Source organism: Bacteroidota bacterium (assembly GCA_016195025.1).
GTDB lineage: Bacteria > Bacteroidota > Bacteroidia > Palsa-948 > Palsa-948 > Palsa-948.
Map to the genome: position 1 here is coordinate 1 of JACQAL010000048.1, position 57,625 is coordinate 57,625.

48 protein-coding genes are annotated in these 57,625 nt (G+C 43.0%); 17 read left to right on the forward strand and 31 right to left on the reverse strand.

Translation table 11 applies throughout. The annotated features are described in order from the left end of the window. Positions 1-106: 106 nt before the first annotated feature. The 6 genes from HY063_09755 to HY063_09780 form a co-directional block, all read right to left on the reverse strand. Positions 107-1,165 (reverse strand): hypothetical protein, encoded by a 1,059-nt coding sequence (locus HY063_09755; GenBank protein ID MBI3502068.1) that lies wholly within the window; start codon positions 1,163-1,165, stop codon positions 107-109. A gap of 60 nt (positions 1,166-1,225) precedes the next feature. Continuing rightward, positions 1,226-1,849 (reverse strand): T9SS type A sorting domain-containing protein, encoded by a 624-nt coding sequence (locus tag HY063_09760; GenBank protein ID MBI3502069.1) that lies wholly within the window; start codon positions 1,847-1,849, stop codon positions 1,226-1,228. Positions 1,850-1,909: 60 nt separating this feature from the next. Further along, positions 1,910-3,592, reverse strand: a complete 1,683-nt coding sequence (locus HY063_09765) for a T9SS type A sorting domain-containing protein (GenBank protein ID MBI3502070.1) — start codon at positions 3,590-3,592, stop codon at positions 1,910-1,912. A 60-nt stretch (positions 3,593-3,652) separates the two neighbouring features. Continuing rightward, positions 3,653-4,729: a T9SS type A sorting domain-containing protein gene (locus HY063_09770; protein MBI3502071.1), complete on the reverse strand. Its 1,077-nt coding sequence runs from the start codon at positions 4,727-4,729 to the stop codon at positions 3,653-3,655. Between the two features lie 6 nt (positions 4,730-4,735). Continuing rightward, positions 4,736-5,413 (reverse strand): T9SS type A sorting domain-containing protein, encoded by a 678-nt coding sequence (locus HY063_09775; protein ID MBI3502072.1) that lies wholly within the window; start codon positions 5,411-5,413, stop codon positions 4,736-4,738. 66 nt (positions 5,414-5,479) lie between these two features. Further along, complete coding sequence (locus tag HY063_09780) at positions 5,480-6,868, reverse strand: T9SS type A sorting domain-containing protein (GenBank protein MBI3502073.1); 1,389 nt, start codon at positions 6,866-6,868, stop codon at positions 5,480-5,482. 300 nt (positions 6,869-7,168) lie between these two features. On the opposite strand from HY063_09780, the gene HY063_09785 reads away from it, so the two are divergent. From HY063_09785 to HY063_09825, 9 genes are all read left to right on the forward strand, one after another. Beyond that, complete coding sequence (locus HY063_09785) at positions 7,169-7,468, forward strand: helix-turn-helix transcriptional regulator (protein ID MBI3502074.1); 300 nt, start codon at positions 7,169-7,171, stop codon at positions 7,466-7,468. Beyond that, complete coding sequence (locus HY063_09790) at positions 7,446-8,066, forward strand: hypothetical protein (protein ID MBI3502075.1); 621 nt, start codon at positions 7,446-7,448, stop codon at positions 8,064-8,066. The genes HY063_09785 and HY063_09790 overlap by 23 nt, the downstream gene beginning before the upstream one ends. A gap of 27 nt (positions 8,067-8,093) precedes the next feature. Beyond that, positions 8,094-8,783, forward strand: a complete 690-nt coding sequence (locus tag HY063_09795) for a hypothetical protein (protein MBI3502076.1) — start codon at positions 8,094-8,096, stop codon at positions 8,781-8,783. A 162-nt stretch (positions 8,784-8,945) separates the two neighbouring features. Further along, positions 8,946-9,449 carry a T9SS type A sorting domain-containing protein gene (locus HY063_09800; protein ID MBI3502077.1) on the forward strand — a complete coding sequence of 168 codons (504 nt, stop codon included), beginning with the start codon at positions 8,946-8,948 and terminating at the stop codon, positions 9,447-9,449. 6 nt (positions 9,450-9,455) lie between these two features. Next, positions 9,456-12,110 carry a tail fiber domain-containing protein gene (locus tag HY063_09805; GenBank protein ID MBI3502078.1) on the forward strand — a complete coding sequence of 885 codons (2,655 nt, stop codon included), beginning with the start codon at positions 9,456-9,458 and terminating at the stop codon, positions 12,108-12,110. 444 nt (positions 12,111-12,554) lie between these two features. Beyond that, complete coding sequence (locus tag HY063_09810; GenBank protein MBI3502079.1) at positions 12,555-13,004, forward strand: T9SS type A sorting domain-containing protein; 450 nt, start codon at positions 12,555-12,557, stop codon at positions 13,002-13,004. Between the two features lie 15 nt (positions 13,005-13,019). Further along, entirely contained in the window at positions 13,020-14,039 is a 1,020-nt protein-coding gene (locus tag HY063_09815) for a T9SS type A sorting domain-containing protein (GenBank protein MBI3502080.1), read from the forward strand. A 12-nt stretch (positions 14,040-14,051) separates the two neighbouring features. After that, entirely contained in the window at positions 14,052-15,263 is a 1,212-nt protein-coding gene (locus HY063_09820) for a T9SS type A sorting domain-containing protein (protein MBI3502081.1), read from the forward strand. A 321-nt stretch (positions 15,264-15,584) separates the two neighbouring features. After that, the gene (locus tag HY063_09825) at positions 15,585-18,257 is read left to right on the forward strand and encodes a gliding motility-associated C-terminal domain-containing protein (GenBank protein MBI3502082.1); all 2,673 of its coding nucleotides are present in this window, start codon (positions 15,585-15,587) and stop codon (positions 18,255-18,257) included. A 59-nt stretch (positions 18,258-18,316) separates the two neighbouring features. Here HY063_09825 and HY063_09830 read toward each other — a convergent pair whose 3' ends face one another. Together HY063_09830 and HY063_09835 are read right to left on the reverse strand one after the other, a co-directional pair. Further along, entirely contained in the window at positions 18,317-19,363 is a 1,047-nt protein-coding gene (locus HY063_09830) for a PorP/SprF family type IX secretion system membrane protein (protein ID MBI3502083.1), read from the reverse strand. 69 nt (positions 19,364-19,432) lie between these two features. After that, a complete protein-coding gene (locus HY063_09835; protein MBI3502084.1) occupies positions 19,433-23,608 on the reverse strand; it encodes a PKD domain-containing protein in 4,176 nt (1,391 codons plus the stop codon). Positions 23,609-23,771: 163 nt separating this feature from the next. On the opposite strand from HY063_09835, the gene HY063_09840 reads away from it, so the two are divergent. Further along, positions 23,772-23,921 carry a hypothetical protein gene (locus HY063_09840; GenBank protein ID MBI3502085.1) on the forward strand — a complete coding sequence of 50 codons (150 nt, stop codon included), beginning with the start codon at positions 23,772-23,774 and terminating at the stop codon, positions 23,919-23,921. 41 nt (positions 23,922-23,962) lie between these two features. Here HY063_09840 and HY063_09845 read toward each other — a convergent pair whose 3' ends face one another. Continuing rightward, entirely contained in the window at positions 23,963-25,459 is a 1,497-nt protein-coding gene (locus HY063_09845) for a hypothetical protein (GenBank protein MBI3502086.1), read from the reverse strand. A 208-nt stretch (positions 25,460-25,667) separates the two neighbouring features. Between HY063_09845 and HY063_09850 the strand changes: the two genes are divergently transcribed. From HY063_09850 to HY063_09865, 4 genes are all read left to right on the forward strand, one after another. Beyond that, on the forward strand, positions 25,668-27,359 hold the full coding sequence (locus HY063_09850) for a T9SS type A sorting domain-containing protein (GenBank protein ID MBI3502087.1): 1,692 nt from the start codon (positions 25,668-25,670) through the stop codon (positions 27,357-27,359). An 84-nt stretch (positions 27,360-27,443) separates the two neighbouring features. Further along, positions 27,444-27,953, forward strand: a complete 510-nt coding sequence (locus HY063_09855) for a TlpA family protein disulfide reductase (protein MBI3502088.1) — start codon at positions 27,444-27,446, stop codon at positions 27,951-27,953. Between the two features lie 80 nt (positions 27,954-28,033). Beyond that, the gene (locus HY063_09860) at positions 28,034-29,692 is read left to right on the forward strand and encodes a hypothetical protein (GenBank protein MBI3502089.1); all 1,659 of its coding nucleotides are present in this window, start codon (positions 28,034-28,036) and stop codon (positions 29,690-29,692) included. Positions 29,693-29,758: 66 nt separating this feature from the next. Next, positions 29,759-30,727 (forward strand): Omp28-related outer membrane protein, encoded by a 969-nt coding sequence (locus tag HY063_09865; GenBank protein MBI3502090.1) that lies wholly within the window; start codon positions 29,759-29,761, stop codon positions 30,725-30,727. Between the two features lie 17 nt (positions 30,728-30,744). Here HY063_09865 and secDF read toward each other — a convergent pair whose 3' ends face one another. The 5 genes from secDF to mutY form a co-directional block, all read right to left on the reverse strand. Continuing rightward, positions 30,745-33,876, reverse strand: coding sequence for a protein translocase subunit SecDF (secDF, locus tag HY063_09870; protein MBI3502091.1), 3,132 nt, complete (start codon positions 33,874-33,876; stop codon positions 30,745-30,747). 105 nt (positions 33,877-33,981) lie between these two features. Continuing rightward, the gene (gene gldD / locus HY063_09875; protein ID MBI3502092.1) at positions 33,982-34,599 is read right to left on the reverse strand and encodes a gliding motility lipoprotein GldD; all 618 of its coding nucleotides are present in this window, start codon (positions 34,597-34,599) and stop codon (positions 33,982-33,984) included. 44 nt (positions 34,600-34,643) lie between these two features. Then, positions 34,644-35,942 (reverse strand): gliding motility-associated protein GldE, encoded by a 1,299-nt coding sequence (gene gldE, locus HY063_09880; GenBank protein MBI3502093.1) that lies wholly within the window; start codon positions 35,940-35,942, stop codon positions 34,644-34,646. Between the two features lie 97 nt (positions 35,943-36,039). Continuing rightward, on the reverse strand, positions 36,040-36,459 hold the full coding sequence (gene ssb / locus HY063_09885; protein ID MBI3502094.1) for a single-stranded DNA-binding protein: 420 nt from the start codon (positions 36,457-36,459) through the stop codon (positions 36,040-36,042). 88 nt (positions 36,460-36,547) lie between these two features. After that, on the reverse strand, positions 36,548-37,573 hold the full coding sequence (mutY, locus tag HY063_09890; protein ID MBI3502095.1) for an A/G-specific adenine glycosylase: 1,026 nt from the start codon (positions 37,571-37,573) through the stop codon (positions 36,548-36,550). 92 nt (positions 37,574-37,665) lie between these two features. Here mutY and HY063_09895 point away from each other — a divergent pair, with 92 nt between their 5' ends. From HY063_09895 to HY063_09905, 3 genes are all read left to right on the forward strand, one after another. Beyond that, positions 37,666-37,962, forward strand: coding sequence for an HU family DNA-binding protein (locus HY063_09895; GenBank protein MBI3502096.1), 297 nt, complete (start codon positions 37,666-37,668; stop codon positions 37,960-37,962). 15 nt (positions 37,963-37,977) lie between these two features. Further along, positions 37,978-38,733, forward strand: coding sequence for a tetratricopeptide repeat protein (locus HY063_09900; protein MBI3502097.1), 756 nt, complete (start codon positions 37,978-37,980; stop codon positions 38,731-38,733). Positions 38,734-39,008: 275 nt separating this feature from the next. After that, the gene (locus tag HY063_09905) at positions 39,009-40,559 is read left to right on the forward strand and encodes an Rne/Rng family ribonuclease (GenBank protein ID MBI3502098.1); all 1,551 of its coding nucleotides are present in this window, start codon (positions 39,009-39,011) and stop codon (positions 40,557-40,559) included. Between the two features lie 12 nt (positions 40,560-40,571). Here the strand turns inward: HY063_09905 and HY063_09910 are convergent, their stop codons facing one another. The 17 genes from HY063_09910 to HY063_09990 form a co-directional block, all read right to left on the reverse strand. Continuing rightward, positions 40,572-40,733 carry a hypothetical protein gene (locus tag HY063_09910; GenBank protein MBI3502099.1) on the reverse strand — a complete coding sequence of 54 codons (162 nt, stop codon included), beginning with the start codon at positions 40,731-40,733 and terminating at the stop codon, positions 40,572-40,574. 71 nt (positions 40,734-40,804) lie between these two features. Further along, entirely contained in the window at positions 40,805-42,439 is a 1,635-nt protein-coding gene (gene groL / locus HY063_09915; GenBank protein MBI3502100.1) for a chaperonin GroEL, read from the reverse strand. Between the two features lie 39 nt (positions 42,440-42,478). Then, positions 42,479-42,763 (reverse strand): co-chaperone GroES, encoded by a 285-nt coding sequence (locus HY063_09920; protein MBI3502101.1) that lies wholly within the window; start codon positions 42,761-42,763, stop codon positions 42,479-42,481. A gap of 159 nt (positions 42,764-42,922) precedes the next feature. Beyond that, complete coding sequence (secG, locus tag HY063_09925) at positions 42,923-43,288, reverse strand: preprotein translocase subunit SecG (GenBank protein MBI3502102.1); 366 nt, start codon at positions 43,286-43,288, stop codon at positions 42,923-42,925. Between the two features lie 21 nt (positions 43,289-43,309). Next, positions 43,310-44,203: a hypothetical protein gene (locus HY063_09930; GenBank protein MBI3502103.1), complete on the reverse strand. Its 894-nt coding sequence runs from the start codon at positions 44,201-44,203 to the stop codon at positions 43,310-43,312. Between the two features lie 145 nt (positions 44,204-44,348). Then, positions 44,349-44,969: an LptE family protein gene (locus tag HY063_09935; GenBank protein ID MBI3502104.1), complete on the reverse strand. Its 621-nt coding sequence runs from the start codon at positions 44,967-44,969 to the stop codon at positions 44,349-44,351. A 152-nt stretch (positions 44,970-45,121) separates the two neighbouring features. Next, positions 45,122-45,289 (reverse strand): hypothetical protein, encoded by a 168-nt coding sequence (locus HY063_09940; protein ID MBI3502105.1) that lies wholly within the window; start codon positions 45,287-45,289, stop codon positions 45,122-45,124. A gap of 5 nt (positions 45,290-45,294) precedes the next feature. After that, positions 45,295-45,540 (reverse strand): hypothetical protein, encoded by a 246-nt coding sequence (locus HY063_09945; protein MBI3502106.1) that lies wholly within the window; start codon positions 45,538-45,540, stop codon positions 45,295-45,297. A 28-nt stretch (positions 45,541-45,568) separates the two neighbouring features. After that, entirely contained in the window at positions 45,569-47,938 is a 2,370-nt protein-coding gene (locus HY063_09950) for a TonB-dependent receptor (GenBank protein MBI3502107.1), read from the reverse strand. Positions 47,939-48,007: 69 nt separating this feature from the next. Further along, positions 48,008-49,093, reverse strand: coding sequence for a hypothetical protein (locus tag HY063_09955; GenBank protein ID MBI3502108.1), 1,086 nt, complete (start codon positions 49,091-49,093; stop codon positions 48,008-48,010). A gap of 21 nt (positions 49,094-49,114) precedes the next feature. Continuing rightward, entirely contained in the window at positions 49,115-50,479 is a 1,365-nt protein-coding gene (locus HY063_09960; protein MBI3502109.1) for a hypothetical protein, read from the reverse strand. A gap of 30 nt (positions 50,480-50,509) precedes the next feature. Next, complete coding sequence (locus tag HY063_09965; GenBank protein ID MBI3502110.1) at positions 50,510-52,894, reverse strand: N-acetylmuramoyl-L-alanine amidase; 2,385 nt, start codon at positions 52,892-52,894, stop codon at positions 50,510-50,512. A 111-nt stretch (positions 52,895-53,005) separates the two neighbouring features. Next, positions 53,006-54,673, reverse strand: a complete 1,668-nt coding sequence (locus HY063_09970) for a T9SS type A sorting domain-containing protein (protein ID MBI3502111.1) — start codon at positions 54,671-54,673, stop codon at positions 53,006-53,008. Beyond that, positions 54,618-55,226 (reverse strand): hypothetical protein, encoded by a 609-nt coding sequence (locus HY063_09975; GenBank protein ID MBI3502112.1) that lies wholly within the window; start codon positions 55,224-55,226, stop codon positions 54,618-54,620. The genes HY063_09970 and HY063_09975 overlap by 56 nt, the downstream gene beginning before the upstream one ends. Before the next feature lie 10 nt (positions 55,227-55,236). Next, complete coding sequence (locus HY063_09980; protein ID MBI3502113.1) at positions 55,237-55,692, reverse strand: hypothetical protein; 456 nt, start codon at positions 55,690-55,692, stop codon at positions 55,237-55,239. 33 nt (positions 55,693-55,725) lie between these two features. Then, the gene (locus tag HY063_09985) at positions 55,726-56,307 is read right to left on the reverse strand and encodes a hypothetical protein (GenBank protein ID MBI3502114.1); all 582 of its coding nucleotides are present in this window, start codon (positions 56,305-56,307) and stop codon (positions 55,726-55,728) included. A 51-nt stretch (positions 56,308-56,358) separates the two neighbouring features. After that, positions 56,359-57,625, reverse strand: a 1,267-nt coding sequence (locus tag HY063_09990; protein ID MBI3502115.1) for a hypothetical protein, incomplete at its 5' end; no start/stop codon positions are given.

The following is a 57,625-nucleotide window of genomic DNA, read 5'->3' on the forward strand; positions in this document are numbered from 1 at the left end:
AGTTTGGATGTCTTTGGCTACGATCGGTTATCAAACGAATCAAACGCTCTATCAAGTAAAAACAGGATTGTTTAAACAGTTCCTTGTGCAACAACTCAGAACACCACTAACTCATTTTCACTAATCTTGCGAAAGTCCTACGTATTTTAAAGATTGAATGGAAGTCGTCTCCTGAAATGGCTGTGATGCCACTTAGAGATGATGCCTGAACAGGAGTGTTTCTTTGAATTGCAGTTCCATCGCCCAATTGTCCATAAGCATTTTGCCCACAACCCCAGACCGTGCTGTCATCTTTAAGGAATAGGGAAGCATGCCCTGCGCCTTCAACTGCGATTATATTCCCTGCTCCCCAAGTTGAGCTTACCTGAACAGGTATGTATTTACCAGTAGTTGTTCCATCACCTAATTCTCCAAGTCCATTATATCCGCAAGCCCAAACCATACCATCACTTTTCAGGAAAAGACAATGAAAACCGCCTCTTGCTGAAATAGCAATAATTCCGCTAAGCGATGTTATTTGTACTGGCATAGGATGCGCGTTATTATCCGATGTTCCTAATCCTAATTCTCCCCACATATTGTCTCCACAAATCCATACAGTACTATCACTTTTTAAAAAAATAGAGGCAAACATCCCCGAAATACTAATTATGCCACTTAAGGAAGGTATCTTTACAGGAGTATTTCTTTGAATCGTTGTTCCATCACCTAATTCTCCAAGTTGATTAATACCACAAGCCCATACAGTACTATCACTTTTTAGAAAAAGAGAATAATTTCTCCCTGCGGAAATGGCGATAATGCCTGTCAGTCCAATTACCTGAACAGGAATATTTTTTGAAATAGTTGTTCCATCACCTAATTGTCCAGATGTATTATCACCACATGCCCAAACAGTACTGTCATTCTTAAGAAAAAGAGAATGATTAGTCGATGCCGAAACAGCAATAATATTTGTTAATCCACTTACTAAAACAGGAAGAGAAGCATTACCATATGCACCATTACCCAATTGCCCTGCATTATTACTTCCACACGACATTGCCTTTCCTTCACTACAAGCAAAAAGAGAATAATATTCCCCTGCTGAAATAGATTGGGCAGTTGTCTTGTAGACGATACTTAAACTAAGAACTGCTGCCAAGCCGAGTAAAACTTTTTTCATTGTCTTTGACTCACCCCTCTTTCCCCTCTCTACGCGTAGAGAGGGGATGAAAGGGGAGAGTTATTTATCGGTGATTATTAATTTACCTGTTGTAATGACCTCACTTGTCCCTTGTCCCTTGTCCTCTGTTACTTTATAAAAATAAATTCCGCATGGTAAACCATCGCGGGTGATTGTGAGATTCCTCGCTCCGCTCGGAATGACACTTTGTGTCACCTCTTGCCCGTAGCAGTTGTAAACGGTGAGAGTTGCGTTGTGTAATGGAGTATTTGTTTGCAAAGTTGCCTGCGTAGAGAAGGGGTTTGGGGAAATTGAAAATTCTGTTTCCATATTTATTTGTAATATCCCAGCGCAAGAGTTAACTGTAACTGTTACAGTTCCCGTAGTAGCTGATGCGCCATTCGACAGATAGCAGCTATAAATAATGGTGGTAGTGGGGCTTGCAACAGGATTTGATATGTTTGGATTGTTCAAACTTCCGGCAGGGGACCATACATAGGAAAAAGGTCCAGGGTCGTTAGTACAAATTGCAGTGATAGTTGTTGACTGTCCGTTACAAATAGTAACATCTGGAGACATAGTAACAGCAAGAGACGGAGACATTATAGCTTGAGGTGACTTTGTTTGCCCCTGCACAACTGTCAGCGCGAGAACTGCTGCCGAAACGAGTAAAACTTTTTTCATTGTCTTTGACTCACCCCTCTTTCCCCTCTCTACGCGTAGAGAGGGGATGAAAGGGGAGAGTTATTTATCAGTGATTATTAATTTGCCTGTTGCAATGGCCTCACTTGCCCCTTGCCCCTTGTCCTCTGTTACTTTATAAAAATAAATTCCGCTTGGTAAACCATCGCGGGTGATTGTGAGATTCCTCTGACCTACGGTCGCCCCGCTTTGCGGGGTGCTCGGAATGACACTTTGTGTCACCTCCTGCCCGTAGCAATTGTAAAGCGTGAGAGTTGCGTTGTGTAATGGATTTTCTGATTGCAAAACTGTCTGTGTGGAAAAAGGATTGGGAGAAATAGTAATCGCTCTTTGCTCGAATAATTGTGAAACATTATTAGGACAACTTACAAAAGCAGAATCAACATATATACATAGATTATTATCAGTTATTGTTAAAGTATACATACCTATTGCAAGACCAGTGGCAGTTTGAGTTATTTGCGCTGTTGGATTCCATGAATAAGCATAAGGAAATGTACCGCCTGAAATATTTGCTGTTACACTGCCATCGCTTGAAGTGCATAATGAAGCATTTGTAATTGTCATGCTTGTAGTTAGAGCAGTTGGCTGTACGATGGTTGCTGTTGTGATTGTTGCACAAGAGAGGGAATCAGTTACGGTTACAGTATAACTTCCTGCACTGAGTCCAGTAATTGATGAAGTCGTTTCTCCAGTACTCCATAAATAAGAATAAGGTGGAATTCCGTTTGATGCATTTATAAGAGCACTTCCGTCATTTCCTCCGTTACAATTTATATTTGTTGTAGATAAACTTGCAGAAGAAGGACACCATTCCCAAAAATCCTGTTTGAAATTAAAACTAAGAGTACTGCCATCATTTCCTGTTCCTATGTATCCTTTGTTACCTATTGAAAAACCAACAGCATAGTGTCTTGCTGTTCCATCAAAGATTGTTTTTTGCGTCCATGCATTTGTTACTTGATCCCATTCCCAAAAATCTTTTTTATTAGCTCCATCATATCCTGTTGCGATATATCCTTTTAGACCGATAGAAAATCCAATGGCTTGGTATCGTGCTGTTCCGGCAAACTGGGCTTTCTGAATCCATGTGTTGCTTGATGGGTCGTATTCCCAAAAATCATTTTTATATATTGGAAATTGCTGTCCTGTACCAATGTATCCTTTTGTGCCAATGGAAAAGCCAACGGCATTCTGTCTTGCCGTTCCACTAAAGTTTGCTTTTTGTGTCCATACATTCGTTGCCTGATTCCATTCCCAGAAATCTGAGCGCAACGAATCAACATCACGCCCTGTTCCAACATATCCCTTTGTGCCGATTGAAAAACCGATTGCACTGCCTCGTGCTGTTCCCCCAAAATTTGCTTTTTGTGTCCACACATTTGTTGCCTGATTCCATTCCCAGAAATCCTGCTTATAAGTACCATCTACTCCTGTTCCTATATATCCTTTAGTGCCTATGGAAAAAGCAACTGCGTATCTTCTTGCCGATACAAAGTTTGCCTTCTGTGTCCACGTATTGTTTGCCTGATCCCATTCCCAAAATGTCTGCGTGTCGGCATTGTTATTATCATTTCCTGTTCCTACGTACCCTTTTGTACCTATGGAAAATCCAGTAGCATATTGTCTTGCCGTTCCACCAAAGTTTGCTTTTTGTGTCCACGCACCTTGAACTTTTGCAATTCCACAAAGAGCAATTAATAAGATGAGTAAAACTTTTTTCATTGTCTTTGACTCACCCCTCTTTCCCCTCTCTACGCGTAGAGAGGGGATGAAAGGGGAGAGTTACTTATCAGTGATTACTAATTTGCCTGTTGCAATGGCCTCACTTGCCCCTTGCCCCTTGTCCTCTGTTACTTTATAAAAATAAATTCCGCTTGGTAAACCATCGCGGGTGATTGTAAGATTCCTCGCTCCGCTCGGAATGACACTTTGTGTCACCTCCTGCCCGTAGCAGTTGTAAACCGTGAGAGTTGCGTTGTGTAATGGAGTATTTGTTTGCAAAGTTGTTGAAGTGGAGAAGGGGTTGGGAGAAACAGAAAAACTTTTTTGACTACCGTAGTTGTTTACTCCGGCAGGAGGATTTCCTCCCTGAGAAGTTTTCAAAGACGCCCTGCAACTATTTATTGCATTCCACATGACTGCTTTTTGTCCGGCTGTAAAAAAGCATTTCAATGCATCGTCCGCGTAAGTCATGTAATTTGTGCAAAGCGCAACCTGTGTCAGCCCGCTGCATGTATCCATAGAAGAAGAACATGAACCATCTGATGTATATGTATCGGGTATTCCATCCACATCAATTGCACACGCATTTCCAACCGTATATACTAATCCGAACCAATGCCCCAATTCGGAACTTGCAGTTTTTCCTAAGTTATAAGGCGGACAAGTTCCGTTCACCGTGCAGTAATGAATAACCAAAGCATCGGTGCTTGCAGTTGCACAGGGAAACTGCGAATAACCAATCAGCCCGCCTGCAAGATTGCAAACATAAATATTCAAATAACTGTCTCTATCCCAAATATCATCGCCACCTGTTGCGGAAGACATTACTTTATTATCGCTTGTAAAGGATACAGCGGTTGTTTGCTTATGAATAATTCCATTCGTAGGGTTTCCATTGGGGTCTTGCTGCGCAAGCATAAACTGAATATTTGTATTTGCGGCCGGGGTGTATGTATTTGCACAAGTTGTGTCGCTGTAATCATAATTAAGAGTTTGCAACTGCTGAAGAATTGTGGGGTCAGAAACATTTTGCCCAGCGCTATTGTAAATTACATGAAACACCGTTGGAACAACGAGCGTTTGAGAAAATGATTTGCAAAAAATTGCAATCAGAGAGAGAGTAAATATTTTTTTCATTGTTGTTTATTTATCAGTGATTATTAATTTGCCTGTTGCAATGACCTCATTTGCCCCTTGCCCCTTGTCCTCTGTTACTTTATAAAAATAAATTCCGCTTGCAAGATTGCCGCGCTCAATGACGACTGATGACTGATGACTGATGACTACTGACTTTACCTCCTGCCCGTAGCAGTTGTAAACCGTGAGAGTTGCGTTGTGTAATGGAGTATTTGTTTGCAAAGTTGTTGAAGTGGAGAAGGGGTTGGGGAAAAGAGAAACTGTCTGCTGATAATTATTTTCATTAACTCCAATAATAAACCCACAACCGCCATTGTCAATGCTGTCATTATAGGTGGATTCTATATGTGTTGTATCATAAACCGCAGTCACATGAATGTAAAACATTCCCCAATTGTAATTCGTGAATCCTATGTATGTTGTGTCTGGATTTCCAATGCAAGGATCATAATAAAAACCTGTCTGCTTAGTAAAAATATAAAGATTGGTATCTCTGTACACTTTATACCCCACTAAAGTATCTGTTTTTATAGAATCGGGAGGAGACCAAGAAAGACCCCAACAATTCCATCCTGGAGGATATTGATACTGACAACTGAATTGTAAATTTTTAATTGGATTAATCTGCCCATGCACAACTGTCAGCGCGAGAACTGCTGCCGAAACGAGTAAAACTTTTTTCATTGTGTGTTTTTATGACTCACCCCTCTTTCCCCTCTCTACGCGTAGAGAGGGGATGAAAGGGGAGAGTTATTTATCAGTGATTATTAATTTACCTGTTGCAATGACCTCACTTGCCCCTTGCCCCTTGTCCTCTGTTACTTTATAAAAATAAATTCCGCTTGGTAAACCATCGCGGGTGATTGTCAGATTCCTCGCTCCGCTCGGAATGACACTTTGTGTCACCTCCTGCCCGAAAGAATTGTAAATGGTGAGAGTTGCGTTGTGTAAAGGAATATCTGTTTGCAAAGTTGCCTGTGTGGAAAAGGGATTTGGGTAAATAGAAATACTATTTTCTCCTAAATATTCTTGTGTGGATGAAACGGAGCATGGAATTGTTACCTGCGTTGGTGAAGGATGAGGGGAATTATTTTGTATGCCGATACCCAATTGTCCATTGTCTGCAAGACCGCAGGCCCAAACTGTTCCATTATTTTTCACAAAAAAAGATTGATAGGAAGAACCCCCAGCTGCTATAGAGAGGATATTTGAAAGAGAATTTATTTGTACAGGAATAGATTTATTGACGGTAGTACCATCACCCAATTCTCCATCTAAATTGTATCCGCAAGCCCAAACTGTTCCATTATTTTTTAGAAAAAGAGAATGTTCGCCCCCTGCTGCTATTGAAATAATGCCTAAGAGAGAAGATATTTGAACAGGAGTCAATTTACTTATTGTAGTGCCATCGCCTAATTGTCCGGAACTATTCAGGCCACAAGCCCAAACCGTTCCGTTACTTTTGAGAAAAAGAGAATGCTCGCCCCCTGCTGCTATTGCAATAATGCCTGAGAGAGAAGGTATCTGTACAGGAGTACTTTTAAAAATTGTTGTTCCATCGCCCAATTGTCCATAACTATTCAAACCAAATGACCAAACTGTTCCATTGCTTTCAAGAAAAAGAGAGAAGTCATCTCCTGCTGATACAGCTACTATTTTGGGAAGCCCATTAACTTGAATAGGAATAGTATCGAAAATGGGTCCGCAAGCCCACACCGTACTGTCATTCTTCAAAAAAACAGATTCATTAGCACATATAGATATAGCGGAAATTGCTGTAATGTTTACCTGCACGAGTAAACAAGTGGTATCAGTGTTTCCATCGCCTAATTGTCCATTTTGATTTTGCCCGCAAGCCCAGGCAGTTCCATCGCTCTTTAAGAAAACAGAATGGTCGTCTCCCGCCCCAACAGAAATAATTCCTGTAAGAGAATTAATAATCAGAGGGCTTGATGTGTTTCCACTACTGCACCCGTTGCCTAAATCTCCAGAGAAATTTCCTCCGCACGACCATGCGGTGGAATCTTTACAGACAAAAAGAGAATGATTATGTCCGCCAGCAATGAATTGTGCATTTGTCTGCCCGTGCGCAACCATCACCGTGAAAACAATTATCAGAGCGAGTAAAACTTTTTTCATTTCCTAAAAATCAGTTTTTCAATTATGTGTAAAATAAATCTGAACAACAAAAGTAAAAATTTATTTCGTAAAAGCAAATGAAGGAGCGGAAGTTTTCAACTCTATGTAAGGATTTGCGCTCCTTGCCGTGAGAAGGAAGAAAAACCAAGACCTTCAAGGTTTTAGAAACCTTGAAGGTCTTTCTTTTTATGCGACAATTTTGTACATTCTCACCGCACCCCAAAAAATAATGTCAGAAACTGACATGGCTTTTGTCATTTTATTTTTTTTCATTTACAATGTTCTTTTCAAACACACGCCATGCAGGAAAAATTTTCTCTCAAAAAATACTGGCTCAAACAACTGAATGCAGCGCTTGATAAAAGAAAACTAACGCCCGAAAAAATAGCTGTACTGCTCAAAGAAAATAAAAGCAACATCAGCAATGCGCTCACTGGCAAACGGTATTTTGCACCTGATAAAGCATATGAATGGTGCCTCAAACTTGCCATTCCGCCTCACGAAGTTTTTAATCTGCCCCTTCCGCAGCCCGTAACTGAAAAGCGCGTGTATGCGGGCGCTGAATTAACAACAACTAATGAAGCATCCATTCTTGATTGAAACAAAAATAATCAGCATGCCCATGAGAGTTGCCACCGGAGAGATGATTGCCGCCTCAATCAATAGTATACCGAAACAACTCGGCTTTGCGAACGGAGGGATAAGGGACAGGGGACAGGGGACGGGTGAATTTCCCTTGCCGCTTGCCCCATGTCCCTTGTCCCATTTTCGGATTCCCGACTACCGATGGTATAAAGACACATTGGTTAAGATTGCGGTTGCTTCCATCCTGACTAAAGTAACTTCAATTATAATTATGGTTGCTTCAATTAAGACCAAAGTCACTTCCATTGATATTGCGGTTGCTTCCATCTTGACTAAAGTAACTTCAATTAAGAGTATGGTTGCTTCAATTAAGACCAAAGTCACTTCCATTGAGATTATGGTTGCTTCCATCTTAACCAAAGTCACTTCAATTAAAATTGCGGTTGCTTCCGTCAAGAGTATAATTGCTTCTATCTTGACTAATGTTACTTTAATTAAGATTGAAGACACCTTCTTCCCGATTAAAGACAATTTTCGTTACTGTTCGGGTAACATAATGCAAACAATGCGAACGTATGCGAATACCGCGAATAAACAACATTCGATTCCTTAATCCTTAATCCTTAATCCTTCATTAATCATGGCAAACAAAAAAACACCCAAAACCGTAGTAGTGCTTCCGCTGGAAGCAACCACCCACACCAGTGATTTCATTACCGATGCGCAGAACATTCACGATTTGCTGCTGAACAATGCTAACTTTCCCACCCTTCAGAATGACCTTCCGCAACTGCAGGCGGATATCAACCTGCTCACTGCCGATGAAGGCGATGTGCTCAAGCGCAAACCGGGCGCAGCATCAGCCGCCAATGAAAAGAAATTGGAAATTTATAATCAATTAGACGGCATGCGCGCAACTGTTCAAAGGGTGGTGAACCTTCCGGCAAACGTTGCCAACGCGGCTGCCATGGTGCAGGGCGCGGGCATGCTGGTGAAAGGCAAAGGAGGGCAAAAAGGAAAAGACAATCTTACCGTTCACAACGGAGATATGAGCGGCTCATGCGATTTAATTGCCAAAGCCGCTGCCAAAAAAGCCGCCTACCTCTGGCAGCAAAGCACTGATAACGTAAACTGGGTGTATTGCGACCCCATCTGCACGCTTGAAACAAAAAACACGGTGTTCAACCTTGCCGTGAAAACCGATTACTGGTTCCGCTTCCGCGCCATTCTGCCGGCAAAAGCAAGAAAGGTAAAAACGAGCAAGAAGTTAAAGAAAGAAAAAGCAGCCGATGCCGACTGGAGCCAGAGCGTGAAGATTACCGTGGTGTGAAATCAACGAAAAACGAAAAAGTACGAACGTACGAACTACGAAATTTTCTATTCTTCGTACTTCGAATGTTCGTGAATTTCTGTTCGCACCTCGTTGATTTTTTCTATGCTGTAATTAAAAATATTTTATTACTATTGTGCTCTGCTGACAAATTATTTATGAATGAAAAATTCTTCTTGCATAGTAAGTAGTATTTTTTTCTCTTTTCTTTTTTCTCTTTTCTCTCTTCTTGCCGCAGCGCAGTCATTAACTCCCAATGTGGTTGCTTCACAGGGCGATTATGTTACTTCCGCAGGCGGCTCTCTGTCATGGACATTGGGAGAAATATCAGGCGAAACTTATTCTTCCGCAACTAATTTTCTAACGCAGGGATTTCAGCAGCCCGACACTGTATATGTGACGGCTGTTTCAAATCCTGTAGAACAAACTATTTCTGTTTATCCGAATCCGGTTATTGATAACCTGATGATTAATTTTTCAGTTTCGGGAGAAAATTATTTTGCCGAAGTGTTTGACATGACCGGGCGAATGCTCACGCGAAAATATATTTCATCGGCTCAAACAAAAATTTCATTCAGTCCGTTTTCAGAAGGAATTTACCTGCTCACTATCAGCAATGCAGAAACTCATATTACATACTCTTTCAAAATACATAAGTTAAAATAACAGCAAATGAAAAAATTCTTTACCCTTTCAGTCATTGCAGTTGCACTATCTTCTGCTTCTGCACAAGCGCCACAATCTTTCAAATATCAGGCAGTGGCGCGCGATGCATCGGGAAATGAACTGGTAACTACTGCGCTCACAGTTCGCGCAACCATTCACGACATTAACCCAACCGGCACTATTCTTTATCAGGAAACATTTTCTGTTACCACCAATCAGTTCGGATTGTTTTCCGTTAACATAGGGCAGGGAGCCGTGGTGCAGGGAAATTTTTCAACCATCAATTGGGGAACAGGAGCAAAATACATGCAGCAGGAAGTTGATTTTGGAAGCGGATTTCAGAATATGGGAACTTCACAATTGCTCAGCGTTCCTTACGCATTATATTCTTCTAACGGAACACCGGGACCCACCGGAGCAACAGGTACAATGGGACCAGCAGGCGCCAATGGCGCAACCGGTGCAACGGGTCCGGCAGGTGCGAATGGAGCAACCGGTCCCACTGGTTCTGCCGGTGCAAATGGTGCAACAGGAGCGCAAGGTGCAACAGGTGCTGCAGGTGCAAATGGTGCAACGGGTCCTGCTGGAATAAATGGTACTAACGGAACGAACGGCACCAATGGAGCAACGGGTGCAACTGGTGCAGCAGGAACAAATGGAACTAATGGAGCAACTGGCGCCACAGGCGCAACCGGTCCTGCTGGAGCAAACGGTGCGACAGGTGCGACTGGAAGTGCGGGAGTAGTTACAGCAGTTTCACCACTCTCACTTTCAACGGGAACAATTTCAATTACAAGCCCGTTGCCTATTGCAAACGGAGGAACAAATAATGGAAGTTTAGGAGTAACCAGCGGTGGAATAATTTATGCCGATGGTTCTAAACTTATGAATAACGGTGCAGGCGTTTTTGGTAATGTGCTCACATCTGGCGGTGCGGGTGCGCCTGTTTGGTCTTCCACTTCAGGGCTTGTGAGGTGGGATCAGATTGCCGCTCCCACAGCAAATCTTTCTCTTGCACATGGCGCAAATACCACCGCATTCACATTTAATTCTGTTACTTCTGCCAATGCATTTGCTTTATCTTCCAGTTCACTCACATCAGGTACATTGCTCAACTTGTCTTCCGCTTCAACAGCGGGTACAGGAAGCGGTTCATCAACGGTGCTTAACATATCAAGGTCAGGCGCTAATGCAAACGCATCGCATACTGCTTACGGACTTTACAGTTCAGTTATAAATACAGGATCGCCAAACTGGAACTATGGCGGATATTTTAATGCTTCTGGTGCAAGCAATATGAATTATGGGGTATACGGAAATTCTACAGGTGGAACAGGCACCAACTATGGAGGATATTTTAATGCAGGCAGTTCTGCATCGAATTATGGTGTTGCTGCATATACAACTGGTAGCGGTGCTAATGATAATGCATCTGTGGGTATAAACCAATCAACAGGAGCGGGAGGCAGTCAATATGGTCTATATGGAGGCAAGTATGGTAATATCGTAACAGGTAGCGGTTACGCAGTATATGGAAATGCTATTGGTACAGGAACTACCAACTACGGTGGTTATTTTTCCGCATCGGGTGCCACCAATAATTATGGTATTTATTCGTCATCGGTAAATAGTCCAGGCACTGGATATGGTGGAGAATTTCATGGCGGCTATATAGGAGTAAATGGTGTTGCCGATGCAAGCACGTATACTTCTACAGCAATTGGTGTTTACGGCAGCGCAAATGGAACTGCAGGTAGCCGCTATGGAGTATATGGATCAGCAGCCAATGCAGGTCCGGCAGTAAATTATGGTGTTTTTGGTTATGCTGCGGGGGCAACTACTAACTGGGCAGGATATTTTTTAGGAAATGTCCGAGTAAGCGGAGGGAGTGTCGGCATTGGAATAGACCCTTCTTTCCCACTTGATGTTAACGGAACTGCCACTACCAGTTATACTAATTATGGGTATCTCACTACGGGAGGTGCAGGAAATAATACAGGTTCATCCGGTTCAGTGAGTGTGTCTATCAGGGCATCTGGCAGAATTATTTGCTCTGAAATTGATGCAACCTCCGATGCCCGCATTAAAAAAGTTATTGGCGTTTCAAATAACGCAAATGATTTGAATACTTTGCTCGGCATCCGCATTAAGGATTATAAATTCATTGACACCATAGGAAAAGATAACCGCATTCACAAAAAACTAATAGCGCAGGAATTGGAAACCGTGTATCCCACTGCCGTAAGCAAAATAAAAGACGAAGTGCCTGATATTTTCAGAATAGCCGAAATCAAAGGAGGAATTGTCACTGTGCCGAATAATCTCAAAGCCGGAGAAAAAGTAAAACTGATTTTTGACAAGCGCACCGAGATTGCAGAAGTATTGAAAGCAGATGCAAACAGTTTTAAAGTAAATCTTGCTGACGAAGGAAAAGTGTTTGTGTACGGAAGGCAGGTGAATGATTTCCGCGTGGTAGATTACGAAGCGCTTAGCACATTAAGCATTTCTGCCATTCAGGAATTAAGCAGGCAATTGAATGAAACAAAAAATGAACTTAATGCATACAAACAAATTGTAAGCAAAGAGGAATTTGAAAAACTAAAAGCAGAGATTGAAAAACTAAACACTGTTACAGGAATAAAAGCAGAAGCGAAAAAGTAATTCATTCATTTTATAAGCCAGAGCGTGAAGATTACCGTAGTGTGAAATCTACGAAACACGAAAAAGTACGAACGTACGAAACAAACAGCCAATAATACACATTTCGTATTTTTCGTATAGTAGACCTCTTTCATAATTCAATTTTTTGCCACAAAGGCACGAAGGCACGAAGAAATACACACAAAAAATACAGGGCTGTTCTTGGTGAATCTTGGTGACTTTGTGTTTTAGTGGCAAGTTGTTTTTTCTTTTCTGAAATGAATTATGAAAGAAGTCTAGTTTCGTTTTTTGTTTCATCCCGATTTATCGCGGACGAAGATTCGAAACGATTCGTTATCCGTACCCGTTAAAAACTTTTTCACTAATTCCTTTCTCTGTTCAATTCATTTGCATACCTTTATGCTTTCCATCGCCAGTAATATTTTTGTTGTTTAATTTTTATGCATGCTCAGAAAAATTTTCATAGCGGCATTTGTTTTTATTTTTTGCTCTGCTGATTTGTTTTCGCAGGCGGGAGAAGAATTTTCTTCGGCAGATGCCGACCCGCTCGATGGAATTTCGTATTACCGCCTGCGTGAAATTGATGTTGACGGCAAAGAAACTTTTTCGCAACTGGTGGCGGTAAATGTTACCGATGAAAACGCGCTTGCCATTGAAAATATTTTTTCAGGCGATGGAATCACCTACCTCACTGTTGACTGCAATTGCAAAAACGGTTTCGTGACGGAAATCATGGATATGACCGGCAAAAAAATTTACCTGCATACAACCGGGCAAGCCGCATCGCAAACAGAAATCAGGATTAACTCTGAAAATTTTGCGCAGGGAATTTATCTCGTGAAAGTAAGCAACGGCTATAAAACACGCACACGGAAATTCGTAATTCATAATTAACCATACATTTGCCGCATGAAAAAAAATCTATTCTCCCTCTTCACCGCCACCATTTTTTATTTCACTTCCAACGCGCAAACTTTCTGGACAGAAGATTTCGGAACGGGCTGCAACCAAAACCTGGCAGTAACTTCTTATACGGGTGTCAACGGAGCATGGACCATGTTAAACTCCGGTCCCGCCACTCAATGCGGAGGCAACACCACCCCCAACGAATGGTTTGTGAGCGCCATGGAAGCGGGTGCAGGCGCAGGCAATTGTGAAAAATCATGCAGTCCTTTTATTATTAACCGCACGCTTCATGTAGGAAATATTCCCTCTTCGCCCAATGCAAGCATTTTTTGCCCGGCAGGCGATTGTGGCGCTGCTTACGATGCTGGCGGCAACTGCGCATTGCTTTCAACGCCTCCTTCCACTCAAACAGATAAAAGAGCGGAATCGCCCGTCATTAACTGTACCGGAAAATCAACTATCACGCTTGCGTTTAACTACATTGAAAACGGAGACGGCATAAACGATGACGCCACGCTCTGGTATTTTGACGGAGCAAATTGGTCGCAACTCAGCAATCCTGCAAAAACTATTGTATGCGGAGGCAGCCAAAGCACATGGACTGCCTATTCCATTGCGCTTCCCACTACTGCAAATAATAATCCGAATGTAAAAATCGGCTTCCGCTGGGTAAATGACGATGACGGAAACGGCACCGACCCTTCCTTTGCTGTGGATGATATCACTCTCTCTGTTGCTCCCAACGCGGTTTCTCAAACAGATTTCGCTTCTCAAATTATTATTTATCCCAACCCCTCCACTGGCATTTTTCAAGTACAAGTCGGCAACGGGCAGTTGGCAATTGGCAATGAATACAAAATAGAAATCTATAATGTAATGGGAGAAAAAGTGACACAAAGTGTCATTCCGAGTGGAGCGAGGAATCTCACCATTGATTTATCAAATCAGCCCAGCGGAATTTATTTCATTCAAGTAAAAACAACAGGAGGAATCGTGAACAAAAAAATAATCATCAACCATTAAAATCAATACAGAATGAAAAAACTTTTACTCCTATTTGTCATTGCGATGGGGCGTTTCGCTCCAGAAGCAATCTCACAAAACACATGGACACAAAAAGCAAATTTTGGCGGAACCGCGAGGCAAGGTGCTATTGGTTTTTCCATAGGTACTAAAGGATATATTGGGCTTGGAGGAGACGCTTCTATGACCGGATATTCAGATTTTTGGGAATGGGATCAATCTGCAAATACATGGACACAAAGAGCAAACTATCCCGGTGCGGGATTGGTTTCTGGAATAGGTTTTTCCATCGGCACCGCAGGATATGTTGGAACAGGGTATGTTAACCATAATGATTTTTGGAAATGGGACCAGGCATCAAACACATGGTCTCAGAAAGCAAATTTTGCCGGAGTTGGCAGATATAATGCCTGTGCTTTTTCAATCGGTACTAAAGGATATGTGGGCACTGGTTCATCAGGCGGTCCTCCTTACCTTAATGATTTTTGGGAATATGATCCTGCAACAGATTCATGGACACAAAAAACAAATTTCCCCATTAATGTTTCTGCGAGGGCAGCATTTTCAACGGGTGTAAAAGGATATATCTGCAACGGATGGGATTATTCCAATAATCTGGTATCGGTTTATGAATATGACCCATCGAACAATGCATGGACACAAAAAGCAAATTTTGGAGGCGCGAAAAGAAGCAATGATGATGGATTTTCATTTGCCGGTAAAGGATATGTTGGAACAGGAAGAGATGGCTCAATTTATTATTCTGATTTTTGGGAATATGATCCTATAGCAAACAGTTGGACTCAAAGAGCAAATTTTGGCGGAGTAGCAAGAGCGGCTACTGTTGGTTTTTCCATTGGCAGTAAAGGATATTACGGAACCGGATTAAACTCTTCCGGAAATTTGTTGCAGGATTTTTGGGAATACAGCGCTATAAATAATGGAGTGAATGAAATCAATCCTGATAATTTAATTTCCATCTATCCAAATCCATCAAACGGAAAATTCACTTTGAGTTCTGAAATAACAAAAGGAGAAATAATAATTTATAACGTGCAGGGAGAAAAAGTGACACAAAGTGTCATTCCGAGTGGAGCGAGCCTGCCTGCCGGACAGGCAGGGAATCTCACCATTGATTTATCAAATCAACCAAATGGAATTTATTTTCTCAAACTGATAACAAACACCGAAGAACAGTATCAGAAGATTGTGAAAATACAATAGACATTATTCAAAATAAGAAACTATGTGTATGTTGTCATTTCGACCGAAGGGAGAAATCTCCTCATTCAGGGGGAGATTTCTCACCCTCAAAGCAGGGTTCGAAATGACAAACCTCTATAAACATCTAATCTGAATATCCAGAACGGATGTGCTGCTGCCTGTTTTGCAAATACGTATGTAGGTCCTAACGGGGCATGGACGCAAACTCCTACTGGAACAAACGACCCCGAAGCCAATGCATGGTTTGTCAGCGGTGCTGAATGCGGCAATGCTGCCGGGCAATGCGGTTCCGTATGCGGAGCAACTGACCCTTCGCTGCACGTGGGAGCAAACGATGGAGGATGGTCGCCACAAGACCCGGGCGCTGCTTACAATGCCGGTGGGTTTTGCGGAACCTTTTTTTGCGTTACTGCCAACATGAGAATGGAATCACCTGTTATTAATTGCACAGGAAAATCTAACATTACAATTGCATTTAACTATATTGAAGATGGAGACGGAACAAATGATGATGCAACGCTGTGGTATTATAACGGAGCAACATGGGCGCAAATTGACCCGCTTGCTAAAACTCCCTTTGGCGCCTGCGCTCCCCAAGGCAAATGGACTGCATTTTCCATGCTTCTTCCTGCAAGCGCAAATAATAATGCGAATGTAAAAATTGGTTTTAACTGGACGAATAATGACGATGGCGCTGGCACCGACCCTTCCTTTGCCGTAGATGATATTACTCTTTCAGTAACAGGCGGCTCAGCACCTGTGGCAAATTTTTCTACCACCAATACCATTTGCGCGGGGCAGTGCATAAACTTCACCGACCTTAGCAGCAATGCTCCCACCAGTTGGAGTTGGAGTTTTACAGGAGCAACTCCTGCCGCTTCCGCTTCACAGAATCCAACTAACATTTGTTACAACACTGCAGGAACATATACCGCAACGCTCACCGCCACCAATGCAAACGGTTCAAGCAGCACATCGCAAACCATTACTGTGAATCCGCTTCCCACCGCAAACGCGGGAAGCAATGTTACAATATGCCAGGGGCAAAGTACAACGCTGAATGGAACAGGCGGAGGAACGTATGCATGGTCGCCCACAACTGCATTGAGCAATCCGAATATTTCAAACCCGGTTGCATCGCCAACCACCACTACAACTTATTCCGTAACCGTAACAAATTCCTGCGGCTCATCCACGGCTTCAGTGAATGTGTCGGTTAATCCTTTGCCAACTGCCACTGCAGGACCAAATTCAACTGTGTGTCCAAGTACAACAGTTACAATCACGGCAACAGGCGGAGGAACCTACGCATGGAACACGGGGCAAACCACCGCTTCTATATCTGTTGCGCCTTCGGCAACTGCATCCTATACCGTTACTGTTTCCAATGCCTGCGGTTCGAGTACCGCTTCGGCAACGGTTACAATTTCCAACACGCTTGTTACAACCATTGCAGGCAGCACAACAATATGTTCCGGTCAATCCGCCACGCTCACTGCCAACGGAGGAAATACTTTTTCGTGGAGCACCGGTGGAACAAACGCTTCGGTGATTGTTTCGCCCACCGCAACTTCTTCCTACACAGTTTATGCTTCGAGCGGAACCTGTGCCGATACCGTGGCGGCAACGGTTACGGTTACTTCTCCTCCCTCTCCAAGCATTGCGGGGAACACCACCATTTGTTCAGGGCAAAGCGCAACGCTCACTGCCAGCGGAGGAAATACGTATTCATGGATTCCCGTAGGGCAAACCACTTCTTCGGTAATTGTTTCTCCGACCGCCACCAGCACTTTCACGGTGATTGCTTCCATCGGCTCGTGCTCCAATACGGCAACCACTACTGTTACGGTGAATCCAACGCCAACCGCTTTCGGTTCAAACTTTACAATTTGCTCCGGCACAATGGCAACGCTTAATGGAGGTCTCGGTGGAAATTATTCCTGGAGCACGGGACAAACCACTTCTTCCATTATTGTTGCTCCGACAACTTCCACAAATTATACCGTGATTGTTTCCAATGGGGTTTGCACCGATACAGGAATTCATTCGGCAACCGTTATTCCAATTCCTGTAGCAAGTATTTCAGGAAGCACAACCATTTGCTCCGGACAAATGGCTACACTCACCGCAAGCGGAGGAGGAACTTATTCATGGAGTAATTCCTCCACTGCTTCAACTATATCAGTTACTCCAACTTCCACCACTACTTATTCTGTGATTGCGACCGTTTGGTTCTGTAGCGACACCACAAGCGCAACCGTTTTTGTTTCTCCACCGCCTGTTGCCATAGTTTCCGGAGGAACAACCATCTGTTCCGGCAATAATGCAACTCTTACTGCCAGCGGAGGAGGAACCTATTCGTGGAGCACCGGTTCAAATAATTCTTCCATCACGGTTTCTCCTGCTGTTACCACCACTTATTCAGTAATTGTTACCAATGCGGGCAACTGCACCGCATCCGCAACTGCCACCGTGAATGTAGATATTCCTGCTGCCAATGCGGGAAACAGCGTGAGCATTGTGCAGGGAAATTCTACTGCGCTCTCTGCTTCGGGAGGAGGAACGTATAGTTGGAATACGGGGGAAACTTCTGCAGGCATTTCGGTTTCTCCTTCGGCAACCACCGAGTATTGCGTGTATGTTGCCGATGCAAAAGGATGCACCGATTCCGCCTGCGTCACAGTGTATGTGGAAGCAAATTGTTCCAACCTCGGTGAACTTTATCTTCCGAATGCCTTTTCTCCCAATGGCGATGGGCAGAATGATTCGCTGCTGGTGTACTATGGAAATTATCTCTGCATAAAAACACTGAGCATTACCATTTACAACCGCTGGGGAGAAAAAGTATTTCACTCGGATGACCCGCTATTCAGATGGGATGGCGCTGCGAAAGGAAATAAACTTGACAGCGGGGCGTATACCTATTATTTGAATGCCACGCTGAATGATAATACTGAAATCCACCGGAAGGGAACTGTGAATCTTATGAGATAAACTCCCGAAAAACTCTCCCGTTCTTAAAATATTCTTACTTTCTTCTTCGTCTGTTCCTCTCAGAACGTATGGAACGGATTTTGTTTTTCACCAACCGTGCTACCGCTTTTTCCTTTTGTATCTGTATCTAAAGAAGAGGAAGCAGATTTTGGTTTGCGGCTCATTTTATAAGAGAGGGTGATTTCATGCGCTGCGGCTCTTCCCGCCACTGCGTTAAGTGTTGAAGTCACCGCATCATAACTGTATCCGAAAGTGAACATTTTATGTTCAACTCCCACCATGAACGCAATGGCATCGCTGCGCCTGTACCATGCGCCAATGACAGCTTTCATATTCTCGTTCAGGTTGTAATCAACGCTTACGCCTGCCGACATTTCGGTGTTGCCTGCCTGCTGCGTCATTCTCACATTAGGAGATACATCCACTTTTTTCTCTCCGAGAATTTTTACTCCTCCGATATACGTCATGCGCACAGGCAGCGTTCCTTTTACTCCTGTGAACGATTGATTGGGTTTGTTCAGATGAAATCCGGATACTCCCGCGAAGGCATTTAGTTTTGATTTATCGCGCGAAGGATTCATGTACCACACCAACCCGAAACCAACATCGGGATAACTTGCTTTGTTGTTCAGCACAACTTCGTTGGACGGATTGGATGAACTGTATGAACCCAGCACATATTGGCTTTCATAAGTCAGGTTGTTTGCGTCTAATGATTTCTGACCAATCCCTCCCATCAGCGCCAGGCATAAATTCTGGTCTGCGGCAATTTCTCTGTTGTAATCAACAGCAAGTGCAAGGTCGGTGGTTTTGAATGCGCCTGCTTTGTCGTTGATTGCGCTCACTCCGACATCTAATTTTCCACCGCTCTTCATGTACAGAGGATACATTCCTGAAAAGTACATAGTGGTGAATCCTTTTTCAATGCTGCTCCACTGCGTGCGGTAGCCGAGCCCTGCTCTTAAATCTGAATTTGCTCCCATGATGGCGGGGTTCAACCGCAGGGGGTTTGCGTATGCTTGCGTGAAACGATAATCCTGAGATTTCACAAGGCAGATGGCAGATGGCAGATGGCAGATGGCAAGAAATACAATTAGTTTTTTCATTGGAAGATATTTTTTGTTTTTAATTTTGTTTTTTTTCTTTTCCCCCTTTAGGGCAGGGGCTTTTTATTTTTATCGTATAAGATTAATCAGGCCTGAGGTGTTAATTACATCTCCGTTTGTAAGGGTTCCTTTCACATAATACACATACGCTCCTTCAGGAAGTTCCTGCCCGCCAATCTGCCGCCTGCCGTCCCATCCTACTTTTATATCTTTTGTTGACCAGACAAGTTCTCCCCATCGGTTGTAAATTCCAAATTCAAAACCATCTATCCCTTCTCCGTGCGCGAAGAGAACATCATTTTGCATGTCTCCGTTAGGAGTGAAAGCAGTGGGCACCCAGAAGGTGGGTTCAATTACATAAATAGTTACCGAATCGGTATTCACGCAGCCGAAAACATCCATAACAGTTACAATATAGGTGGTGGTAACCGTTGGATTCGCTATCGGATTATAAATGCTGATATTACTTAATCCTGTTGCCGGGCTCCATGTATATTCAACGCCTCCGGTTGCGGTAAGTTGTGTGGACGAACCAACGGTGATAGTGTCGTTCGGTCCTGCTTCTGCATTAGGAAGTTCATGCACGGTTACTGTTATCTCATCCATTACGGGCCCGCATCCGGGACCGGTAACTGAAAGCGTATAGGTAGTAGTTGAATCCGGGCTCGCCATTGGATTGGGAGAAGTGGCGCTGCTTAAACCAACGCTTGGAGACCATGAATAATTTTGCCCGGTGATAAGCGCTGCGCCAATCTGAATGCTGTCGTATTCGCAAATCGCAACATCGGGTCCTGCAAGTGCGAAGAGAGGCGCAAGCATGGTTACAACAACAGAATCTGTATTCGTGCATCCGGTTGCTGTGTTTGTCACAGTCACAATATAATTTGTTGTGGGAGCAATGGGGCTTGCTACAGGATTTGCTATTGCCGGATTGTTCAATGTGCTTGCGGGAAACCAACTGTATGTATTTCCGGCAACGGGCGCGCTTCCGATTTGTACGGAATCATTGTTGCAGATGACGGTATCTTTTCCTGCATTGGCAAGCGGCAGCGCATTGATAAGCAATGTATCGGTTTTTGTTGCGGAACAGGTTCCATCGCTGATGGTGAGGGTAATGGTTTTTGTTCCTGCTGTTGAGTACATTATTCCATTTGGATTTTCATTACTGGATATCTGTGGCATTGCTCCTGCGCCAAACGACCAGCTGAATGTCCAGTTTCCCCCTGTGCTTCCCGTATTCATAAAGTTCACTGCGTTACCCACGCATTGCGGAGCAGTGGAATTGAAATTCACACTCGGAGTTTGATTGATGAGAATTGTTTGCATGCTTGTATCCGTACAGCTTCCCAGCGTGGTGACAAGCGTAACGGTTTGTAATCCTGCTATGCTGTAAATAACTCCCATCGGATTTTGCGCAGTGGAAGTGGCAGGCGCAGAACCGTTGCCAAAACTCCATGAGTACATTGCTCCGCTTGTGCCCGTATTCTGAAAGTTCACCGAATCGCCAGTGCACATCGGTGCGTTGGAAGTGAACGATGCCACCGGTGACGGATTCACGGTGATGGTTTGTGTTGCTACTCCCGAACAAGTGCCATCGCTGATAGTAAGCGTAATTGTTTTTGTTCCTGCCGTTGCATACAAAATGCCTGAAGGATTTTGTGCAGTAGATGTCTGAGGCATTGCTCCCACACCAAAATCCCAGAAGTAAGTCCATTGTCCGCCTGAACTTCCTGTATTCGTAAAGTTCACGCCTGTGTTGGCGCATTGTGGTGCGTTGGAAGTGAAGGTTACAGTGGGCGATTGATTAATGTTGATGGTTTTTGAAATGGTGGAAGTGCAGCCGGTGGCTGAATTAGTAATAGTAAGTGTAACGCTTTTTGTTCCGGCAGTAGAATAAATAATCCCGGTTGGATTCTGAAGGGTTGAAGTTGCAGGCGCTGCTCCGCTTCCGAAATTCCACGCCCATGTAACTCCGGCTGCAGTTCCGGTATTTGTGAAATCAACCGGCATGCCTGTGCATTGCGGGGCGGTGGAGGAAAAATTGGCAACGGGCGTTGCGCTGATGACGATAGTCGCAGTGTAAGTGCTTGGGCAGAATCCGTTGTTATCCACCGTGAGCGTAATGGTTTTTGTTCCCGATGTGGAATATATTACGCTGCTGGGATTTTGTGCCGATGAAAGCGCAGGCGTTGCGCCCGCACCAAAATCCCATGAATAATTCCAACCCGTTCCGGTCGTTCCTGTATAAGTGAAATTAACTTGCGAACCCACGCATTGCGGAGCATTGGAGGTGAATAAAGGAGCAGGAGTTTGAGCGATGTTGATGGTTTGCATGGCGGTTGCAGAGCAAGTTGAGGTTGTGCTCGTAGTGGTTAAAGTAACGCTCTTTGTTCCGGAAGTGGAATAAGTAATAGCCGTTGGATTCTGAAGGGTGGAAGTGGCAGGTGTTGCACCGCTTCCAAAGTTCCACAGCCAGGTTACGCTTGTTGCAGTACCTGTATTGGTAAAGTTAACATTCATTCCCGTGCAAGCCGGAGCGGTGGAACTGAAACTTGCCACAGGAGTTTGATTGATGGTGAGTGTTTGAGTGGCACTGGTAACGCATCCGAAATTATTAGTAATGGTTTGTGTTACTGTTTTTGTTCCCGCAGTGCTGTACATTATTCCAGTTGGGTTTTGAGCAGTGGAAGTTGCAGGCGAAGCACCAGCGCCAAAAGACCACGCATAAATTGTTCCCGCGCCCGTGCTTCCGGTATTAGTAAAGTCAACTGCGCTTCCCGTGCATTGCGGAGCAGTGGATGTAAACGATGCTGTCGGAGAAGGATTAATGGTAATGACCTGCGAATTGGTTATCACGCATCCGCCCGGAGTAGTAATAGTGAGTTTCACTGTTTTTGCTCCTGAAGTTGTATAAGATACTCCTGCAGGATTAGGAGATGTTGCCATTGCAAATGTTGCTACTGAACCGGAACCGAAATTCCACAGGTAACTGTAATTGCTGATTACCCAATCGGCATAAAAGTTCACTGCCTGCCCCACACAGGAAGGAGCCGTGGAGGTGAAGTTTGCATTCAGATTAATTACTTGTATGCCATACGCTTTCACTGTCTGCCCTTCAATGTTGCAAAAATTATCGCGCGCGGTAACGGTGAAGTAGTGAGGATAATTGAGGGCATCGGCAGGAGCAGGAGTCCAGCTGAAAGTGCCGGTGGGTCGGGTAAGAGAAGGACATCCGTTTGCTACTACAAAAGTAGAAGCAGGAATGGCTGCTGTGGCGGTAGAAGTCATGGTTACGCATTGCGCGGCATCGGCATCGGCAGCGCCTGTGGTGAAACTATAGGCGCAGCCCACCACCGCTGTATCAATATAAGTATTTGTTGCGTTAATTCCATTGAGGGTAGGCAGGTTGTCTGCTCCGGCAAGTACGCTTACCTGGATGTCGCGCTCCACGCTTCCAATCAAAATCCCATAACGGTATTCTTTTACTAAAATAGCCATGACGGTAACTTCGCCCGAAGCGGTTGGAAACATACATACATCGCCTGTGGTAGCGTTAAAGGTTACAGGAGGAGTAGAAGTGAGGGGCTGGGTGGGGGTGTAGGTGCCGGTATAGGTAACAGTATTGACAGGGTCTATCAAAGGTGTAATAAGTGAATACGCTACGGAATCACCGTCAATATCCACCGCTCCGTTGTTGAAGCAAAAGGTCTGACCGGTGTAAACAAAGGCAGCGGGGTCGTTGGCAAAGAAGGAGGCGTTATTGCCGGGAGTAATGGTGTTATTCAGGGTTGCATATACATACATTGCCATTGTGCCGGGAGAAACGATGGTGGTAATGGCGGCATTTCTGGCAGTTTGTGAAACAGAAAAGTTCCAGTCGGTTTGAGCGGAAGGTAATGTAACGCTGGCAGTATAAACCCATTTTTCTCTGCCAGGCGTTGCGCCTCCGCTGCAGGTGGTGGTGGCGGTGGGGCATACCGGAACCACATTTCCGTTATTTACTCCCGCTCCCGAAGTAACAGTGGCAGTAAAACTTGCATTTGCAGAAGTTATTACGATGGGAACAGTTGCCGGTGCAGGTATTCCGCTGCAATCGCGGTAAAAGGTGTAAGTAATGTTGTAGGTAAGCCCTGCAGTATGGGTATAAGTTATTTGACCTCCTGCCATGTGGCTTGCTTTTGCTTCATAAGAATGGAAGAGCGAAAAAGATGAAGCGAAGAATAAAAGGATAATTATTTTTTTCATGTTAAATGATTTATTAATACGTGTTTTTTATTGGGGACAATTATTTCTGGGTTTAGAAACAGCAGCATGATTTAAAGAGGGACAAAGGTAAAAAAAAAAGATATTGGAGAAATAATTTTTTACATGGCTCAGCGGTCGCTTTTACAACCGCTGGGGAGAAAAAGTGTTTCACTCGGATGACCCGCTATTCAGATGGAATGGAAGTGCGAAAGGAAATAAACTTGACAGCGGTGCGTATACCTATTATATGAATGCCACGCTGAATGACACTACGGAAATCAACCGGAAGGGAACGGTGAACCTTATGCGATAAAATCCTGTTCTTATAAAAAAATTCTCTTCAGGAAGATTTTCTCACGCATTGTTTTTTTTGAACCAGATAAAGATTGCCTCGCAAAGCATGCGATCCACTTCGTGGTTTTTGATTCTTTCACGCAGGAATGTTTCCAACTCCTGCATTTTTTTCTTTGCCTGTCCCGCTTCGCTCTTGTGCTGGTAAATTTCTGCCAGGCGGTGAATGATTTTTGCATGAACCGAAGTTGATTTATCGTGATAATGCCGCAGGTACGAGCGCTCGCGGCTCTGAAAAAGATTCACCGAATCAATTTCATAAATGCAAACGAGCGAAAGAATATGCGCGTCTTCGAGAATATCCTGGCGCATTCCTTTGTACACTTCCAGAATTTTTTCCAGCCAGCGGAAAGCGGGCTTGAATTCATTCAGCGCAAGGCACCGTAGCGCGAGATTGTAATACAAAATCATTTTTGATTCTCCGTCATACAGCGCATCAAACTCTCCGGCTGCTTCATTTATTTTAATCCGGCTGTTCGTGAAACGCTCCAGCGTGCGGTCGGTGAGCGCAAGGCGCGTTTCGGCTTCCAGATAATTGAGAAAGATGAATGACTGCTCAAAAAGATTTTGCGAAGCGTGTTTTTCGTGAACCATTTTTTCAAGTGTGTGAAACGCTTCTTTTGCTTTTTCCGTCTGCTTGTTTTCTTCCGCAAAAATGAAATACTGTTTGAAGCAGGCGATGTAAGAAATGGAATTTACTTTCTGATAGGAGTCAAGAAATTTAATGAGCGCCATTTGTTTTTCTGTGTGTTCGAGCGCTTTTTTATAATCGTGCGTGATGTGTTCGTGGTAAATAGCGTTCACCTGGTGAAAAATAATTTTTGCTTTTTTCGTGAGCGCGTTTTCTTCTTTGCGAAAAAGCGGAGAAGAAATAATTTCGTTTAGCGTAGATTCTGTTTCCTTATCCAGCCGCATACTCGAATTTTTTTTCAGCGCAGTCAGCAGATGATTCAGGTGATTGCTGTAACTGTTCAGGTTGAAAATTTTCCGGTGCACTGCATCTTCCTGCTGTTCTATTTTCTGCACTTCGCGGAAATATTCATCGTGGGTTTTTGCGCTGCGGTTGATGATGATTTTCCGCAGGGAACATAAAATGCCGAGGCGGTAAAGGTCTTCGTACTTTTCGGCAAGTTTCTGCGCTTTGTTCAAATAATAATGCGTGTACTGGTGAAGCCCTTTGAGAATAAAATTTTTTATGATGCGTATGTGGTTGCCGATGTTGATTTCGATTTCGCGCGAGTAATTGTAATCAATGAGGCAGCGGAGAATAAAATCAAAAAGATAACTGGTGCGGATAATTAATTTCTGCGTGGTGTTGAATTCAGGATAAGAAATAAAATCTTCTTTATCCGCTTCCGTTCTTTTCTTCAGCAGGTTAAAAAGTTTTAAATCAATTTTCCCCTTCCGCGATTTTTGTTTTTCAAGTTCAATGGAGATGTAGCGCTTCTCCGTTTTGGAAAGCGAATGAATGAGATGGTGGAGTTTGATGAGTCCTTTCATAATGAAATAAACTTTACAAATGTAATTATTTCAGAATGTTCAAGGTTTATTATTCAGATTATTGCCGCTCAATGATTTAATTGATTGTTTTTTATTTAGGAACTATATTTTTTGCTTACATTTGTTTGCCTGCATAGAAGCGTACTTCTACTTTTGACAGACAAAAATTCAGAAACAATTTTTATACACTAATTAAATTTTTTATCCGATGAAAAAAACACTACACATCCTCGCTGCTCTGGCGCTCGCGTTCTCTTTCGGAGAAACAAAAGCGCAACTGGCTGACGGCAGCACCGCTCCCAACTTTACATTCACCGACATGAAGGGAAACACGCAAGACCTCTACACCTACCTGAACGCAGGCAAGGTGGTGGTGATTGATGTGTCGGCTACCTGGTGCAACCCGTGCTGGGTTTATCATACTTCCGGTGCGCTGGACCAATTTTACAATACCTACGGACCTTCCGGCAGCAATAAAGCAACCGTAATTTTTATTGAAGGCGATGCCGCCACCAACGATGCCTGCATGACCAACACGGGAGGATGTTCCAAAACTCCCTCACAGGGAGATTGGACATTAAATACGGCATATCCCGAATGCAACCCCACTACCGCGCAGGGAATCGGCACGTTCAATTCGAATTACGCCATTGCTTATTTCCCTACCATGTATATGATTTGTGTGGATAAAAAAATTAAAAAGGTTGACCAATATACCGCAGCGCAATTAGCAAGCGCATTGAATGCAACCTGCCCGCCTCCTTCTGCCGGAAACGATGCCGGTGTTTCTTCCGTTGCAGCGCCCAACGCGTTTGCCTGCGGAACATCCTTCACTCCCTCAGTGACTATACGCAATTTCGGCAATGCAGCGCTTACTTCGTGCACCATTAATTATAAAGTGGACAACAACCCGGTGCAAACCTATAACTGGACAGGCAACCTGTCAAGCGGCTGCTCTATTTATACTACCGGATGCACGGCTACCATTACGCTTCCCTCCATTACAACCGCACTGGGAAGCCATACTTTTACGGCTTACACCAGCAATCCCAACAGCGGTGCGGATGTCAACACCGCAAACGATTCGCAGAACATTACCTTTAACGCAGTTACTCCTTCAACTTCTCCCGTTACGGAAGGAGTGGAAGGAACTTTCCCCGATGCAACCTGTGCCGTGGTGAATCCCGATGCAGGCACCACCTGGGTAAAACATATTCCGGGAGGAAATGGCGCAAGCGCAAATTCTTCTTTTATGGATTGCTATAATTATGCCGCGACCGGAGAGATGGACTACATGGTGCTCGCTCCCATGGATTTTTCAAACGCAACCAGCGCGCAACTTACATTCGATGTTGCGTATGCTCCTTACGATGCAACCTACTTTGAAAAATTAGATGTGGAAGTTTCCACCAACTGCGGTGCAACCTGGACGAATGTTTATTCCAAACAATCCACCACGCTGGCAACCGCTGCCGCTAACACTAATCAGTGGACGCCTTCTTCTACCCAGTGGCGCACTGAAACAATTAATCTTTCTTCTTATCTCGGGCAATCAAGCGTGCTGGCGCATTTCATCTGCACAAACGGCTACGGCAACGAACTGTATGTAGATAACATTAACCTCAGCGCGCTGACCAGCGTGAGCGAAATGGACATGAGCAATTACATTTCTGTTTTCCCGAACCCGTCAGCCGGAGAAGTATATGTTAACGTAAGTCCGGTTTTTGAAAAAGCGCTCGACTTCAAAGTAACCAATATGTTTGGCGAAACAGTAAAGAAGTTCAGCGATGCTTCCAAGCACATTGAATTCACGCTGAACAATCTTCCGAACGGAATGTATTTTATAGAAATTCAATCCGGCAATTCGAAGACAGTTAAGAAAATCATGCTGAACAAATAAGTTCTGGTTTAGTTTTTGTTTTAAGTCATCCCGTACAGAAAAAATGTACGGGATGATTTTTTTAGAAGAACAAATAAATTGCGTATGAAAAAAAATATTCTTTTCCTGCTTGCGGGATTCATTCTTGTTTCTTTCATTGGCGATACGCGGAAAATTCCATCGGTAGATTTGAAATCGCTCGATGGAAAAACAGTGAACAGCGCTAAATTCTCCAACGATGGAAAGCCCCTGATTATTTCTTTCTGGGCAACCTGGTGCAGCCCCTGCAAAAAAGAACTCAACACCGTAGCCGATGCGTTTGACGACTGGAAAAAAGAAACAGGCGTGAAACTCATTGCCATTTCCATTGACGATTCAAAAAGTTCTTCCAACGTGAAGCCCTATGTGGATTCCAAAGGATGGGAATTCGAATGCTACCTCGATGTAAATTCTGATTTCAAGCGCGCCATGAACGTGAACATGCCTCCGCACACCTTTATTGTGGACGGAAGCGGAAACATTGTTTGGCAGCACGTGGGTTTCAAAGAAGGAGACGAAGCGCAATACATTGAAGTGGTGAGAAAACTTGTGAAAGGCGAAAAGATTGAGCATTGACAGCATAATGCAAACGATGCGAACTCATGCGAATGCCGCGAATAAAATTCTACATTCGCAGAGCAGATTCTCAATGTAGTATGAAAAAATCCTTCTACTTTATTTTTTTTACTTCCTTATTCCCTTTTCTTTCTCATTCGCAGGAAAATAATTCTTCTTCCAATGCCGGAGAAATTCACGGCAACATGCAGATGGACGCGCAGTATTACAATCCCGATTCTTCTATTGGTGCCGCACCCGTTCCCGAAAAAATGCTGATGAACGGTTTCATGAATGTGATTTACACCAAGGGAAATTTCACCGCAGGCGCGCGCTACGAAAGTTATCTCAATCCCATTCAGGGATACGACCCGCGCTATAAGGGAAGCGGCATTCCTTACCGGTTCGCCAGTTACAAAGCCGATGAACTGGAAGTAACTGCCGGAAATTTTTACGAGCAGTTCGGAAGCGGGCTCGTGCTGCGCGCCTACGAAGAAAAGGGATTGGGCATTGATAATGTGCTGGACGGGCTGCGCCTGAAATATTCCGTGCACGGATTTTACCTGAAAGGATTAACCGGCAAGCAGCGCAGTTATTTTTCTCAGGGACCCGGCATTGTGCGCGGCTTCGATGGAGAAGTTCATCTGAGCGAACTCATTTCCAAATGGAATGAATCGCCCACGCAAATTATTATTGGCGGAAGTTTTGTGAGCAAATTCCAGAGCGGAGACAAAGTGGTGTATCAGACCAGCGCGCTGAATGTTCCACAAAACGTGGGCGCGTATGCCGGAAGAATTTCGGTGAGCCGCGGAAGAATAAATTTAATGAGCGAGTACGCTTTTAAATTCAACGACCCTTCGGCATTCAACAAATATATTTACCGCCCGGGCGAAGCGTTTTTGTTCAACGGAAATTATTCCATGAAGGGTTTTGCGCTTTCGCTCGGAGCCAAGCGCACCGATAATTTTTCTTTCAAGAGCGACCGTGGCGCTGCCGGCAGCGATTTGAATATTAATTTTCTTCCCTCTCTCGCGCGCCAGCATACCTATTCGCTTCCCGCCCTTTATCCCTATGCCACACAGCCCAACGGTGAAATTGCCTTTCGCGGAGAAATCAGCAAGAAGTTTAAAAAAGAAACTGCGCTCGGAGGAAAATACGGAACCGACATCACGCTAAATTTTTCCCGCGCCTACGGGCTTGACACCACGCACACCCTTCCTTTTTATGACAGCACACGAATCGGGTACACCACCAACCTGTATAGTTTGGGGCAACTTTATTTTTCCGATGTCAACATAGAGTTTCATAAAAAGTTTTCTCCGAAAGTCAAACTCATGCTTTTGTTCGCCAGCCAGGCATATAATAAGGACATCATCCAGGGCGTTCAGGGCTTCGGAACTTTTTATTCCACCATCGGCATGAGCGAACTCACCTATAAATTTGCCGGGGAAAAATCCATCCGCTGGGAACTCCAGCATCTTTCCGCGAAGCAGGACCAGAAAAACTGGGCGATGAGTTTGGTGGAAGTGGGGCTGAGCGAAAACTGGTTAGTGAGCGCAACCGATATGTATAATTACGGAAACGAGGATGCATCGAAACGGTTTCATTACTATAATGTGACTGCTGTATATGTAAAAAATGCAACGCGCATTGCGCTCGGCTACGGCAGGCAGCGCGCGGGAATTTTCTGCGTGGGCGGAGTATGCCGCTATGTGCCTGCATCAAACGGATTGCTGCTGTCGGTTACGTCAAGTTTTTGAATCTGCGAAAAACGAAATCTTACGAAACTACGAAACGGAAAATAAAAAATTGTAACTTAGTCCTTCATGAAACCAATTCATACCTCTTACCTCTTACTTCTTACTTCTTACTTCTTGCTTGCTTTTCTATCGTGCGATAAAGTGAAAGAGCCCTACGTGAAAACAAACAGTTCATCTGCCGGATGCCCGCCTCCTGTTTTTACTGCGAAGGCGCCCATGCGCAAAGTGCTCATTGAAGAATACACGGGCATGCGCTGCGGAAACTGCCCGGGCGCTGCCTTGATTCTGGAAAACCTGCGGAACACCTACGGAAATAAACTCATCGGCATTGCCGCTCATGCAAATTATTATGCGCGCCCCGTTCCTCCCGAATCAATGCCCTGCAGCGCGCCTGCCGGAGCGTTCAGCCATTACCTGGGATGCACTGCCGGAGAAAATTATTTTACGGTGTTTAATTTCCCCGGAAACCCTTACGGGCTGGTGAACCGCCATTCTGTGAGCGGCAGCCCCATTATTGACCCCAGCAACTGGGACGCGGCTTTTCAGAGCATTGATAGTTTGCCGCCCGATGCCGACATTAACATTATTACCGATTACAACACCGCCACGCGCAAACTCTGCATCTCGTGCAAAACCACTTTTCTGAAAGCCATGAACGGAGCGTATAACCTTTCAGTTCTTTTTGTGGAAGACAGCATTTTGGACTGGCAGGAAGATTATTCCCTCACACCCTGCTATGTTCAGAATTATGTTTTCCGCAATGTGCTGCGCGATGACATTAACGGAAACGGGCTCGGCTTCGGAGAACAAATTGCTTTGGGCGCCATTGCTGTCAATGATACAGCGGTTAAAAGTTATTCGTACAATGTGCCTGCCGGATTTTCCACTTCTATTTTTTCACCCAACCCCGCCTCCACTCCGCTTTCTCCGTGCGATTACAAGCATTGCTATGTGCTCGCATTTGTTTTTGATGCCAACAGCGCCAGCCCCACTTACAGGGAAATTCTCCAGGCGGAAATAAAAAAAATTCAGTGAAAGTTAACTCAGAAATTTTATTGCACGATTGTTTTCCTCCTCCTGTCAAAATCAATTACAATAGGAGTGGCAATGCAGATGGAAGAATACGTTCCGATAACGATTCCGATTAAAAGCGCAAACGCAAACGAACGAATCACCTCCCCGCCAAAGAAGAAAATGGCAACCAATACGAAGAACGTAATCAGCGAAGTAATCATGGTCCGGCTCAGCGTGCTGTTCAGCGCGTAATTGATGATGCGGTTTTTTTCTTCTCCGGGAATGAGCGCGCTCTTTCCTTTATCTGCAAGATATTCGCGTATCCGGTCGAACACCACCACGGTATCCGTCATTGAGTAGCCCATTACTGTTAGAATTGCCGCTATGAAGTCTTGGTTGATTTCCAAAGTGAATGGAACTATGCCATCGAAGATTGCATAGCACGAAAGCACCACGAGCACATCGTGGAAGAGCGCAACCGTTGCGCCCAATCCATATTGCCATCCTTTGAAGCGGATGAGAATGTACAGGAACATCAGCGCGCAGGAAAATAAAATCGTCCACACCGCATTGTTGCGCAAGTCGCGTGAAATGGTTTCGCCCACCTTTTGCGATTGCATCACCTTGTATTTATTGTTGAGCGAGCCCAGCCCTTCGTTCAGTTTTTGTTCCACCGTTTGCTCGGCAGTGCTGCTGGTATCGTCAATCATATACGAAGTGGTAATACGCACCTGCTCGTTTCCGCCAAATGTTTTCACTTCGGGATGAACGCCAAAACTTTTTCGCAGCGCTTCGCCCACTTGTTCCGTTTGAACAGGATTTTCAAAACGCACATAGTAACTTCTTCCTCCTTTAAAGTCCACGCCCATGGTGAAGCCGTGATGCTTGAAAAAGAAAATGGCGCCCGTGAGAATAATCACGCTGGAGAAAATGTAATATGCTTTCCTTCTTTTCACGAAATCGAAATTCACATTCTTGAAAGAGTTTGCAGTAAGCGGAATGGAAAAACTTATATCCATTTTTCTTCCGAGAAGGGTTTCAAATACAAGGCGCGAAATAAATATTGCGGAGAAGAGCGAACAGAGAATTCCGATAATCAATGTTGTTGCAAATCCCTGCACCGGACCGGAACCGTATGCATATAAAATAATTCCGAGCAGAAGCGTGGTGATGTTTGAATCGAGGATGGAAGACATCGCGTGCTTGTAGCCGTCCGCCACCGCAAGTTGAATTCCTTTTCCCGCGCGGATTTCTTCGCGGATGCGCTCGTAAATAAGAACATTCGCATCCACCGAAATTGCCACCACGAGAACAATTCCCGCAATGCCGGGAAGCGTGAGCACCGCGCCCAGCGAAGCAAGAACTCCAATGATGAAAAAAGTATTCAGGAGCAGAACAATGTCAGCGACAATTCCCGATTTCGCATAGTAGAACATCATAAACACAAAAACAAGAATGAGCGCAATCACAAATGATTTGAAACCTGCGCTGATGGATTCTGCACCAAGTGTTGGACCCACCACCGTTTCTTCCACGATGCGCGCGGGCGCGGGCATTTTTCCCGCCTTCAGAATATTTACTAAGTCATCTGCTTCGCGCGAAGAGAAATCACCGGTGATTTGAGAACTTCCCCCGGAAATTTTTCCCTGCACAGTCGGGTAGGAATACACATAATCATCGAGCACAATCGCAATGCTTTTTCCAATGTTATCTCCCGTAAGCGCTGACCATGTTTGCGCGGCTTCATCGGTCATCGTCATGGAAATATGCGGGCGCCCGCCACCGCGCTGTTCGTATTCTTTGCGCGCGTCTGTCATAATATCGCCATAGAGTGCGGGCTTTTTATCTCTGCGCGTAACTTTCAGCGCCACCAATTGCGTAACTGATTCCGCGCCTTTCACCGGCTTGTATGTCCATGCGAACTTCACGTTATCGGGAAGAACGCGTTTTATTTTTTCGTTGGTGAGATAAGACATCACGCGCGCGGTGTCTTTTATCAGCGAGCGTCCGACCACAGGTCCTTGAACCGCTTGTCCTTTCTGGTCAATGAATGGCTGCATGTAGAAGAACAACGGGTGCTCGCGCTTTGCTTTCGCCATAGCGGAAGTGTCCTGGTTTGTTTTAGCAGCCGCTGCTTTTTTCGAAGTGTCTTTCTTTTCTGCGCCAAGTTTCGAGAGAAGAGATGCGGTGTCTTTCTTCGCAGAATCTTTTTTGACAGCAGTTGCTGAAGAATCTTTTTTTATTTCAGAAGATTTAACAGCGGTAGAATCTTTTACAGAAGTTGTATCGCCTGAATTTTCCGAAGAAAGAATTTCCGCAAGGCGCTTGTCTGCGTCAACTAATTTTCCAATCAAATCCTGGTTCTCATACGTTTCCCAGAATTCAAGGTTGGCAGTTCCAACCAAAAGTTTCCGAACGCGCTCTTTGTCATTCACACCCGGAAGTTCAATCAGGATTCTTCCCGATGCTTCGAGTTTCTGAATGTTCGGCTGCGTTACACCGAACTTGTCAATACGTGCGCGCAATGTTTTTTCGGAAGTGGCAATGGCTTCGTCCACGCGCTCTTTAATCAGTTTCACCACTTCATCATCGGGCGTATTGAAATCGATTTTGCCTTTCATCTCAATCGTTCGGAAATAACTGGAGATGGAAACGCCCGGGTCAACTTTTTTCATTTCCTCCGCGAAGATTTCCGCAAACGGTTTTTTCTCTTTGTATTCGCGGACGCGCGCTTGCCCCAATGCCTGGTTTAATTTTTTATCATCGGGCTTGGAAGACATGTTGCGGATAATGTCAGGAACAGAAACTTCGAGCGTTACGTTCATTCCGCCTTTTAAATCGAGACCGAGATTTATTTCATGCTCTTTGCAATCTTCATAGGTGAAAATGGAACTATATAAAGGAAAATCAACTTTAAGTTTTCTTACCGAATCAAGAAATGTGTTCTGCGCTTTCATGCGGACAGAATCGAGAATGGATTTTTCCATTTCTGCGTTTCCGTTCGATTTCTTTTTTGCGAGTTCAACAATTTCGGGTTTGGCTGCAATCATTTCTGCGTTTTCGCGCGCCTGTGTTTCAACTTTTCGGGTTATCCACGAAAATGAAAGATAGAACAGGCAGGCAAGCCCGAGCATAATTGCGAATATCCGAATGGCGCCTTTGTTTTGCATAATCTACGAATTACGAATTAATCGAATTACTAATGACAGGAAATCAATGTAATTAGGATTTTTCATTAAGGGCTGCAAATATAAATAAAATGGAATATGAAGCAGTTATTTTCCCTTAGCATGAATGGCGGGATTTTTTTTCCAATTAAACGTTGTAATCATTCGCTCTACATCTTTTTTCAGAAAGTCAATCACAGGCGCAAGTGAATCATAATTGGGATGCGCGAAAAAATATAAAGCCCCGCGCATAAAATGATGCGTGCTGTCGGTCAGATAAAATTGAAGGTTGGAAGCAGCGTTGCCTTCTATTTCGAACAGGAGTCCGTAAACTTTTGCGCTGTCGCGCCTGATGGGCGTTTCGGGCATGCCGCTTGCTTTCACTTCGTGCTTGGTGGCAAGCGTCCAGGAATCGTCCAGATATTTTTTGAGCGGATGATTTTTGTCAATCGTTTTATAACTGAGATTGATTTCCGCTTTGAATTTCGGATACACAATATTTTTCCAGCAGGGTTCGGCATTCATATCCGAATCAGCAAGCACAATTCCATAGTTGGACGGATATTCAAATTCAAACGGACAGGAATCTTTGAAGAGAGAATATTTTTTTTCTGGTAAGTTAATTCTATAATACGCGAATGGTTTGGGAACAACAATATCATCGCTGTCGCTGCCACAGGAAGTAAGAAGTAAGAAGTAAGAAGTAAGAAGTAAAAATGCAGCCACTAAAAAAACTTTTGACTTTTGACTTTTAACTTTTGATTTGACAATCATACTGCGATTGGAACGGTGACTTTCACTCTTTTTATTTTTCTATTGTCAGCGCTTTCCACGGTGAAGATAAAATCTTTTCTGCCATAGGCGGATTCACCTTTGGCGGAGAACTTCACCTCTTCTCCTTTTTTCGGAATGTTTCCGGTGAACTCAATTAAAAAACCTGCGAGCGTATCGGCTTCGCGCCCGTTCGGAAGTTCGAAGAGCGATGAATCAACACTGAGTTTGCGCGAAAGATCGCTCAGCGAAATTTTTCCTTCGAAGACATAATTATTGTCATCCAGTTTTGAGTAAACAAGTTCATCATCGTCAAACTCATCGTTGATTTCTCCAACAATTTCTTCAATCACATCTTCGAGCGTAACAATTCCGGATGTTCCCCCGAATTCATCCACCACAATTGCCATGTGTGTTTTGCGATGCTGGAATTCTTTCAGCAGGTCATCGTTCTTTTTATTTTCAGGAACAAAAAACGGCTCGCGGATTAATGTTTGCCATTTGAAATCATCTTCTTTATCCAAATATGGAAGCAAATCTTTCACGTAAAGTATTCCGGAAATTTTATCAATGGTTTCTTTATAAATCGGCACGCGCGAATATTTTGACGCAAGAATTTCTTCCATCAGTTTTTTGAAAGGCGAGTTGAATTCAAATCCTGTAATATCCATTCGCGGAACCATAATTTGTTTCACGCTCACCTGTCCGAACTTCACAATTCCCCTCAGAATTTTTCTTTCCGGTTCGGGAGTGTCGGAAGTAATTGTTAAATCGAGCGCGTGCGATAAATCTTCCACCGAAATGGTGTGCATTTTCTTTTTCACTTTTTTATCTATGAACGAAGTGGAAACAATCAGCAGTGAACTCAGCGGGAAAAGAAATTTTTCAAGGAAAGAAACCGGGTAAGCCATGAACCGGGAAACGCTGAGCGAATGCTGGTTGGCAAAAACTTTCGGAATCACTTCTCCGAAAAGAAGAATGAGAAAAGTAACTGCAATAACTTGTATAAGAAATGCAACGATTGGATTGGAAATAAAATTTAATTCTTCTTTCGCAATTATTTCTGAAATGAGAACGATTCCGATGTTCACCAAGTTGCTCGCGATAAGAATGGTGGCGAGCAAAAGTTTCGGCTTGTCGTAAATCTGCAAAACAATTTTGTCGCGCGCAGAAAATGACTTGCGCAGTTCATCTCTGCTTCTTGGCGAAAGAGAAAACAAAGCAACTTCCGAAGCCGAAATCAATGCCGACAGGCAAAGAAGAATAATGGTAGATATGATGGCGATGAACAAACTCATTTTGAAATCTTCGAAAAGCGAACACTACGAACAATACGAAAGAGATACGATTTTTTGTTTCGTAGTTTTCGTACAAATTCGTTTTTCGGTGATTAAATTAGAACGGCAAATCAGCAGTGCCTGCGTTTTCAACGGCTGGCGTTTCGTGAGGCGTTCCGTTATCTTCTCCGTTTTTGTCGCGTTTCCTGTTAATGATGGTAAAAGTATCGGCAACAATTTCCACGGTGAAACGCTGATGGCCTTCTTTGTCATTCCATTTGCGTGTGCGGATTTTTCCTTCAAGATAAACGCGGTCGCCTTTTTTGAGTTCAGATTTTTCAACGCTCTCGGCTAAACTGCGCCACATCACAATGTTGTGCCATTCGGTTTGCTCGCGCTTCTCTCCCGAATTTTTGTCTCTGAATGATTCCGTAGTCGCTAATGGAAAACTTGCAACGGTAACTCCGCCATCCAGGTGCCTGATGTCCGGATCTTTTCCTGAGTTTCCCAAAAGAATTACTTTGTTTACTCCTCCCATAGTTAGTAGTTTTGGTTGTAAAAATTTAACTTACAAAGGTAAAAAATTCAGGCGCATTTCAAAATCCATTCGGCTGAGTAAATGTGATTTACCTTTTATTAAGCAATTTTTCATCGAAATATTTTTCTATAAGGCGAGGAAATGCAAAATTATTTGCCTGACTTTCATTAATATAGAATGAATCCGGAGGTTGTGAAAAAGAATTAGAATCTATTTCCCAGAATTTTGCGAAAATGACCTGATGACTAAGGATATGTCTCATTGATGCTGTGCATTTCAAATTTCCGCTCTTCCATCCATCCATTCTTCCATTTTTTATTTCCTTGTTCGTTTCAATCATCGGGAAGTCATAAAGATTTTTCCAGATGTCATTTCCGGTTCTTTTGCGGATTAAAATTTTTTCTTTATCTCTTACGATGAAGTAATTGAAAAATCTTTCCCTGATTTTTATTTTTTTTGATTTTACGGGAAGAACACCCACCAGATTTTTTTTAAACGCCACGCAATTTTTTTTCAGCGGACAAATTTTGCAATCAGGATTTTGTGGCACGCACTGCAAAGCGCCAAATTCCATTATTGCCTGATTAAATAATCCCGGATTTTTTTTATCGAGAAGAGAATTTGCTTTCTCCAAAAAAACTTTTTTTCCTTCGGCTGAATCAATAGGAATTTTTATTCCGAAAACTCTTGAGAGAACACGAAATACATTTCCATCCACAACTGCATAAGGTTTGTTAAATGCAAAAGAAGCAATGGCGCTTGCGGTATATTCTCCAACTCCTTTCAGTTTTTTAATTTCTTCAAACTCGGCTGGAAATTTTCCTTTGAGATTTTTGGAAATAAATTTTGCGGTTGCGTGAAGATTTCTCGCGCGTGAATAATAACCCAGACCTTGCCATGTTTTAAGAACTAAATCTTCTTTCGCCTGAGCAAGATGGCGAACGGTTGGAAATTTTTTTACAAACTCTCTATAATAAGGAAGACCTTGCGCAACCCGCGTTTGCTGAAGAATAATTTCCGAAAGCCAGATTTTATACGCGTCTTTTGTTTTTCTCCACGGCAGGTCGCGTTTATTTTTTTCATACCATTGCGAAATAATTTTAGAAAAATTCATGCCATTCAAAAATTTAACATTCGAAAATAACAATCTTTAGATTATATATCTTACCTTTGTAATAGAAAACTAAAAACCAAAAATTAAAATTTATGACAAAAGCAGAAATAGTCGCAAAGATTTCTGATAAAACCGGAATTGAGAAAAAAGAGGTCATGGCAATTATAGAGGCCTTTATGAGTGTTGCTAAAAATACAATGTGCGATGGAAAAAATATTTACCTGCGCGGATTCGGAACGTTGTTCATTAAAAGGCGCGCAAGAAAACCGGGCAGAATTATTTCACGCAATACAACCATCATGATTCCCGCTCACAATATTCCGGCTTTCAAACCGGCAAAATCTTTCGCGAATCGTTTGAAGAAGAGCGTTCCTGTGAAGGAAGATTAAGTATCTTTCCCTCCTATGACTCGTGATGAGCGAAGTCGAATCACGGTTCGGCAAAAATTTATTATTCTTCTCGCTGTTGTTTTAGCAGTGCTTTTATATTTTGCTCCGAAACTTCCTTCGGAAAAAAAATCTGCAGAAGTTTCAGAAGCGAATTCAGATTTTATTTCATCGTTTGAAGAAGCAAAGAAAAATATTTCTTCCGAGCAGAAAATTATTTTCGACAAAACGGAAAGCAGTTTGAAAAAAGCCGAAGAAGAAAAAACAGAAACAGCATGGATTGCTTCTGCCGGTGATTTTCTGAAAGGCGCGCGATTAATTCAAGGCGATAAAAAAACCATTCTATATAAAGGAGCGATTGAAAGTTATGAAAAAGCATTGGCGCTTAATTCTGAAAACCTTTCCGCCAAAACAAATCTCGGAACTGCCATTGTGGAAAGTTCTTCTTTGCTTGGAACTCAGCCGATGAAAGGAATTTCTCTGTTAAGGGAAGTGATTCGGAAAGATTCCAATAACATTGACGCCAACCTTCAGTTAGGATTATTTTCCGTAACTTCGCAGCAGTTTGATAAAGCCATTGAACGGTTCAAACGGATTCTGAGAATAGATTCAACGCGCATTGACATGTATGTTTATCTCGGAGACACCTACATGCAAATGGGCGAGAAACAAAAAGCAATAACGAGTTACGAAAATTATAAGACAAGAGTAAAGGATACTTTAATAATAAAGGACATTGACCAATACATTAAAAAATTAAAACAACAACAGTAAAAAATTAAATTTATGCCATCTGGAAAAAAAAGAAAGCGCAAAAAAATGAACACGCATAAACGCAAAAAGCGTTCGCGCAAAAACCGTCACAAAAAGAAAAGGTAAACAGCATTGGAATAATGGAATAGTGGAATGATGGATTTTGCAAGTCCATCTTAATATTTTCTTCAAACTTTTTCTACGATTTATTTTCCATTTAACAGTAAGAATTTTTATTTCCTTCTGTATTTTTCCATTCCAATATTTCATCCTTCCCACATTTCAATTTACTTTCAATGAACAACGAACTATACATCAATGCAACTTCTTCGGAAGTTGTCATTGCTCTTTTACAGGATAAAAAACTCAAAGAACTTCACCGCGAAAAATCAGACGCAGGATTTTCGGTGGGCGATATTTTCCTCGGAAGAGTAAAAAAAATTATGCCCGGTCTCAACGCAGCGTTTGTGGATGTGGGCTATGAAAAAGATGCCTTCCTTCATTACCTTGATTTAGGTCCGCAGATTTTATCGCTGCTGAAATTCACTAACAAAGCAATTCACGGACAGAGCGAAACACATTTGCTTGACAATTTCCCTTTCGAAAGAGACATTGTCAAGACAGGAAAAGTAAACAAAGTGCTGAACTCAAACCAAAATGTGCTGGTGCAGATAATGAAAGAACCGATTTCGCAGAAAGGTCCGCGCCTTACTGCCGATGTTTCTCTGCCCGGAAGATTTTTAGTTTTGATTCCTTTCCAGGAAAAAATTTCTCTCTCGCAAAAAATCCGCAGGCAGGAAGAGCGTGACCGTTTGAGAAGATTGGTGCAAAGCATCAAGCCGAAAAATTTCGGAGTCATCATCCGCACCGTTGCCGAAAACCAGAGCGTTGCCGACCTCGATGCCGACTTAAAAGATTTAATCAGCAAGTGGGAAAAATTATGGCAGGCGTTAAAGAGCGCAGTTCCTCCTAAAATCATGCTCGGAGAAATGGACCGCTCGATTACAATTCTGCGCGACATGCTCAATGCTTCCTTCTCAAATATTTTTGTGAACGATCATAAACTCTTCGGAACAATTAAATCCTACATACATCAGATTGCGCCCGATAAAGAAGGCATTGTAAAATTTTATAAAGGGAGCGAGCCCATCTTCGAACATTTTGGAATTGACAAGCAAATAAAATCTTCTTTTGGAAGAATTGTGAATCTGAAGTCAGGCGGTTACTTAATTGTGGAACACACCGAAGCCATGCACGTGATTGACATAAACAGCGGACACCGCACGCAATCAAACAAAGATCAGGATACAAATGCGCTGGATGTAAATATGGAAGCCGCGGAAGAAATTGCACGGCAACTTCGCCTGAGAGATATTGGCGGAATTATCGTTTGTGATTTTATTGACATGCGCAATCCGAATAACCGCAGAACGCTCTATGAAAAATTAAAAAACGCCATGCAAACCGATCCGGCAACGCATACCATTCTTCCTCCAAGCAAATTCGGATTGGTGCAGATTACGCGAGAGCGAGTTCGCCCGCAGGTGAAAGAAAAGACAACGGAAAAATGTCCGAGTTGCGGAGGAAGCGGAGAAATTCAGTCAAGCATTTTGCTGGTAGATCAGATTGAAAAAGATTTGAATTATTTGATGAAGGAACAAAACCAAAAAAACATCACGCTGGCGGTTCATCCTTTTCTTGAAGCATACTTCACCAAAGGTATTCCAAGCAAAAGCCAGAAATGGTTTTTAAAATATGGTAGAAGAATCCGCGTGAAGCCCGTTTCTTCTCATCATATTTTAGAATATCATTTCTTTAACAAGGATGAAGAGGAAATAAAAATTTAGAACTGACATTATCTAATTTTTCTTCTTCAGCGCGCCAATAATCACCACCATTCCCCACGGAAGAGCAATCGGTGCGATGTAAATGGTAGAGATTCCAAAAATTAATCGCAAGAGAATTGCAACTCCGATTGTGGATGAAAACCCGATGAGACCTATTTTAAGAATTTTATTCACGAAGTAAAAATTAAAAACCCCCGACATACATCGAGGGTTTTCTTTTGACTTTTGAATTAATTACTTTTGACTTAGTAATCCATTCCACCGCCCATTCCGCCCGGCATTGCAGGCATAGCGGATTTTTCTTCTTTGATTTCAGCAAGCACGCATTCAGTGGTGAGAATCATTCCTCCGATGGAGGCAGCGTTCTCAAGCGCAATGCGCACAACTTTGGTCGGGTCAATCACACCGGCAGCAATGAGGTTTTCATATTCATCGGTGCGTGCGTTGAAACCAAAGTCGCCTTTTCCATCGCGGACTTTCTGCACACACACAGAACCTTCCACGCCTGCATTTGCTGCAATCTGGCGGAGCGGTTCTTCGAGCGCGCGTTTCACAATTTGAATTCCTGTTAACTCATCTTCGTTGGAACCCTTCATTTTTTCTATCGCGTCAACAGCGCGGAGATAAGAAACTCCACCGCCACAAACGATTCCTTCTTCCACGGCAGCGCGGGTTGCATGAAGCGCATCGTCCACGCGGTCTTTCTTTTCTTTCATTTCAACTTCGGTGGCAGCGCCAATATAAAGAACGGCAACGCCTCCGGCAAGTTTTGCCAAACGCTCTTGCAATTTTTCTTTATCGTAATCGGAAGTTGTGGTTTCAATCTGCGTTTTGATTTGATTCACACGCGCAGTGATGTCGGCTTTTTTTCCTGAGCCGCCAACAATGGTTGTATTGTCTTTATCCACGGTAATTTTTTCTGCTTTACCGAGATAAGAAAGGTCAGCGTTTTCCAGTTTGAATCCGCGCTCTTCGGAAATCAAAGTTCCTCCGGTGAGTGTTGCGATATCCTGAAGCATTTCTTTTCTGCGGTCGCCAAAGCCGGGGGCTTTCACTGCGCAGATTTTTAATGCACCGCGGATTTTATTTACAACGAGCGTTGCGAGCGCTTCGCCTTCGAGGTCTTCACAGATGATGAGAAGAGGTTTTCCGGTTTGCGCTGCTTTTTCAAGAATGGGAAGCAGTTCCTTCATGCCTGAAAGTTTTTTATCGTAAATCAGGATGTAAGGATTTTCGAGAACGGCTTCCATGTTATCAGCATCCGTAACAAAATAAGGAGAAACATATCCGCGGTCAAACTGCATTCCTTCCACCACTTTCATTTCGGTTTCGGTGCCTTTCGCTTCTTCCACAGTAATTACTCCTTCTTTTTTCACTTTCGCCATTGCTTCGGCAATGAGTTTTCCGATTGCTGAATCGTTGTTGGCAGAAATGGTTGCAACCTGCTCAATCTTTTTGTTGTCATCGCCAACAGATTTGGATTGCTTTTTCAGTTCAGCAACCACCGCGTCAACTGCTTTGTCAATTCCGCGTTTCAAATCCATCGGGTTTGCTCCGGCAGCAACATTTTTCAATCCTGCTGTTACAATCGCCTGCGCGAGAACAGTTGCAGTAGTTGTTCCGTCACCGGCAAGGTCAGCGGTTTTAGAAGCAACTTCTTTCAAAAGTTGAGCGCCCATGTTTTCAACCGGGTCTTTGAGTTCGATTTCTTTTGCAACGGTTACACCGTCCTTGGTAATTTGCGGTGAACCGAATTTTTTGTCAATGATGACATTTCGGCCTTTCGGTCCGAGTGTCACTTTCACTGCGTTTGCGAGTGCGTCCACTCCGCGTTTCATCGCATCGCGCGCAATTGTTTCGTAGGTTATTTCTTTTGCCATTTTATTTTTTGATTTGTGATTGTTGTTTTGTTTTTTTAATTATCCGATTACGCCAAACACATCGTCCTGGCGCATGATGAGGTATTCTTTTCCGTCAACGGTGATTTCTGTGCCGGAATATTTTCCGTAGAAAACCGTATCGCCCGGTTTCACTGTCATAGGTTCATCTTTCTTTTTGCCGGGACCTACTGCTACGATGGTTCCTTTCTGCGGTTTTTCTTTTGCTGTGTCGGGAATAATAATTCCGCCAGCGGTTTTTTCTTCTGCAGCAGCGGGTTCAACCAGAACTCTGTCGCCCTGCGGTTGGAATTTTACTTTTGCCATGGTTTTGTTAGTTTAAGATTTAAGTTTAAGGTTTAAAGTTTATTGCGAGGCGTAATGTCAGAGATTATGCCAACTCGCTTTTTATTTTTTGTTCGGACAATTTTTCAGTATTAATTTATTTTTTATCAAAGAATGTCAGTTGTGAAGTGACAAAATTTCTTATTTCGGTTGTTGTGCAGGAGCAGGTTGCTGCTGAGCCGGCTGTTGTTGCTGGGCAGGCATGCTCGGAGCGGCATTCCCGCCAGGCATTGGCATTTCCGATTTTCCCACGATGGATTCTTTTGTTTCTGCCTGCTTGCTGCCCGTTCCCACAAGTGCGGCAAAGGCAATGCAAAGCACCACGAGTCCGCCAACAAATCCCCAGGTAATTTGCTCGATGAGTTCCACCTGCTGGCGCGCGCCAATAAACTGGCTGGTGGACATAAAGTTTGACGCAATGCCACCGCCTTTGGGATTTTGAATCAGCACGATTAAAATCAGAAGCGCGCAAACAATAATAATGACGATGGAAAGAAAAGTTGACATGATAAATAAATTTTAGTTTGTTTACTTGCCCCTTTGGTCTTGTAAAAGTTTTTTAATTTTCTCCAAAAGGGGGGCGAATATATGAATCTTTTCGGGATGCTTCACCATTAAAATTTCATAAGCGCGGAGGGCTTTCGGAAGGTTTCCCTGGCGTAAATAGATGCCTGCAAGCGTTTCGGAAACAAAGGTTTCGTCATCTGAAATACTTTTCTTCGCCATTGCCTCGGCAGAATAAAATTCAACCTTTGGTTTTGCAATTGCTTTGGAAGTTTCTTCAAGAATAAATTTATCTACCAGTTCGCTCTGCTGTTTTTTCTGAACGGTTTTTTCTTCCGCGGAAGATTCAGGATTTTTTCCGCTCACAACTTTCAGCCAGTCATTGAAGGAATAAGTTTCCAGTTTCCGGTTTTCAGTTTTCGGTGTTTGAATTTCCTGGAACTTTTCTTCCTGAAGCAAATCAACCGTCATTGAAGTGCGGTACGCTTCGCGCAGCATTTCTTTTTCGTGCAGTTGAAGTTCATCGTATTCGTCTTTCTTTGCTGTTGTCATTCCGAGCGGAGCCGAGGAATCTTTACCCATCGGCATTTCCTGAAGAACAGCAATCGGTTCCAGCTTCGGAAAGATTTCATTTATTGGTTGTGCTACTTCTAACTTCTCACTTCTCACTTCTAACTTTTCTTCTCTCTTTTTCTTAATGAGATTATATAAAACTTTTCCGCCTGGCGCATACGCGGAAGTGATGTGTAGGTTTTTTTCGTAGTCAATGCTGTTCTGGTTGTGAAGATTTTTCAGATGGAGCATTCTTCCCGTCTGGAAGTAAGGATATTCTTCCACTAATTTTTCCAAAGCAGAAATAGAATGCCCGTTCAGATTTTCGGGGTGAGAAAGGTATTGTATGAAATCTTGCTTGGTCATCGTTAATTTTTCTGGTAACGAAGTAACGAATTTAATAACGAATAGTACGAATTAAGAATTCAAATAAATTCTGATTCGTTAAATTCGTAAAAGAGATTCGTAATTTCGTTACCAGAATATTGATATAGTTCATTGAAAACTCTTCTTACCAGTTTATCATTGCCTTGTTAAAAATATCCTGAGCCAGTTGCTTGTTGATGTCATCAATCAATTGCGCCTGCACCGAAGTTAAACTTTGCGAACTCGAATAATCGGAGTAGCGCGAAAAAGTGGTTTCAAAATTTTGTTTCTCGTCTTTTGCATTGGTGAATTTCACGTTCACAGTAATGGTGAGGCGGTTGAGCGCTGCCTGGTCACCGGACTGAATGGCAACCGGAGCGGTGAGATAATTTATAATCTCCCCTTCAAAATTCAAATCACCATTTTTTGAAACAATTCCCAAATTTGTTTGCGAAGTGAAAATATCTTTGAGCGCTTCGGTGAGCGATTGCGCAAGCGTGGGCGGAGCCAGCGAAGCATTGTTGCGGAAAGTTTGTATGGCAACTGTTTTCACATCGGGAGAAACCGATGCGCCTGAGAAAGAGTAATGTACTTTGCAACCCTGAAGAAGCAAAATAAATAATGAATAATAGATAATGGCATGCTTCCTATATAATAAGGAAAAAGGACTGAATATCGTGTGTGCTATTTTCACGCTGATTCTGAAAGAGTTTAATTTTGAGGGAAACTTCAATGAAAATGATTGAATATTCAATTTCAGCCGCATTGAATTCCTACGGAAAAACCTGACTACTTTTGGCATATGTTTATTATTCGTCATTTTTTGCACTACCGTCACACCTGCAGGTATCGCGCCAGGTCCTGCAGGGAAAATCATTTTCCCTGCAGGAATGTTCATTTCCTCTGCAAGTCCGTTCATCATTCCTGCATGGATGGCGTTTTCCCTGCAAGTCCGTTCATCATTCCTGCATGGAATGGCGTTTTCCCTGCAAGTCCGTTCATCATTCCTGCATGGAATGGCGTTTTCCCTGCAAGTCCGTTCATCATTCCTGCAGGGAACATCATCTTCCCTGCAAGGAACATCATTTTCCCTACAGGGATGGCGTTTTCCCTGCAAGTCCGTTCATCATTCCTGCATGTCCGTTCATCATTCCTTGCAAAAACGTTGTTTTTTCATCAAATTCCATGTCTTCCCCTATATTTCTGCACCTTATTGCTGCCTTACATGACTCCTCAGCGCGTAAACGACTTTTAAAAAATTCTTCATCAGCCGTATCAATGTATCGGTGCAGCAATTTTTTTATTTCGGAAGCGCTCATTGTTTTTCTTTTCTTCAAAGATACGAAGAATAGTCCTGACAATCTCTCAGAAATCAAGTTTATAATAGAACAAAGGTAAAAAACCTAACTGGTAATCTTCGCGTATGGGATTTTTAGTTGGGTTCTTCGGGTCGGGGTCATAAGTGAGTTGCAAAATATTTTGCGTGTTCAGTATGTTGATTAAATCCAACCCGAGTTCGTGCGTAACTTTTTTGCGGTTGGCTTTCAAACCGATGTTTATATCCCACCTGAAATAATTATGAAAGCGCTGCGCATTGCGCATGGAATCGAGTTCAATGAATTCTCCCTGCTGGTTTGATTTGATGATGTCGGCAGGAGAATATCTTCCACCGCCCGCCCAGGTAATTTTTGTTCCAGTGGTGAGCGTGGAGTTTTTCTTCTTGCCCACTTTAAATTCTTTCGCGAACAAAAAATTAGTGGCGAACTTTTCGTCAAAGTCAGTGCTGCGCAAAATTCCATCGCTGCCTTTGTATTTTGTGTCAAACACCGAAGCGGTGAGCATGTAGAAAAAACTTTTGCTGAAGAATTTTTCCACCGTTAATTCAAATCCATAATTTCTCCCCGTGCCTTTGTTCGCCAGCGTATGCGGGAAAAATCTTCCGTAGCCCGTTCCCTGATTCAGCAGCGAAAAAGAAGAACGGGAAGTGTCAATCGGCACTTCGTATAAATACTGATAGTACGTTTCCATTTTCACGCGCATATTATCGGAAGCGAAAATGTCATAGGCGAGAACATAATGAATGCTTCGCGTGAAACCGATGTTGCGGTTCGGGAAAAAATAATTTCCCGAAGAATCCTTCATGCGGTTGAAATAAATATACGTTGGCTGCATCTGGCTATGCATTCCGAACCCGATGCTGAGCGTTTGCTTCTCTTTCATCCTCCAACTGGCGCCTGCGCGCGGCTCGATAGATGAACTTCCGTTCAGCACGAAATACTGCGCATGCAGCCCGGTGGTGAAAGAAAATTTATTTGTCGGCTTGAATTTGAACTGAACATAGGGCTGAAGCAATGCAGTGCTGCCGATGAAATCATTCCGTCTTTCAAATTTCCAGGTGAGCGCGTTGCGGTTGCTGTCGAGCAAATCGAAATCATATTTTTCAATGTATGCGCCTGCCTTCATGCTCACGCGGCTGCTGAATTTATGGCTGGCAAAAAAAACGAAGGAGGTTTTCTGCTGAATGTATTCGTATCCCATTTTCTCTATGAGCGAATCCACTTTGTAACCGGTATCGCGGTACACCAGCAAATGATGCGCCCATGATTCATCGGTGGAATGTGCGAGAGTGAACTTGAGAAAAGTTTTTTCGTTCAGCGTTTTTGTGTACGAAGCGCCAATCACTCCCATGGAAGAACCGAAATACTGGTCTTTGTTTTTTTCTCCATAAATATCTTCCTGCGGTGTGCTGTCTTTGCTCACCACAATATTGATGGAACTTTTTCCTCCCACACCGAAGACAGAAAAATTATCTCCGTGCTTGCCGGGAAAATTAAATTTGAAAGCCGCATCCTGGTATTTCGGAATTGCCGAAGTGCCAATGCGTATGTGCAGCGCCTGAAATAATTGCAGAGAAGAATAACGATACGTGAGCAGATAAGACGAGCCGCTTTGTTTTGAAATCGGTCCTTCAGCCGCGAGTTCTGTTCCGAGAAAACCAAACTGCCCGGTGAATTCGTGCTTCTCGTTGTTTCCGTTTCGCATCCGCAAATCAAAAACTCCGGCAACGGCATTTCCGTATTCCGCAGGAAATGCTCCGGTGTAAAAATCAGAGTTGTCGAGCGTTTTGCTGTTGATGATGTTCACCGCACCGCTGGTGGTTCCCGCCACGGCAAAATGATTCGGGTTGGGAATGTTCACGCCTTCGAGCCGCCACAACAATCCGAGTGAAGAATTTCCGCGCACCACAATTTCATTATCGGAATCATCGGTTCCCTGAACGCCCGCGAAGTTCGAAGCCATGCGCGCTGGGTCAGTGCGGCTTCCCGCATAGCGGTTGGTTTCATCCACCGAAAAAGTCCGCGCGCTCACGGTTGCCATTTCATTCCGCGCCTCGCCTTTTTTTGTTGCAGTGATAACTACTTCCTGAACTTTCACCGCGCTTTCTTCCATTTCAAAATTCAGAATCACTTCTTTTGCGGAAGTTACAATCACATCGGGAATGGTGTAAGGCTGGTAGCCGAGAAAACCTGCGCGCAAAGAATATCTTCCCACCGGAACATTCTGCATTCTGAAATTTCCATTCACATCGGTTACTGCCCCGGAAACTTTTGCCGAGTCCTTCAGCAGAAAAATATTCACTCCGGGAAGTTCCGACTTCGCATCTTTATCAAGAATTCTTCCGCGGATGGTTTGGGTGAGTTCCTGCGAAAAACATGCTTCGACTCCGCTCAGCATGACAAGCAGCCAAATGGAAAACCGTAAACTGTAAACTGTAAACCGGAAACTGATTTTCATGCTGCAATGTTAAAACTTAATTGCCAATGCAAGATACGGGAACGCTTTGAAAATATCCTGCGGGTAATGCAGAATTCCCAAATCAATGCTGAGTTTTTCTTTCAGGAAACGAAACCCGTAAATGGCGGTGTGCTGGTAAAAATAGTCGCACACTTTTCCTTCGGCAACATAATGACAGTTTTTAAACGGCAAAAAAATATTTTCCCCCACAAACTGAAACCTCCGGCTTATGCGCAATGCTCCGCTTACCATTATCAGCGGCTTCGGGTAAAAAGTTGTTTCGTTGTTCACGTCTGAAAACGTATAGCCCGTTCCGAAAGTGAGATTGTTGTTTGCATTTCCGAATGTAGCAAGTCCATACAGCGCGCCCAGTTTAAAATTTGTCTGGCGGAATTTCACCAGCGTTTGCCCGTACACTGCGCCTGCTCCCAGATACATCACGTCCGAAACTTTTCTTCCGTACTTCGGCATCACATAAAACCCCAGCGGAAGAATTGCCCCGCTGCCGATGGAAAAACTTTTTGCAATGCCGTAATTAAAGTTGTTGTAGAGAAAATCCATTGTTTGATAATACCCTTCTTCTTTGTTCATCGGGATAGCGGACGGAGTTAAAAAATATCTGGGCGCATTAAAATTCGGATACCGGTATTTTCCTTTCCTGCGGATGTCTTTTTCATCTATGAGCCGCATTTCTTTTATGCGTTCCAGCGGAATTATTTTTTTGCCGGTGGATTTGGTTTCGATTTCGATTTCAGTTGCCGTTTGAGAAATTATTTTTCCGTGAAGCAATCCGCCATCCTTCATGTAAAAAAGAAAATACATTCCGTTGCCCGCCTGCTCGATGAAAGAAATATTTTTTAATTCGAGCGAGAGCAAGCCGAGATTGTTGTCGCGAAAACTTATTTCTCCCTGCTTCTGCCCTATGATTCTTCCCTTCAGAAGCAAGCCATCGTTTGTTTCAACTATGCAATAGGAAGAAGTATCGGCAGGAATTTTCAGTTTGGTGGAATCCTCCGAAGGAGTCCTTGCGGACTGCGAGAATGCAAAAAGATAAATGAAGAATGAAAAATAAAATGCAGCAAGAATTTTTTTCACGAACAAATTTACGAGGAAAATTTACTTTGGTTCCTGCCCCATTGAATGGCGCGAAGGAGCGCGGCTTGGAATCTTTGCTTTTTTATTTTGCAGCCATTCGGGCGTACGGAAAATGTATCCGATGGTAATTCCTGCCGTAATGGTCATTGGAAAATTTTTTCCAAGATACCAGTAGCAATACCTGCGCGGGTCATAATCGTCATATCGTTGCCAGTAATATGTTGGTTTTGTTCCGATGGTTGTTTTGCTTTCAAAGCCGTAGCCAACGCCAAGGTAATAGCCCAGTGTGATTGTGTTTCCAAAAATAAATTGCCTTCCGTAAACCAAATTAATTACGAGCGATTGATATTTATTAGTGAAAGTGGTTGTCCCTTTTCCGCTATAGGTTCCATAGCCATAATAATATCCTCCAGTATCTATAGTATAGGTAGTGGAAAGCGCGCTCAGAATAATTTCCGGTTTGAAATATCTTCCTTTCAGCGGGTGAGCGTATTTTGCTCCTTCAATTTCTATATCGGAAGAACTGCCGAGAAAAAATTTCGGACCGAAGCGAAGAAATATTCCTCTGGGCATTCTCCTTTCCTGCTTGTCAATTGCGCTGGTTCCGATTCCGTAAATTCCAAAACCGGCTTCCCAATTGAATCCGGGTTTGTTCATCCATTCATACGTGAACGCAAGATGATGGCTGAGCGGAGAAAAAAAATGAAACTTGAGAACACTGGTCTTATCAAGAATGGCGCGGTTGCTTATGCTGTAAGGGTCTTCCTTATATTCATAAACAATTTGCCCGTCTATGGTCACGGTTTTGATTTCTGATTTTGCGAGTGTCATGGTTGGACCTTCCGTTTCATTGTATAATTTGAATTTCACTTCATCGGTTCCCACTTCACTCACTTTTGCTTTGAGAATGCTTCCGTCTTTTTTTGTAATCAGGTCAGGACCTAATCCGGTTTTTATGTCAATCACCGTTTGCCCTTCCACCTTCATCGTTTTGATTTCCGATTTTTTTATGCTGATGGTGGGACCATCGGGGTCGTTAGCGAGTTTGAATTTTACTTCATCGGTTCCAATGTCAATGACTTTTACTTTGAGCATGTCTCCGCTTCTTTTCACAATAATGTCTTCGCTGATGGTGCTGGCTTCTCCTTTCACATCAATAATCGTTTGCCCCGCCACCCTGAGCGTTTTAATTTCTGAACGCTTTAACACCACAACCGGGCTTTCGGCTTCACCGAAAATTTTAAACTTCACTTCTTCGGTTCCGATTTCGGTAACTTTTGCGCGGATGAGGTCGCCATTTTTTTTCACGATGGTATCTTGTGAATGCACGACTGATGCAGTGAAAAAAATAAGAAAGGAAAGAAAAAAAATCTTTGTGGTTTTCATTGAATTGGCTTTAAACCACAAAGATAATTTTTATTCAATGATTAACTTTCGGAAAACAGTTTCACTTCCGCTGGTAAATTTCAGCAAGTAAATTCCGCTGTGCGCTTCGCCTAAGTTCAATATTCCATGTTCAAGGTTTGAAGTTTGAATTAACCGCCCTGTTACATCAAACACTTCTGCTTTTTCAACTTTAAACTTCAAACCTGAAACCTGAAACCTGCCGTCAGGCGATGGATTCGGATAAATTTCAATTGCACCGGAATTATTCTGTTCATTCACTCCCGTAGTAGAAACACAATTCCATGTTGCTTGCCATCCTGCATTGTTTACAAACGGGTCTGATTTAAAATGAACGGACATCACCCCGCTGTTTGCCGTTACAGTTCCTGGCGAAACCGTTCCCGTATAAATTCCAATCAGCGCGGGCGATTGCGTGATTTGACCGTCATAAATCCATAGCGAATCAAAATTTGTTTCCAAATCAAAACTTGTGAACGACATAGTAACCGATGAAGCGTTTGCCGGCTGAATGATATCCGTCCAATCTTCGTTTCCGCCATAAGGATTGGAAGGCCCGCCCGTATCATCAAAAGTTCCCGAACAATTTATCTCCATGTAATTGCAGGTGGGAGTAGTGAAAGGACCTCCCTGCGTGTGAGAAGTTCCATCCCAGATTCTCCAGTAGTATGTTGTGTTCGGCATGAAGGCAAGATAATCGCTGGGGTTCGTGTTCAGCGCAAAACCTCCGGGGCATCCGATGGAAGTTAAATTCGGAATTGCTTTGTTCCAGTAATAAGAAAAGTTCGGGTCGTCTGAAACATCCACAAACCATCCGCTTCCGGAATTTTGCCAGGTAAGATTCACGCCTAAGGTCGGGCAGCCCAGCGCGTTCACAGCAAGATTGGTTGGAGTAACAGTGGAAGCATTGCTCGTCCATGATGCATTCCATCCGCTTGCGTTTGTGGCGCAATCGGAACGAAACTCAATGCACATTTTCCCGCTGCTGGCAACGAGCGTTCCGGGATTTGTTGTGCCCGTGAATTTTCCAATCAGCGGAGCCCACACATCGGTTCCGTCATACACATATAAATAATCCCACGTGTTCTCTGTATCAAAACTGCTGAAGGTGAGCGTTACGGAAGTTGCGCTTGACGGAGCAATCACCCAAACCAAGCGTTCATCATCCGAATAATTTCCGCCTGCTCCGCCCGAATCATAAAAAGTTCCTGATGCCGCAGTGAGATTTGTGGGCGCGGGCATCGGGTTAATGAGTTTGAAATAATAATCCCAGTCCCAGTTGGGTCCCGGGTCGGTATGCGTTTGGTTGGGATAATGCTGATGCCCTTTTATTTTTGTGCACGAGCCGGGAATTCCCGATTGATTATAATACGTAGTGGAAAGCCAGGGCCAGAAACCTGTGCGGATGTTCGGAATTCCATAGCCGCTGCCGCAAATATCTTTTACAAGATTGGCAGAAGAAGTATACATAGCCGTAGTGTACCAACCGGTTTGCGAGGCGTAGCCCTCGTGCTCAATGCCGATGGTGTATGGGTTTTCACTTCCCACATGCCATGCTTTGTTCGCTTCCAGAACCATTTGCGTGCACTGCCCGTCAGAACTTCGCATCACATAATGCGCAGAGACCTGCGAAGAAGAATTCTGAAACCAGGAAATGGCGCCCGCGTAACTTCCTTCGGTATCGTGAATGGTAACTGCGCTGATTTGCGTTCCGCTGCGCGAACTATAATTGGGAGAACTCACCCACAATGCAGGAGGATAATCGGCAGATTGCACTACGGGAAGAAAACTTCCTTTGAAAGTATTCCCGTTCTTGTCATAAATTTTACCGGCAGAAGCAATAACAAAGGAAGAACTCAGCACGTTGAAATTTTCTTCTCCGAAAATTTTCACCCTATCAATAGCGTAAGTCGGAAAATTATATTTCGCAGCGCAGTCCGCATTATTCAGGAAAGAAAAAACCGAATAGAGATGCGTGCACAAGGCATAATTGCTTAAAAGATTTCCGTTATCGGGAAGTTCGCTCAGGAAAACAAGAACGGGAACTTGATTTTCAATTTTAGAATCAGCCAGAAGATTTTTTTGCGCCTGCTCGTAGGCATCGGCATACGCGATAATATTTTTTTCAGGAGAAGAGATTAGTTCGGCTGCGCTGAAATGCGAAAGGTTGGAAACCACCGTTAAGTTATTCTGGAAATAATTTTTTCCATCCTGCACCAAGCCCATCACGCCATAATACTCCGGCAAACCCATGCAACTCTCCGGAGAACCTGCATTATGCGTGATGTGATGAAAGCGCGAATTGGTAAACGCCACCGCTTCTAAAATTCCTTTGGGAATGGACGGATGCAGTTGATATGCTTTGTCAAAAAAGTTTTTGTAATTGTTTTCCGGCAATGCATCTTTGAGTGGAGAGGTTTGCCCGGCTTTTGCTGCGCTCAGGAGGGTAAAAATTATTTTTTGAGTGCTTGTTGGAAATCCGGTAAGAGGAAGATAAGAAGGCAGTTATTACTGTATTACCACCTTCTCCGTATAAACCTTACTCTCGCTCTGCACTCTCATAAAATATATTCCTTTGGGCTGATTTGAAATATCAATTGCTGATTGTGGATTGGAAATTGCCGATTTGTATATCTCCTGCCCCAGGTCATTGTAAATGGTAACGCCTGTGGTGAGCAAAGCCGAACCATCTTTTGCGCCTTGCGTCTGCGCTGCATCTTGCGGCAGTTGCAATGTGAATAATCCGGTTGACGGATTTGGTGTAATAGTAATAGTAATTGCAGATTGCAAACTTGTAATTTTGGTTTTAGAATTCTGAACCATTGAAGAAGAAACAAGAGGATGATGAAAATATTTTCCTTCATCTGCATAATAAATATAAGAGGTTGGATGATTAAATGGTTTCGGTTGTTTTGTTGTGTCAGTTATAATACGTGAATAATCTGAAGATGTTGTTGCACAATTAAAAGGTTTAACGTATGCTCCAAATTCTGCTCCTTCACTCACACTAAAACCATCTTTAAGTTCTATTTCTTTTCCTGCACGGTAGGTAATATCAGCGGAGAATGAAGTAGAAACTAACCTGTTATTTGCTATGATATTTTCAAAAGCATCTATTTCAATAGGATTAAAATTCTTAATCCCTACAAATCCATAAGGAAAATCAACACTTATATTTCTGTCCATTTGATTGTAATATTCAAGAGGTACAGAAGATGAAGGATAATTAGAAGGAAAAAAATCGGGATAAGTACTAAAAGGATATAAATAATTTTGATTATAGAGTGAATATAGATTAAAAAGAAACATATAGTCCAATCCCGGATATTCACCTGTGTTTCCGCCTATACCATTTCCACCTACCGATGGGTCTGCATCAAGTGGATTTCTTAATTCATTTGTAGATGACCAATACACATTTCCGAAGTTTCCATTTCCATAATTGTACGGACCTGTACATGGCGCTGCATTCAACATACACTCATATCTCTGATTAGAAACTGCATTTCCCTCACTCTTTAAAAGACTTAATATAATAGCAGTATGCTGATAAAAAAAAGGTAAACCAGGCAGGGAAGAGGAAGAGCACGGCACGTCACACCGAGGTTCTGTCATATTAAACATAGCATCAGATGTATTAATCCATGAATCTCCAATGGCTGCAATCTGTAAACTTTTATATGTTGGGTCATCTGCAACACCTATGTCAAGGATCTCAAGTGCTCCAGGTATTAAGAGCCACACAATAGAATTACCTGAAGCAGGGATATATGTTGTTTTTCCAGTTATAGCATTTGCTGCTACAGCAACTCCAGTAGATAAATGACTAAAATTACCACTACCTGTATTAGGGCTACAATCCGGAGCTTGACTACCATTGTTTCGCATACAATTACCATTAACAGGATTTATTATTATCCAATCACAAAGACCACTCCTCCAGCAATCATTCGCCCAGCTAACCATTCTATCTGTAATATTAATTGCTTCCTTTTGAATATCGGTATTTTTGTCACCAATATTATTTAACGGCAAATTATTGTATTTAACTCCAGGAGGAATATACTTAGCAACCAATGCACAGCCCATCAATATTTCTATCGCCTCATCTATGCTTTCGTCATCTGCAGGATCTGGGGCATTGCCTATAAAAGAAGAACCGACCAACAGAAGCAATCGAAGAAGATGTGATGCCTTGGTTGAAATGCACGTAATTGTTAGAGAGAAAATCAGAGGCAACATCCTCCCGAAGAAAAAAACCATTTAAATCGCCATCTGTCTGAGGAAAAGCATCACTTGAGACAGCACTATTTTGTGGATTTGCCGGGCAAGTTGGACATCGCCAATATGATTCAGCAGTTTCGTCTAAGCGGTTAAACGCTTTTAATGCATAGTAAAGTTCCTTTACTGTTTCCGAAGCATCCTGATTACTTTGTTTTAAAAGTGCGTATTCTGTTGCAAGCACTCCAAGGTACATACCCAATTGTTTTGTTGATTCAACAAATTGCTCTGAATTTGTAGAGGACTGTGGACTCGTAGCTCCAAGTGCTCTTACAGAAGCAGGCAAACTGCATCCCTGACAATCGTCAACAAGAATATAATCGTTCAAAAATCTATACCGATAATACCAGTATTTTCTGAGATTTTTAGCTGCGTCAATTTCAGATTGCGATTGTGCAAATGCTCCAAATTCTGACATAAATAACAGAATAAAAATTATTTTTTTCATGAAAGAAAATTTATACATTATCACCTATACGTTTAAAATTTATTTTATAATCAATACTTGAATAATTGGTTTCAATCCATAATGCCGTATGTGTTAACTTGCGTATCTTCCAATCAATTGAACCCGAAGACGGAAACGGAGCAGGACCAAAAATGGGAATACTATAAGAATATATTTTTATATCAATATCATTGTAAGGTTTATCAAAACTAAAATTTCCATAAATACTACATCCGCCTTGAAATGATGAGGTTCCTTTCTTGGCATTAAAATAAAACTTGTTACCAACAGCACTACTATTGAGACAAGGTTTTGCAAGAAAAGCAGCAGTAGAATCAATGCCGTTAACTTCCCAGTATTCGAGAGCCCACACAGCGGTAGTGAGACGTTCATAGGGGCTGCGGAAACTAATACAAGGTCCATCGGGATATTTTTTGCAGTCGGTAATGAAAGAAACAACCAACATAAAAAGTAATATATATTTTCTTTGTTTCACTTATTAATAATAAATACTCGCTGTTGTTATCATATTGCTTTTGTGCTGTGCTTTGTCATACATAAATATTATGTACCGTATTTCATGAAACGGAGAAAAAAAAGGCTTTTGCAGTATTTGAATTTTTCCTTCAAGTATTTGCGAAGGTTGTAAGATTACTTTTACAAGAGTAGGAAATCCGCCAATAGTAACGGAAGAGGTTATTGGCGAAGTCGGCATCAGAGGAATGCGGTAAAAAATTTTCAACGTGTCCATTTGAGTAGTAGATTGGTCTGCATCCCAAGTTAACCAACTGCCCAATGAATCTTTGTAATAATAGGTTGCAACTAAATTTCCATTTTTGAAAATACCGGCAGTATCACCTGCTGCCAAACCAATATCGCCATCTTTATCACAAAACTTAATATTTATAACAAGTGAATCATTGCCATATTTTTGATAACTATCATAAGCAATTTTCGGTTTTGTATCTGAAGAGCAGGAAAGACAAGTGGAGCAAGGTGTGGGTATAATTGGCGCTCTATCTTTTTTGCACGTGATAATAAAAACCAGCGTGCATATAATAAAAAGATATTTTATTTTCATTGGGTTCAATCGTTAGTTGAAAACTATGTCCCTTTAAGAAATGATTTAATATTATTTTTCTTGTTTCATTTTCTCAATTTCATTTTCCAATTTTTTATTTTGCTCTTTTAATGTATTCATCTGCTTTTTCATATCTACAAGATAGAGCATTATTTCTTCTATTGATTTTTGCTGCAAAGTTGCAGTGCTTCCTAAATCCAAACCATTATCTATAATTTCTTTTTCCGCAGGATAATCAGGTAAATGCTTATTCTTGGTATAATATTCTTCTACTTTATCCAAAGACATAGGAATATAATCATTCGAAAAAACTTTATCCTGCCAGTTACTAACAGTTACAAAAGTTGATTTGGAAACTATTTTTCCATCAACAGCAAGGAGAAAATCACTATGAGTTCCCGTAATTCCTTTAGTGTTTCCTATTATTACTGTACCGTTTACATGAAGATTGGCATACGGATTATTTGTTCCGATTCCAATATTTCCTGAGCTATAATAAATATCATTTTGATTTATTCCCTGCAACCATTGACTACTTGTGAAAGGCTTCCCATTTATAAAATACTGATGTCCGGCAGTTACATTAACATCGCCATTTACATCTAATTTCGCCTGCGGAGAAGATGTCCCTATTCCCACATTACCTCCCTGCTCGGTGAGCGTCATCACAGGGCTACCCGGTGTTCCAATCATAAATACGGATTGCGTGGGAACACTGTTGCTAAGTGCTCCGCCAAGTACAGGTTCCAAATCCCATGTGGAAACATAATCTTTTCCTGAAGTGGGATTCAGAAGATGATTCTCTAACCTTATGCCCTGGTGGCTTTGTGGGCAACTGGTGCAAAAAGTATGTGTGGTTGCAACATGCAGTTTTTTCTGCGGGTCATCTGTTCCTATTCCTACATTACCAGGATGGTTTGTCGTTGGAATATGCCCACTGGAAGTGATGCGCATCTGTTCATTGCCATCGGTTTTAAAAACCAAATCCTGCGCATCAGTTGTTCCGAGAAAATCGGTTGGAGGACTCGTGCCAGTATTTCCGGCAGTGCACCATGGTGCAACAGTGCAAATAGTTTGCGGCACAGGTCCCCCCGTTTTCAAATTTCCGTTTGCATCCACTACTGTAAATCTATCCCCGCTCCCAGCCAGATTATTTACGGTAAGATTATTTATGCTCCCTGTTGTTTTCACCGTAAGCGTGTTGGTCTGCACATCGGTTGCGGCAAGCACTCCGTTGCTGGCAAGGTTGCCGAGAATGGAAGTGTTTCCGTGCACCTCAACCACGGGTGGTCCGCCCGGAACAATGGGAAGCGGAGGA

Bases quoted from the DNA above. Each gene is read 5' to 3' on its own strand.
- HY063_09755 (MBI3502068.1), bottom strand. From the start codon at position 1,165: ATGAAAAAAGTTTTACTCGGCTTGGCAGCAGTTCTTAGTTTAAGTATC.
- HY063_09760 (MBI3502069.1), bottom strand. From the start codon at position 1,849: ATGAAAAAAGTTTTACTCGTTTCGGCAGCAGTTCTCGCGCTGACAGTT.
- HY063_09765 (MBI3502070.1), bottom strand. From the start codon at position 3,592: ATGAAAAAAGTTTTACTCATCTTATTAATTGCTCTTTGTGGAATTGCA.
- HY063_09770 (MBI3502071.1), bottom strand. From the start codon at position 4,729: ATGAAAAAAATATTTACTCTCTCTCTGATTGCAATTTTTTGCAAATCA.
- HY063_09775 (MBI3502072.1), bottom strand. From the start codon at position 5,413: ATGAAAAAAGTTTTACTCGTTTCGGCAGCAGTTCTCGCGCTGACAGTT.
- HY063_09780 (MBI3502073.1), bottom strand. From the start codon at position 6,868: ATGAAAAAAGTTTTACTCGCTCTGATAATTGTTTTCACGGTGATGGTT.
- HY063_09785 (MBI3502074.1), top strand. From the start codon at position 7,169: ATGCAGGAAAAATTTTCTCTCAAAAAATACTGGCTCAAACAACTGAAT.
- HY063_09790 (MBI3502075.1), top strand. From the start codon at position 7,446: ATGAAGCATCCATTCTTGATTGAAACAAAAATAATCAGCATGCCCATG.
- HY063_09795 (MBI3502076.1), top strand. From the start codon at position 8,094: ATGGCAAACAAAAAAACACCCAAAACCGTAGTAGTGCTTCCGCTGGAA.
- HY063_09800 (MBI3502077.1), top strand. From the start codon at position 8,946: ATGAAAAATTCTTCTTGCATAGTAAGTAGTATTTTTTTCTCTTTTCTT.
- HY063_09805 (MBI3502078.1), top strand. From the start codon at position 9,456: ATGAAAAAATTCTTTACCCTTTCAGTCATTGCAGTTGCACTATCTTCT.
- HY063_09810 (MBI3502079.1), top strand. From the start codon at position 12,555: ATGCTCAGAAAAATTTTCATAGCGGCATTTGTTTTTATTTTTTGCTCT.
- HY063_09815 (MBI3502080.1), top strand. From the start codon at position 13,020: ATGAAAAAAAATCTATTCTCCCTCTTCACCGCCACCATTTTTTATTTC.
- HY063_09820 (MBI3502081.1), top strand. From the start codon at position 14,052: ATGAAAAAACTTTTACTCCTATTTGTCATTGCGATGGGGCGTTTCGCT.
- HY063_09830 (MBI3502083.1), bottom strand. From the start codon at position 19,363: ATGAAAAAACTAATTGTATTTCTTGCCATCTGCCATCTGCCATCTGCC.
- HY063_09835 (MBI3502084.1), bottom strand. From the start codon at position 23,608: ATGAAAAAAATAATTATCCTTTTATTCTTCGCTTCATCTTTTTCGCTC.
- HY063_09845 (MBI3502086.1), bottom strand. From the start codon at position 25,459: ATGAAAGGACTCATCAAACTCCACCATCTCATTCATTCGCTTTCCAAA.
- HY063_09850 (MBI3502087.1), top strand. From the start codon at position 25,668: ATGAAAAAAACACTACACATCCTCGCTGCTCTGGCGCTCGCGTTCTCT.
- HY063_09855 (MBI3502088.1), top strand. From the start codon at position 27,444: ATGAAAAAAAATATTCTTTTCCTGCTTGCGGGATTCATTCTTGTTTCT.
- HY063_09860 (MBI3502089.1), top strand. From the start codon at position 28,034: ATGAAAAAATCCTTCTACTTTATTTTTTTTACTTCCTTATTCCCTTTT.
- HY063_09865 (MBI3502090.1), top strand. From the start codon at position 29,759: ATGAAACCAATTCATACCTCTTACCTCTTACTTCTTACTTCTTACTTC.
- secDF (MBI3502091.1), bottom strand. From the start codon at position 33,876: ATGCAAAACAAAGGCGCCATTCGGATATTCGCAATTATGCTCGGGCTT.
- gldE (MBI3502093.1), bottom strand. From the start codon at position 35,942: ATGAGTTTGTTCATCGCCATCATATCTACCATTATTCTTCTTTGCCTG.
- ssb (MBI3502094.1), bottom strand. From the start codon at position 36,459: ATGGGAGGAGTAAACAAAGTAATTCTTTTGGGAAACTCAGGAAAAGAT.
- mutY (MBI3502095.1), bottom strand. From the start codon at position 37,573: ATGAATTTTTCTAAAATTATTTCGCAATGGTATGAAAAAAATAAACGC.
- HY063_09895 (MBI3502096.1), top strand. From the start codon at position 37,666: ATGACAAAAGCAGAAATAGTCGCAAAGATTTCTGATAAAACCGGAATT.
- HY063_09900 (MBI3502097.1), top strand. From the start codon at position 37,978: ATGACTCGTGATGAGCGAAGTCGAATCACGGTTCGGCAAAAATTTATT.
- HY063_09905 (MBI3502098.1), top strand. From the start codon at position 39,009: ATGAACAACGAACTATACATCAATGCAACTTCTTCGGAAGTTGTCATT.
- groL (MBI3502100.1), bottom strand. From the start codon at position 42,439: ATGGCAAAAGAAATAACCTACGAAACAATTGCGCGCGATGCGATGAAA.
- HY063_09920 (MBI3502101.1), bottom strand. From the start codon at position 42,763: ATGGCAAAAGTAAAATTCCAACCGCAGGGCGACAGAGTTCTGGTTGAA.
- secG (MBI3502102.1), bottom strand. From the start codon at position 43,288: ATGTCAACTTTTCTTTCCATCGTCATTATTATTGTTTGCGCGCTTCTG.
- HY063_09930 (MBI3502103.1), bottom strand. From the start codon at position 44,203: ATGACCAAGCAAGATTTCATACAATACCTTTCTCACCCCGAAAATCTG.
- HY063_09935 (MBI3502104.1), bottom strand. From the start codon at position 44,969: ATGCGGCTGAAATTGAATATTCAATCATTTTCATTGAAGTTTCCCTCA.
- HY063_09940 (MBI3502105.1), bottom strand. From the start codon at position 45,289: ATGATGTTCCTTGCAGGGAAGATGATGTTCCCTGCAGGAATGATGAAC.
- HY063_09950 (MBI3502107.1), bottom strand. From the start codon at position 47,938: ATGCTGAGCGGAGTCGAAGCATGTTTTTCGCAGGAACTCACCCAAACC.
- HY063_09960 (MBI3502109.1), bottom strand. From the start codon at position 50,479: ATGAAAACCACAAAGATTTTTTTTCTTTCCTTTCTTATTTTTTTCACT.
- HY063_09975 (MBI3502112.1), bottom strand. From the start codon at position 55,226: ATGAAAAAAATAATTTTTATTCTGTTATTTATGTCAGAATTTGGAGCA.
- HY063_09980 (MBI3502113.1), bottom strand. From the start codon at position 55,692: ATGTTGGTTGTTTCTTTCATTACCGACTGCAAAAAATATCCCGATGGA.
- HY063_09985 (MBI3502114.1), bottom strand. From the start codon at position 56,307: ATGAAAATAAAATATCTTTTTATTATATGCACGCTGGTTTTTATTATC.